The organism is Tessaracoccus flavescens, from assembly GCF_001998865.1.
GTDB classification, from domain to species: Bacteria; Actinomycetota; Actinomycetes; order Propionibacteriales; family Propionibacteriaceae; genus Arachnia; species Arachnia flavescens.
On sequence record NZ_CP019607.1, the window covers coordinates 739042 to 794488 of the forward strand.

The 55447-nt window shown below is 67.9% G+C and carries 55 protein-coding genes, 2 tRNA genes and 6 pseudogenes (2 of these 63 running past the window's edge); 31 read left to right on the top strand and 32 right to left on the bottom strand.

Going from position 1 to position 55447, the window contains the following annotated elements:
* The 4 genes in view from BW733_RS03580 to BW733_RS03595 are tightly spaced (at most 19 nt apart) and all read right to left on the bottom strand, a layout consistent with a single transcriptional unit that may run on beyond the window.
* A protein-coding gene (locus BW733_RS03580) for an NADH-quinone oxidoreductase subunit C (protein ID WP_077347959.1) crosses the window boundary here: on the bottom strand, positions 1-481 show its 5' portion. The gene continues 215 nt to the left of window position 1, outside the view; only the first 481 of its 696 coding nucleotides appear in the window; it begins with the start codon at positions 479-481; its stop codon lies off the left edge, out of view.
* Positions 478-1032, bottom strand: coding sequence for a NuoB/complex I 20 kDa subunit family protein (locus tag BW733_RS03585; RefSeq protein WP_077347961.1), 555 nt, complete (start codon positions 1030-1032; stop codon positions 478-480). The genes BW733_RS03580 and BW733_RS03585 overlap by 4 nt, the downstream gene beginning before the upstream one ends.
* Positions 1033-1048: 16 nt before the next feature.
* The gene (locus BW733_RS03590) at positions 1049-1408 is read right to left on the bottom strand and encodes an NADH-quinone oxidoreductase subunit A (RefSeq protein ID WP_077347963.1); all 360 of its coding nucleotides are present in this window, start codon (positions 1406-1408) and stop codon (positions 1049-1051) included.
* A gap of 19 nt (positions 1409-1427) precedes the next feature.
* Positions 1428-2711: a geranylgeranyl reductase family protein gene (locus BW733_RS03595; protein ID WP_077347965.1), complete on the bottom strand. Its 1284-nt coding sequence runs from the start codon at positions 2709-2711 to the stop codon at positions 1428-1430.
* Positions 2712-2953: 242 nt separating this feature from the next.
* On the opposite strand from BW733_RS03595, the gene BW733_RS03600 reads away from it, so the two are divergent.
* On the top strand, positions 2954-4234 hold the full coding sequence (locus tag BW733_RS03600; RefSeq protein WP_077352682.1) for an isochorismate synthase: 1281 nt from the start codon (positions 2954-2956) through the stop codon (positions 4232-4234).
* A 142-nt stretch (positions 4235-4376) separates the two neighbouring features.
* On the top strand, positions 4377-5111 hold the full coding sequence (locus BW733_RS03605; protein ID WP_152024543.1) for a hypothetical protein: 735 nt from the start codon (positions 4377-4379) through the stop codon (positions 5109-5111).
* Positions 5112-5179: 68 nt separating this feature from the next.
* Here BW733_RS03605 and BW733_RS20000 read toward each other — a convergent pair whose 3' ends face one another.
* Together BW733_RS20000 and BW733_RS20005 are read right to left on the bottom strand one after the other, a co-directional pair.
* A complete protein-coding gene (locus tag BW733_RS20000) occupies positions 5180-5365 on the bottom strand; it encodes a ClpB D2-like domain containing protein (RefSeq protein ID WP_077347969.1) in 186 nt (61 codons plus the stop codon).
* Positions 5362-5555, bottom strand: a pseudogene (locus BW733_RS20005) (hypothetical protein); the annotation flags it as partial. The pseudogene BW733_RS20005 and the gene BW733_RS20000, both read right to left, overlap by 4 nt.
* A gap of 292 nt (positions 5556-5847) precedes the next feature.
* On the opposite strand from BW733_RS20005, the gene dnaK reads away from it, so the two are divergent.
* From dnaK to BW733_RS03635, 4 genes are all read left to right on the top strand, one after another.
* Positions 5848-7677: a molecular chaperone DnaK gene (dnaK, locus tag BW733_RS03620; protein ID WP_077347971.1), complete on the top strand. Its 1830-nt coding sequence runs from the start codon at positions 5848-5850 to the stop codon at positions 7675-7677.
* A 150-nt stretch (positions 7678-7827) separates the two neighbouring features.
* On the top strand, positions 7828-8397 hold the full coding sequence (locus BW733_RS03625; RefSeq protein ID WP_077347973.1) for a nucleotide exchange factor GrpE: 570 nt from the start codon (positions 7828-7830) through the stop codon (positions 8395-8397).
* Entirely contained in the window at positions 8394-9491 is a 1098-nt protein-coding gene (locus BW733_RS03630) for a DnaJ C-terminal domain-containing protein (RefSeq protein WP_077347975.1), read from the top strand. Before BW733_RS03625 ends, BW733_RS03630 begins: the two co-directional genes overlap by 4 nt.
* Before the next feature lies 1 nt (position 9492).
* Positions 9493-9912: a MerR family transcriptional regulator gene (locus tag BW733_RS03635; RefSeq protein ID WP_077347977.1), complete on the top strand. Its 420-nt coding sequence runs from the start codon at positions 9493-9495 to the stop codon at positions 9910-9912.
* Between the two features lie 365 nt (positions 9913-10277).
* Here the strand turns inward: BW733_RS03635 and BW733_RS03640 are convergent, their stop codons facing one another.
* On the bottom strand, positions 10278-11906 hold the full coding sequence (locus BW733_RS03640) for a DUF6297 family protein (protein WP_077347979.1): 1629 nt from the start codon (positions 11904-11906) through the stop codon (positions 10278-10280).
* Positions 11906-12523, bottom strand: a complete 618-nt coding sequence (locus BW733_RS03645; protein ID WP_237268369.1) for an ABC transporter ATP-binding protein — start codon at positions 12521-12523, stop codon at positions 11906-11908. The genes BW733_RS03640 and BW733_RS03645 overlap by 1 nt, the downstream gene beginning before the upstream one ends.
* Positions 12524-12613: 90 nt before the next feature.
* Between BW733_RS03645 and BW733_RS03650 the strand changes: the two genes are divergently transcribed.
* Positions 12614-13312, top strand: a complete 699-nt coding sequence (locus BW733_RS03650) for a demethylmenaquinone methyltransferase (RefSeq protein WP_077347983.1) — start codon at positions 12614-12616, stop codon at positions 13310-13312.
* Positions 13312-14979: a TM0106 family RecB-like putative nuclease gene (locus BW733_RS03655; RefSeq protein ID WP_152024544.1), complete on the top strand. Its 1668-nt coding sequence runs from the start codon at positions 13312-13314 to the stop codon at positions 14977-14979. Before BW733_RS03650 ends, BW733_RS03655 begins: the two co-directional genes overlap by 1 nt.
* A 99-nt stretch (positions 14980-15078) precedes the next feature.
* Here BW733_RS03655 and menD read toward each other — a convergent pair whose 3' ends face one another.
* Genes menD through BW733_RS03675 form a run of 4 tightly spaced genes read right to left on the bottom strand, consistent with a single transcriptional unit; the run spans position 15079 to position 19489 of the window.
* The gene (menD, locus tag BW733_RS03660) at positions 15079-16602 is read right to left on the bottom strand and encodes a 2-succinyl-5-enolpyruvyl-6-hydroxy-3-cyclohexene-1-carboxylic-acid synthase (protein ID WP_077347987.1); all 1524 of its coding nucleotides are present in this window, start codon (positions 16600-16602) and stop codon (positions 15079-15081) included.
* Entirely contained in the window at positions 16599-17549 is a 951-nt protein-coding gene (locus BW733_RS03665; protein WP_077347989.1) for an o-succinylbenzoate synthase, read from the bottom strand. The genes menD and BW733_RS03665 overlap by 4 nt, the downstream gene beginning before the upstream one ends.
* Positions 17546-18424, bottom strand: a complete 879-nt coding sequence (locus BW733_RS03670; RefSeq protein WP_237268285.1) for a 1,4-dihydroxy-2-naphthoate polyprenyltransferase — start codon at positions 18422-18424, stop codon at positions 17546-17548. Before BW733_RS03670 ends, BW733_RS03665 begins: the two co-directional genes overlap by 4 nt.
* 60 nt (positions 18425-18484) lie before the next feature.
* Positions 18485-19489: an AMP-binding protein gene (locus tag BW733_RS03675; protein ID WP_152024545.1), complete on the bottom strand. Its 1005-nt coding sequence runs from the start codon at positions 19487-19489 to the stop codon at positions 18485-18487.
* 35 nt (positions 19490-19524) lie between these two features.
* Between BW733_RS03675 and BW733_RS03680 the strand changes: the two genes are divergently transcribed.
* From BW733_RS03680 to BW733_RS20010, 6 genes are all read left to right on the top strand, one after another.
* On the top strand, positions 19525-19776 hold the full coding sequence (locus BW733_RS03680; RefSeq protein ID WP_077347992.1) for a PLD nuclease N-terminal domain-containing protein: 252 nt from the start codon (positions 19525-19527) through the stop codon (positions 19774-19776).
* 86 nt (positions 19777-19862) lie between these two features.
* Positions 19863-20483 (top strand): dihydroxyacetone kinase subunit DhaL, encoded by a 621-nt coding sequence (gene dhaL / locus BW733_RS03685; RefSeq protein ID WP_077352685.1) that lies wholly within the window; start codon positions 19863-19865, stop codon positions 20481-20483.
* Positions 20484-20522: 39 nt separating this feature from the next.
* Complete coding sequence (locus BW733_RS03690; protein WP_077347994.1) at positions 20523-21341, top strand: nucleotidyltransferase family protein; 819 nt, start codon at positions 20523-20525, stop codon at positions 21339-21341.
* Positions 21338-22528 carry a GHMP family kinase ATP-binding protein gene (locus BW733_RS03695; protein ID WP_077347996.1) on the top strand — a complete coding sequence of 397 codons (1191 nt, stop codon included), beginning with the start codon at positions 21338-21340 and terminating at the stop codon, positions 22526-22528. The genes BW733_RS03690 and BW733_RS03695 overlap by 4 nt, the downstream gene beginning before the upstream one ends.
* On the top strand, positions 22525-23088 hold the full coding sequence (locus tag BW733_RS03700; protein WP_077347998.1) for an NUDIX hydrolase: 564 nt from the start codon (positions 22525-22527) through the stop codon (positions 23086-23088). The genes BW733_RS03695 and BW733_RS03700 overlap by 4 nt, the downstream gene beginning before the upstream one ends.
* A 463-nt stretch (positions 23089-23551) precedes the next feature.
* Entirely contained in the window at positions 23552-23689 is a 138-nt protein-coding gene (locus BW733_RS20010) for a helix-turn-helix domain-containing protein (RefSeq protein WP_418361342.1), read from the top strand.
* A 509-nt stretch (positions 23690-24198) separates the two neighbouring features.
* Here BW733_RS20010 and BW733_RS17720 read toward each other — a convergent pair.
* Positions 24199-24738: a hypothetical protein gene (locus tag BW733_RS17720; protein WP_152024546.1), complete on the bottom strand. Its 540-nt coding sequence runs from the start codon at positions 24736-24738 to the stop codon at positions 24199-24201.
* On the opposite strand from BW733_RS17720, the gene BW733_RS03710 reads away from it, so the two are divergent.
* A complete protein-coding gene (locus tag BW733_RS03710; protein ID WP_077348002.1) occupies positions 24692-25216 on the top strand; it encodes an MFS transporter in 525 nt (174 codons plus the stop codon). The genes BW733_RS17720 and BW733_RS03710 overlap by 47 nt on opposite strands.
* Complete coding sequence (locus tag BW733_RS17725) at positions 25134-25790, top strand: MFS transporter (protein WP_152024547.1); 657 nt, start codon at positions 25134-25136, stop codon at positions 25788-25790. Before BW733_RS03710 ends, BW733_RS17725 begins: the two co-directional genes overlap by 83 nt.
* Here BW733_RS17725 and BW733_RS03715 read toward each other — a convergent pair.
* The 5 genes and pseudogenes from BW733_RS03715 to BW733_RS03735 form a co-directional block, all read right to left on the bottom strand.
* The gene (locus BW733_RS03715) at positions 25763-26668 is read right to left on the bottom strand and encodes a cation diffusion facilitator family transporter (protein ID WP_237268286.1); all 906 of its coding nucleotides are present in this window, start codon (positions 26666-26668) and stop codon (positions 25763-25765) included. The genes BW733_RS17725 and BW733_RS03715 overlap by 28 nt on opposite strands.
* A gap of 142 nt (positions 26669-26810) precedes the next feature.
* Positions 26811-27692: pseudogene (locus BW733_RS03720) on the bottom strand (ISL3 family transposase); the annotation flags it as partial.
* A gap of 22 nt (positions 27693-27714) precedes the next feature.
* Positions 27715-28944, bottom strand: coding sequence for an IS110 family RNA-guided transposase (locus BW733_RS03725; RefSeq protein WP_077348008.1), 1230 nt, complete (start codon positions 28942-28944; stop codon positions 27715-27717).
* Between the two features lie 267 nt (positions 28945-29211).
* Positions 29212-29544, bottom strand: a pseudogene (locus BW733_RS03730) (transposase); the annotation flags it as partial.
* The gene (locus BW733_RS03735; RefSeq protein WP_077348012.1) at positions 29499-29669 is read right to left on the bottom strand and encodes a trigger factor; all 171 of its coding nucleotides are present in this window, start codon (positions 29667-29669) and stop codon (positions 29499-29501) included. The pseudogene BW733_RS03730 and the gene BW733_RS03735, both read right to left, overlap by 46 nt.
* A 92-nt stretch (positions 29670-29761) precedes the next feature.
* Between BW733_RS03735 and BW733_RS03740 the strand changes: the two genes are divergently transcribed.
* Positions 29762-30652, top strand: coding sequence for a patatin-like phospholipase family protein (locus BW733_RS03740; protein WP_077348014.1), 891 nt, complete (start codon positions 29762-29764; stop codon positions 30650-30652).
* Positions 30653-30677: 25 nt separating this feature from the next.
* On the opposite strand, the gene BW733_RS03745 is transcribed toward BW733_RS03740, so the two are convergent.
* From BW733_RS03745 to BW733_RS03770, 6 genes are all read right to left on the bottom strand, one after another.
* Positions 30678-31532 carry a sugar phosphate isomerase/epimerase family protein gene (locus BW733_RS03745; protein ID WP_077348016.1) on the bottom strand — a complete coding sequence of 285 codons (855 nt, stop codon included), beginning with the start codon at positions 31530-31532 and terminating at the stop codon, positions 30678-30680.
* Between the two features lie 28 nt (positions 31533-31560).
* A complete protein-coding gene (locus BW733_RS03750; protein WP_077348018.1) occupies positions 31561-32634 on the bottom strand; it encodes an ABC transporter permease in 1074 nt (357 codons plus the stop codon).
* Positions 32631-33638, bottom strand: a complete 1008-nt coding sequence (locus BW733_RS03755; RefSeq protein ID WP_077348020.1) for an ABC transporter permease — start codon at positions 33636-33638, stop codon at positions 32631-32633. The genes BW733_RS03750 and BW733_RS03755 overlap by 4 nt, the downstream gene beginning before the upstream one ends.
* Complete coding sequence (locus BW733_RS03760; protein ID WP_077348022.1) at positions 33635-35203, bottom strand: sugar ABC transporter ATP-binding protein; 1569 nt, start codon at positions 35201-35203, stop codon at positions 33635-33637. Before BW733_RS03760 ends, BW733_RS03755 begins: the two co-directional genes overlap by 4 nt.
* Positions 35204-35280: 77 nt before the next feature.
* A complete protein-coding gene (locus BW733_RS03765) occupies positions 35281-36357 on the bottom strand; it encodes an autoinducer 2 ABC transporter substrate-binding protein (protein WP_077348024.1) in 1077 nt (358 codons plus the stop codon).
* 61 nt (positions 36358-36418) lie between these two features.
* Positions 36419-37213: a DeoR/GlpR family DNA-binding transcription regulator gene (locus tag BW733_RS03770; RefSeq protein WP_161490119.1), complete on the bottom strand. Its 795-nt coding sequence runs from the start codon at positions 37211-37213 to the stop codon at positions 36419-36421.
* A 373-nt stretch (positions 37214-37586) separates the two neighbouring features.
* Here BW733_RS03770 and BW733_RS03775 point away from each other — a divergent pair.
* The 4 genes and pseudogenes from BW733_RS03775 to BW733_RS03790 all read left to right on the top strand — a co-directional run bounded on the left by BW733_RS03775 (position 37587) and on the right by BW733_RS03790 (position 39778).
* A tRNA-Gly gene (locus BW733_RS03775) sits at positions 37587-37660 on the top strand.
* A 139-nt stretch (positions 37661-37799) separates the two neighbouring features.
* Positions 37800-37904 (top strand): annotated as a pseudogene (locus BW733_RS20015) (hypothetical protein); the annotation flags it as partial.
* Between the two features lie 85 nt (positions 37905-37989).
* Complete coding sequence (locus BW733_RS03785) at positions 37990-38523, top strand: glutaminase (RefSeq protein WP_250638010.1); 534 nt, start codon at positions 37990-37992, stop codon at positions 38521-38523.
* A gap of 151 nt (positions 38524-38674) precedes the next feature.
* Positions 38675-39778: a class II aldolase/adducin family protein gene (locus BW733_RS03790; protein WP_152024548.1), complete on the top strand. Its 1104-nt coding sequence runs from the start codon at positions 38675-38677 to the stop codon at positions 39776-39778.
* A gap of 3 nt (positions 39779-39781) precedes the next feature.
* Here the strand turns inward: BW733_RS03790 and BW733_RS03795 are convergent, their stop codons facing one another.
* The 3 genes from BW733_RS03795 to BW733_RS03805 form a co-directional block, all read right to left on the bottom strand.
* Positions 39782-41266 carry a rhamnulokinase gene (locus BW733_RS03795; RefSeq protein WP_077348032.1) on the bottom strand — a complete coding sequence of 495 codons (1485 nt, stop codon included), beginning with the start codon at positions 41264-41266 and terminating at the stop codon, positions 39782-39784.
* A gap of 57 nt (positions 41267-41323) precedes the next feature.
* Positions 41324-42142 carry a substrate-binding domain-containing protein gene (locus BW733_RS03800; RefSeq protein ID WP_077348034.1) on the bottom strand — a complete coding sequence of 273 codons (819 nt, stop codon included), beginning with the start codon at positions 42140-42142 and terminating at the stop codon, positions 41324-41326.
* A gap of 324 nt (positions 42143-42466) precedes the next feature.
* Positions 42467-43411 carry an NAD(P)-dependent oxidoreductase gene (locus BW733_RS03805; RefSeq protein ID WP_077348036.1) on the bottom strand — a complete coding sequence of 315 codons (945 nt, stop codon included), beginning with the start codon at positions 43409-43411 and terminating at the stop codon, positions 42467-42469.
* A gap of 99 nt (positions 43412-43510) precedes the next feature.
* On the opposite strand from BW733_RS03805, the gene BW733_RS03810 reads away from it, so the two are divergent.
* Positions 43511-46558, top strand: coding sequence for a glycine--tRNA ligase (locus BW733_RS03810; protein ID WP_237268371.1), 3048 nt, complete (start codon positions 43511-43513; stop codon positions 46556-46558).
* Positions 46559-46653: 95 nt separating this feature from the next.
* Positions 46654-46851: a ribbon-helix-helix domain-containing protein gene (locus tag BW733_RS03815; RefSeq protein WP_077348040.1), complete on the top strand. Its 198-nt coding sequence runs from the start codon at positions 46654-46656 to the stop codon at positions 46849-46851.
* Positions 46852-46894: 43 nt separating this feature from the next.
* Here BW733_RS03815 and BW733_RS03820 read toward each other — a convergent pair whose 3' ends face one another.
* Positions 46895-47497, bottom strand: a complete 603-nt coding sequence (locus tag BW733_RS03820; protein WP_077348042.1) for a pentapeptide repeat-containing protein — start codon at positions 47495-47497, stop codon at positions 46895-46897.
* Positions 47498-47607: 110 nt separating this feature from the next.
* Between BW733_RS03820 and BW733_RS03825 the strand changes: the two genes are divergently transcribed.
* Complete coding sequence (locus BW733_RS03825) at positions 47608-49089, top strand: patatin-like phospholipase family protein (protein WP_077348044.1); 1482 nt, start codon at positions 47608-47610, stop codon at positions 49087-49089.
* Positions 49090-49099: 10 nt separating this feature from the next.
* Here the strand turns inward: BW733_RS03825 and BW733_RS03830 are convergent, their stop codons facing one another.
* On the bottom strand, positions 49100-49699 hold the full coding sequence (locus BW733_RS03830; RefSeq protein ID WP_077348046.1) for a hypothetical protein: 600 nt from the start codon (positions 49697-49699) through the stop codon (positions 49100-49102).
* 40 nt (positions 49700-49739) lie between these two features.
* Here BW733_RS03830 and BW733_RS03835 point away from each other — a divergent pair, with 40 nt between their 5' ends.
* Positions 49740-50243: a TetR/AcrR family transcriptional regulator gene (locus BW733_RS03835; protein ID WP_077348048.1), complete on the top strand. Its 504-nt coding sequence runs from the start codon at positions 49740-49742 to the stop codon at positions 50241-50243.
* 23 nt (positions 50244-50266) lie between these two features.
* Positions 50267-50965 carry an aspartate/glutamate racemase family protein gene (locus BW733_RS03840; RefSeq protein WP_077348050.1) on the top strand — a complete coding sequence of 233 codons (699 nt, stop codon included), beginning with the start codon at positions 50267-50269 and terminating at the stop codon, positions 50963-50965.
* A 9-nt stretch (positions 50966-50974) separates the two neighbouring features.
* Here the strand turns inward: BW733_RS03840 and BW733_RS03845 are convergent, their stop codons facing one another.
* Positions 50975-51568, bottom strand: coding sequence for a DUF1269 domain-containing protein (locus BW733_RS03845; protein WP_077348052.1), 594 nt, complete (start codon positions 51566-51568; stop codon positions 50975-50977).
* Between the two features lie 492 nt (positions 51569-52060).
* On the opposite strand from BW733_RS03845, the pseudogene BW733_RS19675 reads away from it, so the two are divergent.
* Both BW733_RS19675 and BW733_RS19680 read left to right on the top strand, forming a co-directional pair.
* Positions 52061-52567 (top strand): annotated as a pseudogene (locus tag BW733_RS19675) (potassium-transporting ATPase subunit KdpA); the annotation flags it as partial.
* Between the two features lie 88 nt (positions 52568-52655).
* Positions 52656-53042: pseudogene (locus BW733_RS19680) on the top strand (potassium-transporting ATPase subunit KdpA); the annotation flags it as partial.
* Positions 53043-53113: 71 nt separating this feature from the next.
* Here BW733_RS19680 and BW733_RS03855 read toward each other — a convergent pair.
* Positions 53114-53186, bottom strand: a tRNA-Lys gene (locus BW733_RS03855).
* Between the two features lie 141 nt (positions 53187-53327).
* Between BW733_RS03855 and BW733_RS03860 the strand changes: the two genes are divergently transcribed.
* On the top strand, positions 53328-53846 hold the full coding sequence (locus BW733_RS03860) for a lipocalin family protein (RefSeq protein ID WP_077348054.1): 519 nt from the start codon (positions 53328-53330) through the stop codon (positions 53844-53846).
* 9 nt (positions 53847-53855) lie between these two features.
* Here BW733_RS03860 and BW733_RS19235 read toward each other — a convergent pair whose 3' ends face one another.
* Positions 53856-54092 (bottom strand): excalibur calcium-binding domain-containing protein, encoded by a 237-nt coding sequence (locus tag BW733_RS19235; protein WP_237268287.1) that lies wholly within the window; start codon positions 54090-54092, stop codon positions 53856-53858.
* Between the two features lie 133 nt (positions 54093-54225).
* Here BW733_RS19235 and BW733_RS03870 point away from each other — a divergent pair, with 133 nt between their 5' ends.
* Together BW733_RS03870 and BW733_RS03875 are read left to right on the top strand one after the other, a co-directional pair.
* A complete protein-coding gene (locus tag BW733_RS03870; protein WP_077348057.1) occupies positions 54226-54888 on the top strand; it encodes a hypothetical protein in 663 nt (220 codons plus the stop codon).
* Between the two features lie 388 nt (positions 54889-55276).
* A protein-coding gene (locus BW733_RS03875) for an SH3 domain-containing protein (RefSeq protein ID WP_161490120.1) crosses the window boundary here: on the top strand, positions 55277-55447 show its 5' end (the start). 1215 nt of this gene lie beyond the right edge of the window; only the first 171 of its 1386 coding nucleotides appear in the window; the start codon lies at positions 55277-55279; its stop codon lies beyond the right edge, outside the window.

A 55447-nucleotide genomic window follows, 5' to 3' on the forward strand; every position in this document is an offset into this window, starting at 1 on the left:
CGGACGGGAGGTGGGGATCGGCGTCGGTGCAGGTGACCTCGAGCCGGACCCGACGGTTGTGGGTGTAGCTCAGCAGGTGGTAGACGGAGTGCAGCTCGGAGCCGGTCTGCTCCGGGTAGTGCACGCCGGAGACGGAGACGCACACCTCGAAGCGGAGGTGGGCGTCGTCACGGAACGACCGTGCGACCTCGACCAGCTGCTCGCGCGGGACGTAGATGGTCAGCTCGCCCCGGTCGTAGACCCAGCGGGCGTCGGCGAGGCCGGGCACGACCTCGAGGGCGCGGGCATGGATCGAGTCGAAGGGCTCGCCGAACGGGGGCTCGGTCTGGCCGGGCATCGACACGTGGCGCACGAGGCCGTTGTAGCCGGAGGTGTCGCTCGAGCCGCCGGACCACATGCCCTTGCGCGTCTCGAAGACGGGAAGCGAGGTGTTCTCGTCGCCGGTCGCGGGCAGGTTCTCCTCGGGGGTCTGCTCGCTCATCGCACGAGGCCCTTCATCTCGATCTTGGCGGGCGCGGCGAGGGCGGCCTGCTCGGCCTCCTCGATCGCCTTGGTCTCGTTCGGTCCGATCGGGCGGTGCTGGACCTTCTCGCGGAGCTTGAACATGGCCTCGATCAGCATGTCGGGCCGCGGCGGGCAGCCGGGGATGTACATGTCGACGGGCAGGAAGTGGTCACAGCCCTGGACGACGGCGTAGTTGTTGAACATGCCGCCAGACGAGGCGCAGGCGCCCATCGAGATGACCCACTTCGGGTTCGGCATCTGGTCGTAGACCTGGCGGATGACGGGCGCCATCTTCTGGGAGACACGGCCGGAGACGATCATGAGGTCGGCCTGGCGCGGCGAGGCGCGGAACACCTCCTGGCCCCAACGTCCCGAGTCGTAGCGCGGGGTGCCGTAGGCCATCATCTCGATGGCGCAGCACGCCAGACCCATGGTGGCGGGCCAGAACGAGGCCTTGCGCACCCAGCCGAAGACACCCTCGACCGTGGTCAGAAGGATGCCGCTGGGGAGCTTGTCTTCGATACCCATGTGAGGAACTCTCCGATCATTCCCAGTCCAGGCCGTTGCGGCGCAGGACGTAGAAGTAAGGGATGAAGAACAACACGATGAACACGATCATCGCGACGACCGCGAAGGTGCTCAGCTGGTTGTAGGCGACCGCCCAGGGCAGGAGGAAGACGACCTCGATGTCGAAGACGATGAACATCATCGCGGTGATGTAGTACTTGACCGGGAACCGACCGCCACCGATGGGCTGCGGGGTGGGCTGGATGCCGCACTCGTAGCTGTCGTACTTGGCACGGTTGTAGCGCCTGGGGCCCACGACGAGGCTCAGGCCCATGGAGATCAGGACGAACACAGTCGCCAGGATCACCATGCCCACGATGGGGATATACGGATTCATCCTTATTCGATCCTTCCGGTCAGGCCGACGGGGCGGCCTTGCAGAGGGCGTTGATGATGCGGTCCATCGCATCTCCGCCGTGCGAGTCGGTGAGGTTGGCCAAGAGCTTCAGCACGAAACGCATCAGCGTCTTGCGGGGAAGCCCGTAGCGGGTGCAGAGGTGCATGATGCGGGGATCGCCGATCAGCTTCACGAAGATCATGCCCAGGCGATAGTAGCCACCGAGGCTGTCCCTGATCTGCGCCGGGTAGGCCTGCATCGCCTTCTCGGCGGACGCGGTGCCGAAGCCGCGCGAGTGCGCCTCTGCGATGGCGGCGGCCGCGAGCTCGGCAGACTCCATGGCGTAGGCGATGCCCTCGCCGTTGAACGGGTTGACCATGCCGCCCGCGTCGCCGACGAGGACGAGCCCGCGGCCGTAATGCGGCTGCCGGTTGAACGCCATCGGGAGCGCTGCGCCCTGGATCTTGCCGACCATGTTCTGGTCGCGGAAGCCCCACTCCTCGGGCGTGTGGTCGACCCAGCGCTTCAGGAGGGCGCGGTAGTCGGTCTGGCCGAAGCCCTTCGAGGTGTTGAGCACGCCGAGGCCGACGTTGCTCGTGCCGTCGCCCATGCCGAACACCCAGCCGTAGCCGGGCATCAGGTTGGACTTGCCGCGTTCGCCGTCCCACAGCTCGAGCCAGGACTCGAGGTAGTCGTCGTTGGTCCGCGGGCTGGTGTAGTAGGTGCGCACCGCGACGCCCATGGGGCGGTCGGGGCGCTTGTTGATGCCCATCGAGACGGACAGACGCGACGAGTTGCCGTCCGCGGCGACGACGATCGGCGCGTGGAACGAGCGGCCGTCCTTCGTGGTGACACCGGTGATCCGGCCGCTGCGTTCGTCGAGGATGGCTCCGTCGACGTTGGCGCCCTCCACGAGCTCCGCCCCTGCCGCGACGGCGTGCTTGGCGAGCATGTCATCGAAGTCGGCGCGCGGGCGCACGAGGCCGTAGGGCGGGAAGTCGGTCAGGTCGGGCCAGGGCAGCTCGAACGGCTCGGTGCGGCCGCCGTAGACGCGCAGGCCCTTGTTGTGCAGCCAGCCGTTGCCCTCAGAGGTGTCGATGCCGATGCGCGTGAGCGCGCGGGTCGCACGGGGGGTCAGGCCGTCGCCGCACACCTTCTCGCGGGGGAAGTGCGACTTCTCCAGAAGGGTGACGGACAGGCCGTGACGCGCCAGGTAGGCGGCCGTCGAAGACCCCCCGGGGCCTGCGCCGACTACGACGACGTCAGATTCGGCGGCCGCGCCCTCGGGCTTGGCGAACGACATACACGCTCCTGGGACTGTGACGCTCTTGATTCTCGGGTCAGTCTAAGGCTGGCTGCGATTTTGAGCCAACCGAACGCGTGTGATCCTAAACCCGATCTGACAAGGCTCTCGACACATCATTTCGATACATTGTTGTTGCGAAATACACTGCGGGAAGTCAGTCGCGGGCCCGGCCCCTCTCCCCCGTGGGTGGTGAGTCGCTCGGGTGGCTCCCGAGCGCCGCCACGGCTATGCTCGCGAAGGTGATTCTCGACTTCGGCAGTGCGCGGATGCGTGCCACCACGGTGGCGATCGACGACCCCGGGCCGCTCGAGCGTTTCCTGCCTGACTCCGGCCCGAGCACGGCGTTCATCCGCAAGGGCGAAGGCTTCGTGGGGCTGGGCGAGGCGGCGAGGTTCGAGACGGACACGCTCGAGGCAGCCGATGTCTGGTGGGACGAGATCTCGGAGCAGATCGACCACGACTCGGAGATGCCGGGCGAGTTCGGCACGGGCCCCATCGCGGTCGGCTCCTTCACCTTCGACCCGGACCGCTCCGAGGAGCGCTCGGTGCTGACGGTCCCACAGACGGTGATCGGCCGGCGGGGCGACGTGTTCTGGATGACGAAGCTCGGCTCCGACCACAACTCGATGGACCTCCCCTCACGCGGAGCGGCCGCCCTCGCGCCCGTGAATCCGGTCGCTGTCGGCGGGGCCATGGGCGAGGACGTCTGGACCCGCATCGTCGGCGAGGTCGTCTCCCTGATCCGCAACGACGAGGTGAGCAAGGTGGTGCTCGCGCGCGATCTGCGCATCCGCGCCGACGAGCCGCTCGACCTGCGCTGGATCCTTGACCGCCTGATCCGCGACTACCCGATGACCTGGACCTACCTGGTCGACGGGATGGCGGGCGCGACCCCCGAGCTGCTCCTGCGGCGCCAGGGCGGCCTCGTCACCTCCCGCGTACTCGCAGGCACCGTCTGGCGTGAGGCCGAGGGCGCCGACCCGCTGCAGCTGGCCGCGGAGCTGGCGCGCTCGCAAAAGGACATCTCGGAGCACGAGTTCGCCGTCGCCTCCGTGGCCGACGCACTCGCCCCCTACTGCCAGGCGATGAACGTGCCGGATGCACCGTCGGTGCTGAAGCTGCCCAACGTGATGCACCTGGCCACCGACATCACCGGTGTTGTCGGCCCCGAGTCGGGCGCCCTGACCCTTGCCGCCGCGCTGCACCCCAGCGCCGCCGTCTGCGGCACCCCCACACACCTCGCCCTCGACATCATCTCCGAGCTCGAGTCGCTCGACCGCGGCCGCTATGCGGGCCCCGTCGGCTGGACCGACATGGACGGCGACGGCGAGTGGGCCATCGCCCTGCGCGGCGGCCAGGTGCGCCCGCACCACCCGCAGGAGATCCAGCTCTTCGCGGGCGCCGGCGTCGTCGCCGACTCCGACCCTGAGGTCGAGCTCGCCGAGACCGGAGCCAAGCTCGTCCCGATGCTTCAGGCCCTCGGCCTCGACCCCGCCACCGCGACTCCTGCGCCCCGCTGACCGCCATCTGAACGCTGGATTGAGCCATACCTGGCGTGATCCGTGAGGTCAAGTCCTCTGACCTCTTCAGCAAGGGGCGGGATAAGTATTCGGTGCCCGGACAGTGGAGCCGACAACACCGTGGGGCCGATAGCCTTCTACCATGGCTAGTCGACCAGATTCCAAGACCACCGCGACGCCCAAGCGGTCCGACGCGAGTTGGTCCTTACCTCGACGGTTGTTACTTGTGGGCGTGTCGAGCGTGCCTCTGCTCTTCGCGGCGGCTCTTGAGTGGTTCAAGGGCATCGACGGCATCGGGATTGTTTCTTTTGTAGCGCTGAGCGCGATCGGGTTCCTGTTGGCGTTGTATGGGCGGCTGCCAGACGAGTTCAATGTTGCGGGGAATGGCGCAAAGTTCACTACGGAGCAGCGGTTGGAGGTTCAGGCGGTGTTGGATGAGATGTCCGCGCAGCAGCTGGAGGAGATTGCCTGCGAGGGATCAGATGAGATGCGTGAGCTGGCCAGTGATGCCCTGGACTTCCGGGATCGGGCTCGGGCCTATCTCGAGGAGGCGGCGAGTCTTGAGGGGTTCAGCTTGTCGAGGATTGGCCATGGAAGCTTGGACGGCGGCTCGGGATTGGGATCGGTGCGTGCGATTCAGGGTCTGGTGCTGACCCATCGAGACCAGGTGGTAGCGGTGGATCTTGGCGAGTTGGAGGATTCACACTTGGAGTTGGCGGCTCGCGGAGTCACCCATATCTTGGAGATTAAGCGCACGGAGGTCACCGTCCGCCGGGCGGCTGATGACCGGGAACTGTTTGTCAGCGAGCAGGTGATCTCCATCGATCAGCTGCGACGGGCACTGAGGGCGGTTGCAGCGGACAGCACCGGTGGCTGAGGCTCAACGCAGCAGGACAGCACGAGGCCGGTGTCCCAAATGAGGAGACCCCGGCCTCGCTTTTGGGCTCAGCCGATGCGCAGCTGGTCGGTGTCGGGATCGACGTCGAACGTGACCACAGCACCATCGATGATCTCGCTGGCGAGTAGCTTTGTGGCGAGCTGGTCCTCGATGGTGGACTGCACCAGCCGGCGCAGCGGTCGAGCGTCATAGACGGGGTCGAAGCCGTTGCGGGCGAGCCATTCCTTGCCCAGTCGGCCAAGCTCTTGGCCAGTTCAGTCTTGCCCACGTCGGTGGGGCCGAGGAAAAGGAAGCTGCCGGTGGCCGGTTCGGATCGCTGATGCCAGCGCGGCTGCGCCGGACAGCATCGGCAACGGCTTTGACTGCTCGCTTCTGCCCGATGAGGCGCTTGCCGATGTGTTCCTCCATGATGAGGAGCTTGTCAAAGGACGGCGATGGCGAACTAGTCTTTCGGCCCAACCGCGGTCTTCCGCCTCCGGACGCGGTCCTTGCGTGCTGAGCAGCTTCGCTGTTCGTAATGTCTTCAGGGCTCTGATCGCCCTCACTCGCCCAAGGGGCGCAGAGAGGCAGTGGGGATCGTCTCGGCCACTTTGGGTGTCGCCACCCATCGGCTAGAACTCCGAAGTCGAGAACAGTGAATGACGTGGGAGCGGCCCGGCCACGTCAGCGCTTCTCTATGATCTTTCATAGTTCACAACAAAGAAGGAGAACAACCATGGCACGTTCAGTCGGTATCGATCTGGGCACCACCAACTCTTGCATCGCCGTCCTCGAGGGCGGCGAGCCCACCGTCATCCCCAACGCCGAAGGCTCCCGCACGACGCCGTCGGTGGTCGCGTTCACCAAGGATGGAGAGGTGCTCGTCGGCGAAGTCGCCAAGCGCCAGGCCGTCACGAATGTCGATCGCACCATCCGCTCGGTCAAGCGCCATATGGGCACCGATTGGTCAGTCAGCATCGACGGCAAGAGGTACACGCCGCAGGAAATTAGCGCCCGCATCCTGCAGAAGCTGAAGCGGGACGCCGAAGCTTACCTGGGTGAGCCCGTCACGAACGCGGTCATCACTGTGCCGGCGTACTTCAACGATGCTCAGCGTCAAGCCACCAAGGAGGCCGGCGAAATTGCGGGTCTGACCGTCGACCGCATCATCAACGAGCCCACCGCGGCGGCGTTGGCGTACGGCCTCGACAAGGGCGACAAGGAGCAGAGCGTCCTCGTCTTCGACCTCGGCGGTGGCACGTTCGACGTTTCGCTGTTGGACATCTCCGACGGCGTCTTCGAAGTCAAGGCCACCAATGGCGACAACCGTCTGGGCGGCGACGACTGGGATCAGCGGATTGTCGATTGGCTGGTGACGCAGTTCAAGAACGCCCACGGTATCGACCTGAGCGCGGACAAGATGGCCAAGCAACGTCTACAGGAGGCCGCCGAGCGCGCCAAGATCGAGTTGAGCTCGGCGCCGGAGACCCAGATCAACTTGCCGTACATCACGGCCGGCGCGGCGGGTCCGCTGCACTTGGAGGCCAAGCTGACGCGCGCCGAGTTCGAGCGCATGACGAAGGATCTGCTGGACCGCTGCAAGGCTCCCTTCCAGGCCGTCATCAAGGACGCCCACACCTCGGTGGATAAGATCGACGAAGTCATTCTGGTGGGCGGTTCCACCCGTATGCCGGCTGTTGTCGAGCTGGTCAAGGAGTTGTCGGGCAAGGAACCGCACAAGGGTGTCAACCCCGACGAGGTTGTCGCTCTGGGTGCTGCGCTTCAGGCTGGTGTCCTCAAGGGTGAGGTCAAGGACGTCCTGCTGCTCGACGTCACCCCGCTGTCCCTCGGCATCGAAACCAAGGGCGGCGTGATGACGAAGATCATCGAGCGCAACACGACGATTCCGACCAAGCGGTCCGAGATCTTCACGACGGCCGAGGACAATCAGCCGTCGGTGATGGTGCAGGTGTACCAGGGTGAACGTGAGTTCGCCCGCGACAACAAGCCGCTGGGCAACTTCGAGCTGACCGGTCTGATGCCCGCCCCGCGCGGGGTTCCGCAGGTCGAGGTCACGTTCGACATCGACGCCAACGGCATCGTGCACGTGTCCGCCAAGGACAAGGCAACTGGCAAGGAGCAGTCGATGACCGTCACCGGCGGCTCGGCGCTTGACAAGGACGACATCGACCGGATGGTGAAGGACGCCGAGGCGCACGCCGAGGAGGACAGGAGGCGTCGTGAGGCCGTCGAGATGCGGAATCAGGCCGATGCCCTGGCGTTCCGCACTGAGCAACTACTCGCCGACAACGCCGCGACCATCGGCGACGACGTCAAGGCACCCGTCGTGGAGGCCCTGGACAAGTTGAAGGAGGCCCTGAAGGGCACCGGCAACGATGACCAGGTGAAGGCTCTGATGGAGGAGCTGAACGAAAAGACCTCAGTGATGGGACAGGCAGTCTATGCAGCAAGCCAGCCACAGGCTCAGGGACCGGCATCGCCGAGTGAGCAGGAGACATCCTCCGACGATGACGTGGTCGACGCGGAGATCGTCGACGACAAGTGATGCGCCCGGTGGGGTCGCCTTGCGACCCCACCCATTCCGGCGATCACCTGGCGATCGGCCCGCGTTGCGAGCCCTTCGCATGGTCCTGAGCCCATCCACGGTGGCGCTGCCTGTCAGGTGCTGCCACGACAATCACCCCCAGGAAGAAGTATGAGCACAGACGACGTGACCACCTCGCCCACTCCGCAGCCAGCGGCCGACGAGGTGCTCGCTCCTGACGCGCAGCTCGAAGCGTTGCGTGATCAGGTCGCGCAGCTGGAGAGCCGCTTGGCGGAACGTACTGAGGACCTGCAGCGGCTGCAAGCCGAGTACATCAATTACAAGCGACGAGTCGACCGTGACCGGGACCTGGCGCGCCGCGCGGGAAAGGAACAGATTCTCACGGACCTTCTGCCCGCCTTGGATGCGATCCAGCTGGCCGAGCAGCACGGCGAGCTGGATGGCCCCTTCAAGATGCTTGCCGACCAGATCTCCGCAGTGGCTGCTCGGCACGGCCTGAGCAGTTACGGCCAGGTCGGAGACGAATTCGACCCCACCCTGCATGAGGCATTGATGCAGCTGCCGATGTCTGGCGCCACCAAGACTTGTATCTCGCAAGTGATGCAGCCAGGTTTCCGCATTCACGACAAGGTCCTGCGCCCTGCCCGCGTCGCAGTCAGCGAGCCGGACACACAACAAGCCGCCACCGAGTCCAGTACGCACGGAGATGAGCAGCGATGAGCGCGCAAGATTGGGTTGACAAGGACTTTTATAAGGTCCTGGGCGTGTCGAAGGACGCTACCGACAAGGACATCAAGAAGGCCTTCCGTAAGCTCGCTCGTCAGAACCATCCCGACCAGCACCCCGGCGACGCTGCTGCTGAGGCCCGGTTCAAGGAAATCTCGGAGGCAAACTCTGTCCTGTCCAACCCCGACTCGCGACGAGAGTACGACGAGATCCGCGAGATGGTCGCCAATGGCGGCTTCGGCTACGGCTCCGGCGCAGGATTTCCGGGAGCCGGTGGCCAGTACGCCTATGGAAACCCCGCCGGTGGCCCCTACACCTACAGCTATTCGACTGGTGGGTCTGCCGAGGACCTCTTTGGCCAAGGTGCGGGTTTTGAGGACATCCTGGGCGGCTTGTTCGGCCAGGACGGTGCTGGCTTCAGCGGTGCTCGGCGGCCCAGGGGCCCTCGGAAGGGCGCTGACATCGAGGGGGAGGTGACCATCGGCTTCCTCGAAGCTGTCAAGGGCACCACCGTTTCGATGCAGCTGGTCTCTGAGGTGGCGTGCACGGCTTGCGGCGGCGCTGGCATCACCTCGGGAAACCCGCCACAGGTATGCGGCTCCTGCCACGGCACCGGGCGGGTACGCCAAGCCAAGACCATGAAGGTGCGCATCCCGGCAGGCGTCGACGACGGCCAGACCATCCGAATCAAGGGCAAGGGCTCGGCCGGCCTAAACGGCGGCCCGGCGGGCGACCTGCTGGTCCGCGTTCATGTCACCCCGCACCCACTGTTCGGCCGCAAGGGGCGAGATCTTACCGTGTCCGTGCCGGTCACCGTCGACGAACTCATCCTGGGCGCCGATATCGAGGTTCCCACCCTCGAAGGCGGACGAGTGAAGGTGCGTATCCCCGAATGCACCCCGAACCGGCGCACCCTGCGTGTGCGGGGCAAGGGGGTCACCACCAAGGCGGGAACCGGCGACCTGCTAGTCACCGTCGAGGTCGTCATGCCGACGTCGCTCAACGACCGGGCCAGGCAGGCAATGCGCGACTTCGCCGACGCCGTAGACCAGCCCAACCCCCGCGCTTCGATCCTTGGGAGGAACTGAGATGACCACCACCGACAACAGCGTTCATGACGGTGTGGTGTTCACCACCAGCCAGGTGGTGCTCCTGACCGGTCTGCACCGCCGCACGCTCGAAGCCTTCGAGCGCGCCGGCATCGTGAGCCCACGCCGCAGCGCCGCCGGCCAAGCGAGCTACGACCAGCACGACCTTGTGCGGCTGCGCCAAGCGCGGAACCTGGTTCAACGCGCCGGGATGGACCTCGACCAAGTCCGACAGCTCTTCGCCTTGCAAGACCAGATCGAGCAGACCCGCCAACGCTTGGATCAGATGGTGACCGAGCTGTGGGAGGTCTTGGACCGGACCGTACCCACCCCCAGTGGGCGAGTGTTCACCACGGGCAGCGATGGCAGGGCATGGCCCGGCCGTCAGACGATGACGGGGCGTCGGCGCCTGCAGCGCTAATCAGGCCGGCTGGCACAGCGCGCCACAGCCGCTACTCCATGTGACGTGTTGTGCCTGTCGGCCGCATTTCACAACTTTCGATACTCAACTGTGCGCCCGGCCTCGAAGGCCTCATTCGTAGTCACCCAGGGCCGTCCACCACAGAGCCCGTATCACCGGCGGCCAACCTCATGACGGAGCCTCAGGTGCCCGACTTCGCAGCGTCTCCCCGCCGCGTGAGTTGCGGAATGGGGCATTGGCTCTCCCCCTGAATGACTGAACGTTTCCGCGCCGAGCCGCACGGGAACTACCAGCGTAGTGAGAGAGGTACGGTTGTCCACCTATATGGGTTGCAAAACCCACCTGAACAGGCCGAAAGTCAGGTGTCAGCGCCTGCGCTGCACCTGGATCTTCCGCTTCGGCGCCGCCGTCCCGTTCCGCCGCGCCTTCTTCTGCTCCAGCATCCGCTTCTGCTCCTCCTGCTGCTCGAGCAGCGAGTCCTTGTCGAGGCCGGAACGCAGGAAGCCGAAGGCGATCGCCGCGATCACGAGCGAGATCCAGGCGGACCAGCCGAACACGATCGGGAGGGTCACCAGCGCGACCATGTCGAAGCCGCGCAGCAGGGAGAAGATCAGCCCGGGCGGCATGGCGCCGACGCCCGTGGCGACGATCGGGCCCGAGTAGTCGGCGGGCTTCGCCGAGATCCAACGGACGGCGCCGAGGAACCCGGCGATGCCGGTCACGAGGGCGGAGGCCGCCGCGGTGAGCGGATCGGCGGTCACTCCCCCGGCAAGGCCGAGGAAGGCCGGGAAGGCGGCGATCGCCCACAGGAGGGCAAGCACCGCGGGCACGACCATCGCTGCGGTCTTGATCTGGGCGGGGTCGAACGGGAAGCAGCGCTGCAGGCCCTTGGTGCGGGTCAGCACGCGCAGCGAGTTCATGAAGGGAATCAGCGCGGCCATGAGCACCAGCGCCGAGATCGGCGGGTTGAGGCTGGCCAGCCCGAGCGCCTGGATCGCGTAAGGGACGACAACCGTCGCGGCGAGCGTGACGAGCGGAAGCGGCTGCCGCCACACGCGCTGCACGTCGCGCATGACCAGCGCCTTCGTGCCGAAGCCGACGCCCCTGGTGGGATTGACGTGCCCGCGCTGCTTCGACTTAGCCTCGACCAGGATGTCGCGGATCAGGGCGAACTCGAGCGCGAAGGCCGCGCCCTGCAGTCCGCTGAGCAGCGAACCGCCCGAGATCAGGCGCTGCCTGCGCACACCGCGCAGCCGTCGCCATGCGATGAAACCGGCCACGACGATCAGCAGAAGCCCGACGCCCGCCACGATGAAGGCGAGTTCGACCGACAGCGTCGCGAGCCCGCCGAGCGCGAACCAGCCGGCCGCCCCGCCGACGAGCAGCACGAGCGTGCCGATCGCGACGGCGCCGATCAGCCACTGGACCGCCGTCACGATCCAGGTCCGGTCGAGCCCCTGCTCGGCGGCCGCGAAGGCGACGAGCCCGGCCGAGCCGAACCCTCCGGCGAGCGCCCAGATGCCGACGGCGACGAGAGGCGATCCGGTCAGCGCGGCGATTAACGCACCGAGCAGGGCGCCCGCGACGAGCGCGAAGCTGATCGCGGCGACGAGGCGTCCACCGAGGAGCGTGCGCCGGTCGGTGGGGCCGTCCATGAGCCAGAAGCCTTCGGCAGCCGACGCGACGACGGGGCCGAACATGCGCGACACGATCAGGGTGGCGGCGAGTACCGCCGCGACGGCCGCCCAGGGAAGCAGTCCGCGTGCCGCGATGCAGCCGTCGGTGTCGCAGACCGCGACCACCTGCTGGGCCCGGACGATCGAGGAGATGATCATGGCGCCGATCAGCACGATGCTGAACACCATGACGTAGCCGTCGGAGAGTGCCTGCCAGATGTTGCGATCGGCGCGGCCGCGGCGCCAGTCGCGCATCAGCAGCTTGAGCTGCTTCTCGTCGACGACGCCGAGGTCGCCGAAGCGCTGGTCGGTGGACATCAGGCCCCCAGTCGCAGCTGCTTGGCGCCGATCGCCTGGAGCAGGGCCGGCTCGTGGCTGGCGAGCACGATCGCGAGCCCGCCTTCGAGTTCCGTCTTCAACCGACGGCCGAGCCACTCTACGCCCTCGACGTCGAGGCGCTGCTCGGGCTCGTCGAGCACGAGGAGGCGGCGGGGACGGACGAATGCGGTGGCGAGGGCGAGTCGGCGCCGCTGACCCGACGACAGCGTCGAGGGGAGCTGCCCCGCCTGCGGAACGAGCTGCACCTCCTCGAGCACCTCGTCCACGAGGGCGTCGGGATCGGTGAGCCCGTGGGCGCGGGCGAGCAGGTCGAGGTGCTCCACGACCGAGAGGTCGGGGAAGAAGTCGAGGTCGTCGATGACGGTGGCCACGTCCCGCCGGATCACGGGGTTGGTCTCGGAGACCTTCACCCCACCGACGGTGACCGTCCCCTCGTCCGGGCGGTCGGCGCCGACGAGGCAGCGCAGCACCGTCGACTTGCCCGCACCGTTCCGGCCGGTCAACGCGACGGCCTCGCCCTCGTGGACCTTCATGGAGAAGCCCTCCACGATCGTCACAGGGCCGTAGCCCTTCTTCAGCTTGTCCACCTGGAGCACAACGTCTTTCTTAGCCACGGTCCCATTGTGGCGGATAGGTGAAAGCGACGCGCAACGCGGCTTGTCTGGCGGCACCGCTAGGCTGAGGCAATGCAGAATTCGAGGGCCGGGCTGGACAAGCAGCACGCAGATGTCGCTGCCATGTTCGACGGTGTGGCCAAGCGCTACGACTTCATGAACTCGGTGATGACCGGCGGCCAGGACCGCGCCTGGCGGCGCGCGACCGTCGAGGCGGTCGCGCCGCGCCCGGGAGAGCGGATCCTTGATCTGGCCGCGGGCACCGCACGGTCCTCCGCCGCGATAGCCGAGCGAGGGGCCCACGTCACGGCAGCCGATCTGTCGTTCGGCATGCTCCGCGAGGGGCTCGCCCAGTTCCCCACCCTGGATTTCGCCAACGTCGACGCGCTCGCGCTGCCCTTCCATGACGACACGTTCGACGCCGTCACCATCAGCTACGGCCTGCGCAACATCGACGACACGGCGGCGGCGCTGCGCGAGCTGCTCCGCGTGACCCGCCCGGGCGGCCGCATCGTCGTCAACGAGTTCTCCACCCCGACCAACCCCGCCTTCCGCTACGTCTACGACCGTTACCTGCCCGTCGCGCTTCCCGCGATGGCCAAGCTGTCGAGCAACCGGGCGGCCTACACCTACCTCGCCGAGTCGATCGCGGCGTGGCCGAGCCAGCCAGAACTCGCCGACGTGATGGCCGAGGTGGGCTGGACAGACGTCGAATGGCAGAACCATGCGGGAGGGATCGTCGCGCTGCACCGCGGATGGAAGGCCAAGTGATGTCGTTCGTGTTGGACGCCTACTCCGCGCGCAGCTGCCCGGTGAAGACCTTCAACACCTTCGACCCGACGTTGCCCGACCTTCCCCTCGACGAGTCGCTGCGTGAGGCGTTCCAGGGCGGTTCCGACTTCCGCGACCTCGTGCTCGAACGCGTCGTCTCGAGCGAGGGCGTCGTCGACCTCCGCGCGGAGGGCACGTGGGCCGAGCGGGAGGCGGCCACCCTCGCCGCGCTGGGCGCAGGGACCCCGGTGATCGTGGGCGGCGTGCTGCCCCTGGATCTCGCCGGCCACCGCAGCGGAAGGCCGGACGCCCTGGTGCGCGGCGCCGACACCGCCGAGGGGGCACCCGGCTACTGGCCGCTCAAGGTCAAGCCGTACCGGGTCCGCGAGAAGCAGCTCGGCTCAGCGACGCTCCAGACCTCCACCCTCGCCAACCTGCTCGCGCTCAGGCCGCTGCCCGACCTGCGCTACCGCGTCTACCGCGAGGGGGTGCTGCTCGAGCTGGCCCACTACTGGCGCCTGCTCGAATCCTGCGGGTTCGCGTCGTCAGAGCCGCTCGCCGCCGTCGTCGGAGACGACCGGTCCGAGGGCGGAGACCCGACGGCGACCTGGGTGGACCTCAGCACCAAGTTCATCCGCACCTACTCCAAGACGGCCGGCCACAAGCTGCGCTCCACGTTGGAGCGCTACGACCACGAACACCGGTTCCGCGTCTACGTCGCCGAGAATGCCGCCCAGCGCACCGGCGTGGACGACCCGCCACCCGTGGTCAGGCCGATCCGCGTCAAGGAGTGCGAGTGGTGCGCCTGGTGGCAGGTGTGCCGTCCGCAGATCGACGACGACGACCTCTCCCTGCGCATCTCGAAGGCCCCGCTCGACGTGCGCGAACTCCAGACCCTGCTCTCGCTCGGAATCAAGACGGTGGCGGAGCTGGCCGTCGCCGATGTCGAGGCCATCCTTCCCGCCTATCTCCCCCAGACCGGGCATCGCGACCGAGCGGAACAGCGGCTGCGGCAGGCCGCACGACGGGCTCGCATGCTGGCCAACGGCGTCGACCTCGAACGGGTGAGCGTCGAGCCGATCGGGGTGCCCCGCTCCGCGGTGGAGGTCGACCTGGACATCGAGACGGCTGAGGACGGATCGGTCTATCTCTGGGGCGCGCTGCTGACCGACGCGGAGGGCACGCGCTACATGCACTTCAGCCAGTTCGAACACATCTCCGGCTGCCGCGAGACCGCCCTTGCCAAGCAGTTGGCCTCCTGGCTGCTCGAACTGGCCGAGCGTCACCCCGATCTGCTGGTGTTCCACTACAGCGACTACGAGAGGGTGCATCTCCAGCGCCTGGCGGACCGCAGCGACGACCCAACGCTGCGGAAGGCGTGCGACCTGATCCGCGATCGCTTCGTGGACCTGTTCGGCTTCGTGCGCGACAACTTCGTCGGGGTCGACGGGCTGGGGCTCAAGATCGTGGCGACCCGCGGCGCCGGGTTCTCCTGGCGCGACGAGGAGCCCGGCGGCCTCGCGTCGCAGACGTGGTTCAAGGACGCCGTCGACCACCAGAGCGAGTCGGCACGCGACAAGGCCCGCGAGCGGGTGCTCGAGTACAACGAGGACGACGTGCGCGCCACCCTCGCCGTGCGCAACTGGCTGACCGCCTTCGACGCCTGACCACCCGCTAGCTGTACAGCTAGCGCATCGGTGAAGCTTGGCTCGCCTTCATTCGCGCTGAGCGTCGGCCAGTGCGGAACGAATGATTGGACCTCCTCCTCAGAGCCGGGCCAGGATGAACTCCGCGTCCGAAGCGAGGGCCGCGTCGAGCGCGGTCGCATCGGAGACGGTGACCGACCGCCAGCCGAGCGCCCCGGCGACCGCCGCGAGGTCGGCGCCCTGAGGGGTGAGGAACACCCGGTCAAAGGCGTGCGCGTACTCGGGAGCGCCCTGCTCGAGCTTGCGGAAGATGCTGCCTCCCTGATCGTCGACGACCACCACCCGCAGCCGCTGCGGCCAGGGCTCCGACGGCGGGCGGACCAGCGCGCCGAGGTCGTGTTGGGCGGTCAGGTCGCCGAGCAGGACGGTCATGGGTCGGCCGTTGACCAGAGCGAGTCCCGTTGCTGTGGCGATGGTGCCGTCGATGCCTGCGAGGCCGCGGTTGGCATAGGTGCGTGGGGCGTCGTCGCGGATGGGGCTGACGTCGGCGGCGCGGATGATCGAACTGGAGCCGAACATCAGGTCGTCGCCCTGGTCGAGCGAGGCGAGCACGGCGTCCGCGACGTGGCGCTGGGTGAAGCCCCCACGCGACGGCTCCCACGTGGCTGAGCGCCACCGCGCAAGCCAGGCCGGATCCTGCGGCTCGAGCACGACCCGGTCGGCGACCACGGCCGCGCGGTGGCCGGGATCGATCCAGGTGGCCTTGTCGCTGACGATCACGACCTCGGTGTGCCTGCTTGCGAGCAGCGCCGAGACGGGGCGCGACAGCGTCGGGTGCCCGAACACGACCACGCGCTCGATCTCGTCTGCGAGTTCGAGGAGGGCGTGGCGGTAGGCGGGGACCGCGTTGCCGCCGGATCGTGCGTTCGACGTCGGCTCGGCAAGCAGAGGTGCCCCGCTCACCTCGGCGAGGGCGCGCGCCTCCGCACCGACCGCGGGAGGGGCGTCGCCCGCGAGGACGACGGTGCGGCGAGCGTCGAGTTCGACCGCCTCGTGGCCTGCCGAACGGGCGACGTTCAGCGGTCGCTGACGACTCGGTGGCAACTCCCCCACCATCGGTGCCTCGAACTCGACGTTGAGCTGCACCGCCCCTGGCTGTCGGGTGCGACGTCCCTCGGCGAGCGCGACGGCGCGGTGGACGCCGGCCGCCCAGGCGTCGGGGGTGCCCGAATCCGAGGAGAGGCGCACGACGCCGAGCACCGTGGTGCCGAAGAGCCCGACCTGTTCGCCGGTCTGGCTCGCGCCTGTTCCGACGGCGTACGCGGGCCGGTCGGCGGTGATCAGCAGCAGCGGCAGGCCGCCCGTCGTCGCCTCCATCGCGGCGGGGACAAGGTTGGCGACGGCGGTGCCGGAGGTGGTGACGACGGCGGCGGTGCGGCCACTTGCCTTACCGAGGCCGAGCGCTGTGAAGGCGGCGACCCGTTCGTCGATGCGGACGTGCAGCCGGATCCGGCCTTCGCGGTCGGCCCGTTCGACGGCGAGCGCGAGGGCGGCGGAGCGGGATCCCGGTGCGAGCACGAGGTCTGTGACGCCTGCCCCGATCAGCGCGTCGAGGATCGTCGAGCCGAGTTCGATGCTGCTCATCGCTGCCCCTGGAGGATGTGGCGGACCCGCTCCCAGCGGGCAAGCCAGAAGTCGACGACGTCACCGGTCGCCCGGCTGGCCTCGAGGAGGTCCGCGTCGACCTCGACGGGGGTGACGGGGAGCCACCCGTCGTGCGGGGCGAGCGGTGCACGGGTGACGTCCGCCGAGAGCAGCCGCTGCGTCTCGAGGCCGCACGCATAGGGCAGGTCTGGAAGGGCTCCCGCGAGCGCGACCCCCGCGGCGAGGCCGACCGAGGTCTCGACCGCGCTGCTCACCACGACCGGCATCGCGAGCTCCTCGGCGAGCCGGAGGCAGGCGCGCACCCCGCCCAGCGGTTGCACCTTCAGCACGGCGATGTCGGCGGCGCCCGCCTGCTTCACCCTCATCGGATCCCCAGCCCGGCGGATCGACTCGTCGGCGGCGACGGGCACGCCCTTGTCGAGGGCCCGGAGCCGCGCGAGGTCCTCGACCGTCGCGCAGGGCTGTTCGACGTACTCGAGCCCGAACGGGGCGAGCTCGTCGACGGCGATGCGGGCCTGGTCGAGACTCCACTCTCCGTTGGCGTCGACCCGGAGCCTCGCGTCGGGAAGCGCTGCCCGGACGGCGGCGACCCGGGCCACATCGTCGTCGAGCCCTGACCCCGGGCCCGCGACCTTGATCTTGATGGTCTGGCAGCCGGAGGCGACGGCGCGGGCGGCGGCCGCCTCAGGGTCAAGGGCGGGGACGATGCCGTTGACCTCGACCCGGTCGCGCACGCGATCGGGGTAGCCGTGTGCCGCCGCCTCGAGCGCGGCGGTCAGCCAGGTCGCCGCCTCCTCGTCGCCGTACTCGGGAAACGGGCTCCACTCGGCCCATCCGGCCGGCCCCTCGAACAGGATGCCGGAGCGGCGGGTGAGGCCCCTGAACGGCACCTCCATCGCAATGTCGTAGACGACCGGCGCGCTCATCCGAGGTAGACCCCCACGAGGAGGCCGAGCCCGACGCCGATCTCGGCGAAACCGGTGGACTGGATCACGGGGATCAGGCGCGGCCCGTTGGCGCCGCCGAGCACCCGGCGGAGCGGGTCGATCAGCAGCAGCACGGCAAGAAGGGCGATCAGCGCCGTCCATCCGGTCAGCGCGGCGAACACGACGATGCCTGCGGCGGCGAGCGCGCAGAGACATGCGTAGAAGATCCGGCTTCCGCGGTCGCCGAGGCGGGCCGGAAGCGTCATCTTTCCGGAGCTGCGGTCGGTCTCGATGTCGCGCAGGTTGTTGGCGACGAGGATGGCGCTGGCGAGCGCGCCGACGCTGGTGCCCGCGATCCACGCGTGCAGCGGCGCCTGGCCCGCGATCACGTAGGTGGTGCCGACGGTCGCGACGAGCCCGAAGAAGACGAAGACCATGAGTTCGCCGAGCCCGAGGTATCCGTAGGGCTTGCTGCCCCCGGTGTAGAACCAGGCGGCGAGGATGCACAGGGCACCGACAGCGAGCAGCCACCACTGGCCGCTCAGCGCCACGACGCCGAGACCCGCGAGAGCGCCGATCCCGAAGGAGATGAAGGCGGCCGTCTTGACGGCCTTCGCCGAGGCGAGCCCCGATGCGACGAGGCGGACCGGGCCGACCCGGTCGTCGTCGGTGCCGCGCATGCCGTCGGAGTAGTCGTTGGCGTAGTTGACGCCGACCTGCAGCGCGAGCGCGACCAGCAGGCAGAGCAGCGCGATCAGCCAGTTGACGTGGCCGAGCGCCGCGGCGGACGCACAGCCGGCGAGGATCGGCGCGACGGCGGCGGGGAGGGTGCGCGGGCGGGCCCCGGCGACCCAGATGGCGAGAGAGTCGTTCATGGTTGAACCAACCATAGTGGCGGGGCCGGATTTCGGCTCGCGCGTGGGCGCGGCCGCGCCTCAGTCGAGCAGGGCGAGCAACCGGGCTCGGTCGGGCTTTCCCCCGTCTCCCTGGGGCACGGCGTCGAGCGTGACCAGTTGGCGGGGCAGGCAGGCGGCGGGCAGCCGTCCGCGGAGCCGGTCGCGCCACAGTTCGAGGCTGCCGCCCGTCGCGAACAGCACGACCCGGGCGCCCCACTCCCGGTCGTCGACGGCGAGGACCTCGGTCTCGGGGTCCAGCGCCTGGACGGCGGCGCGGACCTCTGCCAGATCGACATTGACTCCTCCGGAGATGACGACGTCGTCGATCCGGCCGTCGAGGACGAGCCGGTCGCCGTCGAGGTGGCCGCGGTCGCGGGTCAGCACGGCACCGTCGACGAGGGTCTCGGCGGTCAGTTCCGGCCTGCCCAGATAGCCCTCGAAGACGCTCGGCCCGCCGATCGCGATCCTCCCGTGTCCGCCGAGGCGGATCTCCACGCCGGGAAGGGGAAGGCCGTCCCAGACGACGCCCCCACAGGTCTCGCTCATGCCGTAGGTCTCGATCACTCGGATCCCTTCGCCCTCGGCGCGGCGCCTCAGGTCGGGGCGCAGCGCCGCACCACCGACGAGGACCGCGTCGAAGCGGGCGAGCCGGGCGACGACCGCCGAGTCCTCGAGGGCGCGGTAGAGCTGCGTGCCGACGATCGAGACACAGTTGCGCCCCGACCCTGCTTCGAGGGTCGCGAGTGCGGGGTCGGCGATCGCGACGCCGTCACCGGTGAGCCCACGCACGAGCACCATCAGGCCTGCGACGTAGCGGGGCGAGAGGGTCAGGTGCCAGGTCGCAGCGAAGCCGAGCCTTTCTGCGGCCGAGTCTGCGCCTGCCATCAGCGCCTCCCGGCTGAGCACGACCAGCTTCGCCTCACCGCTGGATCCGGAGGTGGCGACCACGACGCAGCCGTCGGGCGCCGTGCCCTGGCCCGGGGCGAGCCACAGCCCGGGGCCTCCCCCGAGAAACCGTTCGACGGGTGCTGCGAGATCCTCCACCCGGCAAGCCTATCGACGGAAGGTAGACTCGTAGAATGCCTCGCGTCCTGCTCATCATCGCCGTGGTGATGCTCACCGTGTACTGCGTCGTCGAAGTCGCGCAGTCGCGGGGCTATCGCGTGCGCTCCATGCCGCGCTGGCTGTGGGCCTTCGCCGTGATCTGCGTGCCCGTCGTGGGGCCGGTCGCCTGGCTGTTCCTCGGCCGACCGCACAAGCAGACCCGTCAACTTCCCCGCCCCGGATCCGCCCCTGACGACGACGAAGACTTCCTCCGCGGTCTGCGCTGACCCCTGCCCGCCTGGGCGGTTTGACAGCCCACGCTCAGGGTTGTGGGAAACTGGTGGCGCGTGACGGAGAGAGGAAGGTCGTCAAGATGACTGAAGGTGTGGCGGCTGTCGGGGAATGGCTGCGGGAGTGTGCCCGCGAGTTCGATGAGCGGCTCGAGGAGCTCAACGAGCTCGACCGGGTGCTCGGCGACGGCGATCACGGAACCAACATGCGGCGCGGGTTCGCGGCCGCGGAGTCCCTCGATCTGACGGAGGCGTCGCGCGCCTTCGAGGCGCTGCGCCAGGTAGGCATGGCGCTCGTCAGCAACGTCGGAGGGGCCTCCGGGCCGCTGTTCGGCACCTTCCTGCTGCGCGCCGGCGCGAACTGGCCTCCCACCCCGACCACTGCAGGCATCGCCGTCGCGGTGCGCGAGGGTCTGCGCGGCGTCGTGGCCCGTGGAAAGGCCGAGCCCGGAGACAAGACGATGGTCGACGCGCTGACCCCGGCTACGGAGTCGCTCGAGGCCTCTGCGCGCGAGAACGAACCGCTCGGCGAGGCGCTGGAAAAGGCCGCCGACGCGGCCGAGCGTGGCAGGGACGCGACCGCCGGGATGGTCGCCAGGCGGGGGCGCGCCCACCTGCGCGCCGCGGAGTCCGTCGGGGTGCTCGATCCCGGCGCGGTGTCGATGAGCATCATCCTGCGCACCGCCGCTCAGCACATTTCGTGACGTTTTCGTCGCACGCAGGGTGGGCAATACGCTGAGGCCATGAGCTTCGAGGCACCCCACAAAGCCGTCATCCTCGCCCGAGGGCTTGGATCCCGCATGCGTAAGGAAGCGGAGGGTGTGACCCTCAGCGACGAACAGTCCAAGGCCGCCGACGCAGGCGTGAAGGCGATGATCTCCGTCGGTCGTCCGTTCCTCGACCACGTGATCAGCGCGCTGGCCGACGCCGGCTTCACCGACGTGTGCCTGGTGATCGGCCCCGAGCACGACCTCATACGCGACTACTACGACTCCATCGACAAGAGCCGCGTGACGATCAGCTACGCGATCCAGGAGGAACCCCTCGGCACCGCCAACGCCGTCTTGGCCGCCGAGGAGTTCGCCGGGGACGACCGCGTCCTGGTGATCAACTCCGACAACTACTACCCGGCTGAGGCGCTGCGCCTGCTCGCCGACGTCCCCGGTTCGGCACTTGTCGGCTTCACCCGTGGGGGCATGCTGACGAAGTCGAACATCGCCCCCGACCGGATCGCCGCTTTCGCGCTCGCGACGGCCGACGCCGAAGGCAACCTGGCCGAGCTGGCCGAGAAGCCGGACGAGGAGACCATCGCCCGCCTCGGCGACGATGCCGTCATCTCGATGAACTGCTGGCTGTGCTCCCCCGCGATCTTCCCCGCGGCCAAGGCGATCCCGCCGTCGGCCCGCGGCGAGTACGAGATCACCGACGCGGTGCGCCGCGCCATTGAGGACGGCGATCCGTACGCCGTCGTGACGGCAGACGTCGGCGTGCTCGACATGAGCAACCGCGGCGACATCGCCTCCGTCGTCGAGGCCCTCGGTGACTCGGAGGTCACCCTGTGAAGTGGTTCGTCCCAGGTCGGCTCGAGGTCCTCGGGAAGCACACCGACTACGTCGGCGGGCGCTCGCTGCTCGCCGCCGTCGACCGTGGCATCACCATCGAGCTGACCGACTCCGACGAGCCGGGCGTCGTCGCCTCGTCGACCGCGGTCGAGGGTGAGCAGAAGCTCACCCCCGGCGTCGACCCGCAGCTGCCGAAGGGCCACTGGGCAAACTACGTGCAGGCGGTGGTCGACCGGCTGCACCTCAACTTCGGCGACCTGTTGCCGGCGCGCATCGTGATCGACTCGGACCTGCCGCTGGCGTCGGGGATGAGCTCGTCGTCCGCCCTCGTAGTGGCCGTCTCGCTCGCCCTGATCGACCAGAACGGCTTCCGCAAGCGCGAGGAGTGGAAGGCCAACGTCCACGACGACATCGACCTGGCAGGCTACATGGCCACGATGGAGAACGGCCTGACCTTCGGCACCCTTGAGGGTCTGCGCGGCGTCGGCACCTTCGGCGGCTCCGAGGACCACACGGCGATGCTGTGCTGCCACCCCGGCCAGCTGACCGAGTTCACGTTCTGCCCCATCGTGGAGGGCGACTCCGTCGACCTGCCCGAGGACCTGAGCTTCGTGGTGGCCGTCTCCGGCGTGCTCGCCGAGAAGACAGGCGACGCGCTGGAGCACTACAACTCGCTGTCGCTGAACGCGCGCGAGCTCGCCGAACTCTGGAACGACGCCACCGGGAGCGAGCATGCGACGGTCGCAGACGCTCTCTCCTCCGATGAGGACGCCCTCGAGGGTCTGCGGGCTGTCGCGGCACACGACGAGCGCCTCACGAAGCGGCTCAACGCCTTCATCACTGAGTCGGAGGTGGCCATCCCCCGCGCCGTCGAGGCGCTGCGCGCAGGCGACCTCGAGGCCTTCGGCAAGGCGGCCGACCTGTCGCACCGCAACGCAGACGAGGTGCTCGGCAACCAGATCCCGGAGACCAACGCGCTGCAGGCTCTGGCCCGCGAGCTCGGAGCCACCGCCTCGGCGGGCTTCGGCGCCGGCTTCGGCGGCTCGGTCTGGGCGCTCGTGCCCACCGCGGAGGCCGAGGAGTTCGGCGACCGCTGGCTTGCCGCCTACCTCGCCGAGTACCCGCAGTGGGAAGACACGGCCTCGATCGTCGTGACCCGCCCCGGCGGTCCCGCGCGGCGCCTGTGAGCGCTCAGCACGACGACCTGGTGCGCCTGCTGTCCGGCTGGCCTGAGGCCGACCGGCAGCAGGCGCTCCTGCGTCAGCGCTATCTCGCCTTCGCCGAGCGGGGCGACGCGTCCCTGCGCAAGCCGGGCGGCCCCGTCCACTTCACGGCGAGCCTGCTGCCGTTCAGCGACGACCTCACGCGCGTGCTGCTCGTCTTTCACAAGAAGGCGAGGCGCTGGCTGCAGCCCGGCGGTCACATCGAGGAGGCCGACGCGTCGATCCTCGAGGCCGCGCGGCGGGAGGGCGTCGAGGAGTGCGGCGTCGCTATCGACGGCCCGCTCGTGCCCGCACAACTGGACGCGCACGAACTCGGCGGCGGCTTCGCCTGCCACGAGCACCTCGACATCCGCTTCGCGGTGCGGGTGCCGGGCGACGCCGTCCCGCACTTCTCCGACGAGTCCGAGGACGTGCGCTGGTTCGCCGTCGATGACGAACTGGTGCGGGCGGAGCTCGGGCCGCTCGTAGATGCGGGTCTCGTGGCGCTGCGCGGACAGGGCGGTTCCGGTCACCCGGCATTCTGACCGTCCCGGATGCGTTCCTGCGCAGGCCCCAGCCGCCCGCGGTCGCGAGGCAACCGCCGTCCCACCTGGACCGTCTGGGCGTGAACCCCATACGATCCGCGCAACCCCAGGGAGGCCGCAAGAGCGAGCAGACGTGCACGGACGAGACGGGCACCGTCGAGGTCGTGCCGCGGGAACCCAGGTCCAGGCGACTCGCGTCTCGAATCTCCAGGATCCATTCGCAGATGCCGCGAGCCCGCCGTCCGCTCCTCGTGATCGCCTCGCTGCTGGCCGTAGCGGGCTGCGTCACAACTCCCCCGGACCGTCCTCCGGCCGCGAGGCGGCCTCCGACATGTTGAGCCGGGCCATCGGAGAGGTGGTTCACTAACCCGTCGCGGCCTCGACACGTATCGAAAGGTGGACATCCAACAACAACGATCTGTGTCCTGGTGGAGTATTCAGCAGGCTACAGATCGCGGCTGGGATCCCAAAGGCGAGAGTCGCGCGGGATCTCGGTGTGGGTCGATCCACCCTGTACCGCGCACTCGAGCGTTCTCAGGCGAGTCACGAAAGTGACGCTTTCGTGTCACGAAACGCAACTGCGAAAGAAGTGCGGGAATGAGGCTGGCGATCGTTGACGACCGTCGGTCACGTCGACGATCACGTCGCGGTAAGCCATCCATCCGCCCGGGGCGGGTCACCCATCTGTGAAGAGTCTGTTAAGGGGTCTTGCCCTGGAGGACAGTCCATGAGCGAACTGTTGAGGTGGGGCCTTGAGGGTCTGACCGGTTCACGCAGGTGACCACGTCCGTGAAGGCGTTGTACTTAAGGCCGACTGCGATCTCGTTGAAGGTGTGGAACGTTGTGACGCAGTATTCCCGAGTTCGGTGCACGGTCAGTGCCACGACGAGGCTGAGGCCGCAGCTGAAGATGAGCAGCCACAGTGCGAGAAACACTCGTGTTCTGCGCCGGCTGGAGACGGTTGATATGAGGACGAGAGCGAGGATAAGCGAGGCACCGCCAACCGCGGGGAGCCAGCCTGGCGGGGAGGCGCTGCCGTAGCACCACCAGATCAGGCTGCCGGACAGCAGTAACAGTGCCGCCGCGGCTGCCGGGTGCGCCCAGCGCAACTCAGCAGGGGGTGAATCCATGTGCGAACTTCCAGTTTCGGCAGGACCCCGTTGCGAAGATGCCGAATCCCACTTTCGAGACGAGGATGTACGTCTTGCCTGGGTTCTTGACTCCACCGCACCATCCTACGTCTCCGCTTCCGAGCGAGGGTGTCTGGTTGGTTGAGTGCGGGTTGAACTGGAACTCGCAGCCTCCTGCGACTGCTGCTTGAGCTGCGCCGCGCCCTCCGTCGTTGGGAGAAATCTGGGCGGCGAGGGTAGCGCCGGTGTTAGGCGGGCCACCGCCGGAAAGAGGGATGTGGATTGAGACGTAATATGTCTTCTTCCCGTCAAGTTGCCAGGTGAACAGCGAACCGACGGTGAAGTCCAGCATATCGCTGCCGTCGCTGGCCCTCGTGTCGCGGTATGCGCCGGGAAGGTTGGTTGACCATTGGTAGTTGGCGTCGGTTTTGGCGTAGTTGATCTTGTAGTCGTGTTCGTAAACGAACTGGGGTTTGATCGGCCTGATCGCGGGCGTATACGCCGACCGGTGGCGACGCAAGCCGCTGCTCGTCGTCTCGAGCCTCGGCAGGGCGCTGTGCCTCGCCGCGATCCCCCTGCTCTGGCTGCTCGACGCGCTCAGCAGCTGGGTCCTCGCCCTGCTGCTGGTCGGCTACGGCTCCTTCGCCGTGTTCGGCTTCGCCGCCACCCAGTCGATCCTGCCCACCCTCGTCGAGCGCAGGGACCTTGTGAAGGCGAACTCCCGGCTCGACCAGAGCGACACCGCCGCCCAGACCCTCGGCCCGGTCGTCGGCGGCGGGCTCGTGGCCGGTCTCGGTGCCCCGCTGGCCATCGCCGTCGACGCCGTGAGTACCTCGTCGACGCCGTCCTCAACGCGAGCTCAAGGTCGACGAACCGCGCAGGGCGACCGAGGGGCGGCCACGACTCGTCGCGCAGGTGCGCGATGGGATCGCCTGGACGTACCGCCACGCGACCCTCGGCCCGTTCGCCATCTCCACCCACATCTGGTTCCTGGCTAACTCGGCGAGCGCGACCGTGCTGACGATCCTCGCGCTGCGCACGCTCGGCCTTTCGCCGCTGACCTTCAGCCTGTCGGTCGCGGGGTCCGGTGTCGCGGGGCTGGTCGGCGCCTCTCTCGCGCCGTCGATCGACAAGCGGCTCGGCCCGGGGCCGACGATCATCGTCACGCGCGTCGTCTACCCGGTGACGTGGCTGCTCGTGGCCGTCTCGCTGGGAACGCCGGCAGAGCTTCCGCTGTTGTTCGTGTCGCTGGCCCTGCACGGTCTGGCCGCGGGCGTCGAGAACTCCAACGAGATGGGCTACTGGCCGGCGCTGACCCCCGATCCGCTGCTCGGCAGGGTGAACGGGACGCGCCGCTCGGTCAAACCGCACCGTCGCGGTGCTCCGCTCGGCGCTTGGCGGCGTGGTCCTCGCCTGGCTCGGGGAGCGGGTCACGCTGATCGCCGTGGTCGTCGTCTTCGCCGTCGCCACGCTTGTCGCGCCCGGCTCACCGTTGCGCAGGCAGGGCGTCGCCTGGGAGGACGACGAGCCGACCGGCTAGGTGGTCAGCGGTCGAGGTGTTCGTCCTCGTAGCTGCGCGGGTCCTCGATCGGCTCGAGGTGGCCGGTGACGTGCAGGTCCGGGAACTCGTCGCGGATCTCGTCGATCAGGTCCTCCATCGCGTCGTGACCCTCCTTGACCGTCCAGGCGCCGGGCACGAGCATGTGCATCTCCATGAAGGCGCGCACCCCGGAGACGCGGGTGCGCAGCGCGTGGAACGTGACCTGATCGCTGGTCTTCGAGGCGAGGATCTCGCGCAGCCGGGCGTTGGTCTCCTTCGGCAGCGACTCGTCCATCAGGCCCGAGGTCGACTCGGAGACGAGCTTCCAGCCCGTCCAGAGGATGTTGATGCCGACCGCGATCGCGACGATGGGGTCGAGGATCTCCCAGCCGGTGAGCCAGACCAGGCCGACCCCGACGACGACGCCGATCGAGGTGACCAGGTCTGTCATCAGGTGCTGCCCGTCGGCGCGGAGCGTGATCGAGTTGTACCTACGTCCCGCCCGGATCAGCAAGACGGCGACCGCGCCGTTCAGCGCCGCTGCGACGATCGAGATCAGCAGGCCGATGCCCACCTGTTCGAGAGGCTGCGGGTTCAGGAGTCGCTGGATGCCGAAGACGAGGATCGCGGCCGCCGCCACGAAGATCATCACGCCCTCGATGGCCGAGGAGAAGTACTCCGCCTTGGAGTGGCCGAAGTGGTGGTTCTTGTCGGCAGGCTTCGCGGCGACCTTCAGCGCGACGAGGGCGACGATCGCGGCGACGAGATTGACCACCGACTCCGCCGCATCCGAGAGCAGGCCGACCGAGCCCGTGATGAGCCAGGCGCCGGTCTTGAGCGTGATCGTGGCGAGCGCCGCGGCGATGGAGAGCCAGGCGAACTTGGTCAGGTCGACGCGGGTGGAGGTCACGGTTTCCATCTTCCTCTGGCCCCTCAACCCGGCCAAATCCGTCCCTGCCCGGGTTCCACCTTGAGCACTTATCGGGACTCGTTGCGCCCGCCGGGCCATGTGAACGCTGCCAAGCGCAACGAACCCGGAAAAGTGGCTCTATTCATGGATGTGTGGGTCGTGGGCGGCCTGGGAGGCTGGGTTTGGGGCCTGCGAGGTTCAGCATCGCGAGGGCGATGAGGGGTTCGGGTCCGTGGAAGCCGAACGCGATTCGGGTGATCAGTCGGATCTTGGTGTTGACTGATTCGATCAGTCCGTTGGATAGACCGTGGGTGATCGAGGCGAGGATCTCGTCGCGGTGTTTCATGATCCGGCGTTGTAGGTCGACGAACGCGGGGATGCGTGAGCGGCGGGCCCAACTGATCCAGTGATCGAACGCTGCCGGGGCTTCCTGGGGGGAGAGTTTGAACAAGGTGCGCATGGCTTCTTTCAGCAGGTAGGCCCGAAACAGGGTGGGGTGAGACGTTCGTATCCAGTCGAGGTGGACATGCTGGTTAGCAGTGAGGTTCTCCGGGTTCTTCCAGATCGAGAACCGGGAATGCTGAAGGCGTTGAGCCTGCCCGACAGAGCGGGGCTGCTGCCCTGTTTCAGGGTCGTGACGGCGGCGTCCGGTCGCTGCGCTCCAGGCCTGTCTGCGGACCGTGTCGAGGGCCTCGGTGACCCATTTCACGACATGGAACGGGTCAGCACACAGCACCGCCCTGGGGCAGCGGTTCCGGATCACTGATTTGATCCAGTTCGCCCCGTCAGCGCTCACGTGGCTGATCATCGCGACCCGGTCCTGGCCAGCAGCGTCTCCGGACGCGGCGAGCTCGTCGAAGAACTGGTTCAGCGTCGCTTTGTCACGTCCAGGAGCGGCCCAGACCAGGCGCCCGGTGTCGTGGTTGACCACCACGGTGAGGTACTTGTGGCCGCGTTTGTAGCTGATCTCATCGACACCGATCCTGGTCAGGTCAGCGAACCGGTCAAACGTTGACGCGGTGTCGAGCTTGATGCTCCTATGGATGTCAAGCGGCGTTGAGGTAGTCGCGGTAGGCGTTCGCAAGTTGGATGTTCAGGCGGGTGCCGCGTTCGAGTTCGCTGATGCGTGCAGGGACGGTTCCGAGGTGTTCGGCGGCCTGGGTGAGGGTGAGCCCTCGCAGGTGTCGGAGGGGACGGAGGTCGTCGATGCGTGGTGTGGGTGCGGGGTGGACGAGGAGGTGCCAGGCCTCGCGGGCGATGGCGCGTTTGAGGCAGCGCAGCACGTCCTTCTTGCTCTTGCCCGCGGCGGTGAGCTTGGCGGCGTAGGCCTTGGTGCGCTGGTCGGCGGACAGCCGTACGAGCGCGATCTGGTATAGGGCCCAGTTGGCTTGCCGGTCGCCGCCGCGGTTGAGGCGGTGCCGGGTCGTTTTCCCGGAGCTGGCGGGGATCGGGGCGGCTCCGCAGAGTGCGGCGAAGGATGCTTCGGTGCGGAGCCGGGCGGGGTTGTCACCCGCGGTGATCAGCAGGGTTGCGGTGGTGATCACGCCGAACCCTTTGGTGGCGAGCATCGCGGGCGCGGACTGGGTGGTCAGGATGCGTAGCTCTGCGTCGATGTCGGCGATCTCCGCGGTGAGGTCCTGGTGGCGCCGCGCCAGCCGGCGTAGCGCTTGCCCGGTCGCGGCGGTGACACTGTTGACCGCGGGGCCTGGTCGGGTGGCGGCGAGCGTGTCGATCAAGGGGTCGCTGTCGAGGTGAGCGAAGCGTGTCCGGACGGCGTCCGGGGCGGTGATCAGCAGGGATGTGATCTGTCGATGCGCGGCGATGCGGGCCTTCATCGCGCTGCGGCGCACGGCCATCAGCACCCGGATCTGCTCGACTGGCCCGTCGCTGGTCTTCGCGATCGGCAGGGTGTCGGGCTCGGCGAGGGCCTGCTGAGCGGCAGCGTAGGCGTCGATCGGGTCGGACTTCCCGCGGCGCCGTTGCGCCCTCTTGGGGCGGATCACCTCACGGATCGTGACGTCGGCGGCGGCGAGGTAGCGGGCCAGGCCCGCGCCGTAGGAGTTCGTGCCCTCGATGCCGACCAGCGCGATTGCACCAAACGATGCGACGAACCCGAGCAGTTGCTCATAGCCCGCGGGTGTCGCGGACACTTGCAGGTCCCCGAGCCGGGCACCGCTACCGGCCGCGAGCACCGCGACGTGATGGGTGTCTTTGTGTGTGTCGACACCAGCAACGACGGCGTTGCTCGTGTCGCGGTCGATTGTTGTTGTTGTCATGATGGTGGCGTGCCTTCCTGATGGTGGGCACGCCGGTCGGGGGCCGGGCAGACAAGACGTTGATGGGGCTCTCCAGGCTCATATGAAGTCATGCAAGGCCTTCGACCGGCGCTCCTCGTCGGTCACCCCACCGGCGAAGGGGTCGTGGACGGTTCAGATCAAAGACAGACCCCCCGCGGGGCCGCCAGTCAAGTTTTGGGTCACACGCCCCCTTGCCGGGGGACGGTTACATCCTCTACGTCAAGTTGTCTGTGTAAGTGGTCTGTTCTAGATGCTTCGGTTGAATCGTTCGGGGTAGCGGAGGGAGAGTTCGTTGAGGGCTTTGGTCCAGCCTTGGATGGTTGAGCCTTCTACGAGTTTGGCGGGGGCATTGCGGGGCTCGCTCTTGGGTCGGCCGGCTTCCTTGGCTCGTTCGCGGGCTCTCTTGTCTTCGATGGTGCGGATGGCCAGCCAGAGGAGTTTGACCACGGAGGCGTCGTTGGGGAACTGGCCGCGGTTCTTGATGATCTTGCGCATCTGGTAGTTCAAGCTCTCGATCGAGTTGGTGGTGTAGATCACTTTGCGGGTGGCCGGACCGAAGTCGAGGAATGGTGGAAACCGGGGATGTTGACCTGCTCCGCGATCTCCTTGTAGGCCTTATCGAGGTGGGGCTGGAGATCTGCGAAGGGGATCTCGACGGTGAGCTTGACCCGGGTCGGGCTCAGCTTCTCAACGGTGCTAGGCACGAATGGACTCCTGGAAGATTGAAATGATCGTGGCGAGTCTATCGGTCAATGCCCGTCGCACCAATCACGGAGCCGCTCCTAGAGTTGGGGATGTGACAAACCTCGAGAGCAACGTGACCGATACGGCCCTGATTTTCGAGGGCGGCGGAATGCGCGCGTCCTATTCGTCGGGCGTGCTCGCGGTCCTCCTGGGTGCCGGGATCCACTGCGACTGGGTGGGCGGCATCTCCGCGGGGTCGAGCTGCCTGGTCAACTACCTCGGCCGCGACGCCGCGCGGGCTGAGCGCTCCTTCGTCGACTTCGCGGCCGAACCGCAGTTCGGCAACTGGCGCACGTGGGCGCAGGGCAAGGGGGTGTTCAACGCGGAGTGGATCTACGAGCAGACCTCAGCCCCCGACCAGCCCCTCCCCTTCGACTTCGACACCTTCCGTCGCAACCCCGCGCAACTGGCGATCGGCGCGATCCGGTGCGACGACGGCGAGATGGTCTACTGGGGCCGCGACGACATCGACGATCAGCTCGCCCTGATGAAGCGGGTCCGGGCGTCGTCCACGATGCCGGGCCTGATGCCGCTGACGATGATCGACGACGTGGCCTACTGCGACGGCGCGCTCGGTCCCACCGGTGGGTTCGCCGTCGATGCGGCGAAGGCGGCCGGGTACGAGAAGTTCCTGGTGGTGATGACGCGCGAGCGCGGCTACCGGAAGCCCACGGCTCGCTTCCCGGCTGCCTACCGCGCGCTGTTTCGCCGCTACCCCGGCATCGCCAGGGGCCTGCTGGCACGGCCCGCCAACTACAACCGCACGCTTGACGAACTGGCGCAGCTGGAGCGAGCGGGTCGGGCACTGCTCCTGTTCCCCGATCAGATGCCGATCAGCAACTCGGAGCGTCGGGTCCCGGTACTGCGCTCGGTCTTCCGCGCCGGACGGAAGCAGGCAGAGCGCGAGATGGGGGCCATCAAGGAGTTCGTCGAACTGCCCTGATGGCCCCCGCCTGAGCGCATGTGGCCTATGCGCCGAGGTGTTCCCGGATGAACGCGCGCGCGCCGTTGGCGAGCGCGATGTTGTCATCCCAGAGGTTGCGCCAGATGGCGAGATCGTTGCTGAAGGTGGGGTGGACGACCTTGCTGGAGAAGGACTCGAACGTCACGATGCCGTCGTAGCCCACCTCCTTCAACGCGCCCAGGAACTCAGGCCAGTTGACCGAGCCCGTCCCGAGCTGGCCGCGGTGCGACTCGCCGACGTGCACGTAGCCGAGCTTGCCGGCCGCCGCGGCATCCTTCACCGCACCCGCCATCGAATTCTCCTCGATGTTCATGTGATACGTGTCGAGATGCGCCGTGATGTTGTCGCGCCCGATCTCCTCGATGAACTTCAGCGTCTGAGCCGTCGTGTTGATGACGTTGGTCTCGTACCGGTTGCAGAACTCGAGGCCGAGCCTGATATTGGACTCCTTGGCCTTGTCCGCAAGCTCGGCGAGCACCGTGCGGGAGTTCTCCAACCCGCGCTCGGTGGCAGGGTGCGAGTACTTCATCAGCGCCGAGTAGATGACGCCGCAGAGCATCGAGCCGCCGCAGTCGCGCACGACGTTGAGGGCCTGGAAGAGAAGGTCGCGACCGGCCTTGACCGCGTCGGGGTCCTCGGAGGAGATGTCGGTGCGGGGCCCCAAGCCGAGCGAGGCGGAACAGCCGAGGCCGTTCTCCTCGAGCAGCTTGGCCGTCAGCGGGATATTCATCGTCGAGGGCGAGATCGCCGTCAGCTCGATGAGGTCGTAGCCCGTTTCCGCAGTGCGGGCGATCGCCTCGCGGGCGCCGTCGTCGTTCCATTCGCCGACCCAGACCATGGAGTGGATACCGATTTTCATGACTGTCCTTTCGTCGTTAGTGAGGGGTCTATTTGGTTCCGCTGTACTTGCGGTTGGTGATGCCGTTGAGGAGGGCCGCGCCGATGAGCACGGCACCCAGGGCGAACAGCTGGAGCTGAGTGCCGTTGTTGCCCTCGAACGCGAGCAGGATGCCCGCGTTGAGCCAGACGATCAGCAGTGCCGCGAGGAACACGCCTGCGACAGTGCCGATGCCGCCCGTGATCGCGACGCCACCCAAGACGGCCATCGTGATCGCGGGGAGGGCCATGCCGTTGCCGGAGACGCCGGAGTCGGGTCGCGCCGAGGCGAACTGTGACACGGTGACCACAGCGACCAGGCCAGAGATGGCCCCAGCTCCGACGTAGACGAGGGCGCGGGTGCGCTGGGTGTTGATGCCCGCCCACGACGCCGCCGTGTCGTTGGTGCCGATGGCGTAGAGCTCACGCCCATATGTCGTCTTCGACACGACGAACCACACAACGAGGAGCGTGGGGATCAGGAACAGGAACACACCCATCGGCACGAGCGGCAGGTACTGGCCGATGAGGGGAAGCTCCACGGCCTTCGACAGGCCGTACAGCTCCTGGATCGGCTGGGTGTTGATCGGCTTCTGGTTGTTGATGACCAGGGCCAACGACCACATCGCGTAGTAGGTGGCCAAGGTCACGATCAGCGGCGGGTATCCGAGGTACGCCACCAGGACCCCATTGAGGAGCCCGCAGAGGGCACCGAAGATGACGGTCGCGATGATCGCCAGCAGCAGGGGCCATCCCCACATGCCGTGCATGAAGCCGAAGATCATGCCCGCGAGCGAGACGATGGCGCCCACACTCAGGTCGATGCCGCCCTTGCCCGACATGATCACCAGCAGCTGAGCCAGCGCCAGCATCGTGAGGGGCACGAGGTTGATCAACGCCGCAGAAAGGTAATCGGAGTTGTAGCCGGGCGCGATGACGCCCGCGGCGCTCAGGCCGCCGAAGATGCCCACCAGCAGGAGCAGGAGCACAATGATGAGCACCGTGCGGTTGGTCAGCAGCAGCTTGACGATGTCGGTCCGCTCCTTGGCGGGCGCAACCGTCTCGTGAGTCGTCGTCGCACTCATAGCTTGGCCTTCCTGCGCTGTTCGCGGATCAGGTCTGCGCCAACCGCGATGATGATGAAGATGCCGACGAACAGGTTCGACAGCTGCGAGGGCCAGCCGAGCTGGGTCACGCCCGTGGCGACCGTCTGGACGAGCAGCGCACCGAGCACTGCGCCGAAGACCGAGCCGCGTCCGCCGACGACGGAGGTGCCGCCGATGACGGTGGCGGCGATGGTCATCAACTCGGTGCCGCGGCCGACGCTCTGGTCGAGCGTCGAGGTGCCGCCGGCGATGGTGATGCCCGCGGCAAGGCCGACGAGGATGCCCATGAGGACGTAGGCCATGAAGACCCTCCCCCGGACGTTGACGCCGGCCAAGGAGGCGGCGTTCTCGTCGTCGCCGATGGCGTAGAAGTGACGCCCACCCGGCCAGTGCCGGAGGTAGAACCATGCGATGGCCACGAGCACGATCATGAGGATGAACGCGATGGGCACCCCGAGGACACGGCCCTCAGCACCTGGGCCGAGGATCGCGCGGCTCGCGGGGAGGCCGTTGACCGTCTGCGAGTTGAAGATCTTGAGACCGAGGAACTGGAACAGGTTCGCGGTGCCGAACGTGATGATGATCGCCGGTACGCGGCCGAAGCTGATCAACAACCCGTTGATCGCACCGAGTGCGGCACCCACGAGGATCGAGATGAGCAGGGCGAGCCAGAAGTTCATCCCGCCGACGGTGATCAGCTTGCCGATCGTGACGGAACACACCATGAGGATGGCGGCCACCGAGATGTCGATGCCGGCGGTGACCATGATGATGGTCATGCCGATGGCCATGATCCCGATCGGGGCAAGGCGCCACAGCAGCGACTGAACGCTGTAGGGCTCGAGGAAACCGGGTGTAGCGAACGACAGCACCAGCCAGAGTGCTGCGATCACGGCCATGAGGATGTATTCCTGACCGGTAATCGCGGGTGGCAGCACGCGTTCGCGGCGCGTCCTGGTGGGCGCCATGGTGGCGGCGGTCATGCGTCCTCTCCCTTCGCGAGTTGCATCTCGTCGCCCTCACTGAGCGCGCCCGAGGCTGCGGCCAGCACCTTGGCCTGGCTGACGCCCCGCTCGAACTCGGTGAACGTCGTTCCGTTGCGGATGACGATGAGGCGATCCGCGATGCGGAGGGCCTCCATGAGGTCCGAGGTCGCGACCAGCACGGCGGCGCCGTCGTCGCAGACCTGGTCGATGAGCTTGTGGATCTCGTCCTTCGCGCCGATGTCGACGCCCTGCGAAGGTTCGGCGAGGACGAGGACGTCAGGCTTGTCGACGAGCTGGCGCGCGATGACGACCTTCTGTGCGTTACCACCAGAGAGCGCCGAGATCTTCTGGCGCTGGCTCGGGGTCTTGATGGCCAAGGCCTTGATCATGTCGTCGGCGACGACCTTCTCCTTGGTCTTGTCCATCACCACACCGAACTTGTGGAAGAGGTTCAGCGAGCCCACGGAGATGTTGAAGGCGATCGGCTGGAAGGAGAACATGCCCTCCTTCTTGCGGTTGGCAGGCAGCATCGCCAGACCCGCACGTTGCGCTTCGGATGCGGACTTGGGCGAGTAGGGCTTGCCCATCAGTTCCATGGACCCGGCGGTGACCGGCTGCTTGCCGTATGCAGCCGCGGCGATGTCGGCGACGCCGGAGCCGACGAGGCCGTACAGGACGACGACCTCGCCGCTGCGCACGTCGAGACTGACGTCGTGGAACCGCTTGCCGGAAGCGAGACCCTTGAGCGACAGGCGCACTTCGCCGTTGGTGGGCTCGTGGCGGGAGGCCTCGGAGGCCTCGAACTCGCCTCCCACCATGAGGTCGGCGAGGGAGGAGACGCTGAGGTCGTCGATGTCGAAGGTGCCCAGCGTCTCGCCGTCGCGCATGACCGTGACGACGTCGGCGATCTCGAAGAGCTCGTCCAGACGGTGGCTGATGTAGATGACCGACACGCCCTCGGCGGCGAGCCGCCGGACGGCCGTGAAGAGATTCTCGATCTCGGCGTCGGTAAGGATGGCCGACGGCTCGTCGAGGATGAGGATCTTCGCATCGTGCGACAGGGCCTTGGCGATGGAGACCTGCTGTTGCTCGGCGGCGGAGAGTTCCTCCACCTTGCGTGTGACGAAACTCTCGGGCAGACCGAACGCGGCGAGCAGATCGACCACGCGCTGCTTCTGGCCTGCCCAGTCGATGCGGGAACCGGAGGTCATCTCGCGGCCGAGGAAGATGTTCTCGCCCACGGCCAGCTGGCCGAAGAGTTGCGCCTCCTGGTACACGGCGGCGATGCCCTTGTCGAGGGCGTCGGAGGCCGACCTGATCGAGACGGACTCGCCGTCCATCTCGAAGGTGCCGGTGTCGGGGAACTCCGCTCCGGCGATGATCTTGATCATGGTGGACTTGCCCGCGCCGTTCTCACCGACGACGGCGTGCACCTCACCGGGCATGAGGGTGAAGTCGGCATTCCGGATGGCGCGAACGCCTCCGTACCGTTTGCTGACCCCCTGCAGGGCGAAGCGCGGCGTGCCCTCCACCCTGCGGGGTGGGGGTAGTGCGACGGCCATCCGTAGCTCCTTGTCTGAGTGCCTTCACTGTGGGCGGCTGGGGGCACCGCTGTGCCCCCAGCCGTCGTGTCAGAGAATCAGTAGTTGAACTGCCCCGCGTTGTCCTTGGTCAGGACCAGCGGCGGGCCGAGGATGAGTTCCTTAGTGTCGTCGCGGAACTCGACGTCCTTGATCTTGTCGCTGACCTGATTGGTGGCCTCAAACGCCTTGCCCTGGAATAACTGGGCGCCGGCCCATGCCGTCAGGTAGCCGAGGTTCTCGACATCCCAGAGGATTGAGCCGGAGGACGAGCCGTCCTCGAGGTACGGCAGCATCGCCTGCGGGGTACCCACACCAACGGTGAAGACCTGGCCGATCTTGCCGGCGTCGCGCACGGCCTGGGCAACGCCCGGAGCCGACGTGGTGCACTGGCCGATGATGCCGTTGAGGTCAGGGTTGGCGTTCATCAAGTCGGTCGCCATCTGGGTGGCCTTGTTCTGGTCCTCGCCCGCGTAGACGGTGGGAAGCAGCTTGATGTCCGGGTACTTGCTGGCGAAGGTCTCTTCCTCGATCTTGATCCAGGAGTTCAGGTTCTCCGCGGTCTCGCCACAGGAGACGATCACGGCCGTGCCCTTCTCACCCATGGCCTTGGCCAACGTGTCGGCCGTGTACTCGCCAATGGCCTGGCTGGTGGCCTGCTCTACGAAGACCTCACGCACGGAGTTCGGGGCGTCGGTGTCCGACGTGCCCACCTTGATGCCGGCGTCCTTGGCTTCCTGCAGGATCGGCGCAAGGGAGTCGGGATCGTTCGGGGCGACGATGAGGACGTCGACCTTCTTCTGGATCATCGAGCGCACGATGTCGGCCTGGGCGGCCGGGTCGGCAGTCGTCGGGCCCTGGTACATCCAGGTCAGGCCCTCGATCTCAGCCTCGGCGGCCTTGCCACCGGTGTTCATGGCCTCGAAGTATGGGATGCCCTGGATCTTCGGAACGAACGCGACGGTGAACTCGCCGCCCGCGGCCTCGCCACCGGTGGTGGCTTCAGCTGAGGTCGTCGTGTCGCCACCGGAAGGGGTGGTGGTCGTCGTCTCGGTGTTGCGGGTGGTGCAGGCAGCGGTGAAGAGCAGCGCGCCCACGGTGGCGGCTGTCAGGAAATTCTTGAGTACCTTTGACATGCTTCTCCTTTGAATCGAGTTGGTACTTCGGTGGTCGTGGGTGGTCGGTGGGATTCGAGGGTCACGGAGGCACACCACCTCCTCGGACCGGGCCGCCGGTGTCGACGCTCAGCCCCGCCGCGCGCCATGCCTCAGCTAAGGCCGGGCTGAGGCCGCGATCGGTGATGAGCCCGGTGACGCGGCTGGTCGGCAGCCACGGGTGGTACGCGTCGGCCGTGAACTTCGAGGAATCCAGCAAGGCGAAGTTGCGTCGGCTCGCGAGCGCCAACGTTCGTTTGGCCTCGGCTTCGGCGGAGGACACCTCCGAGAAGCCTTCGGCTGGGGACGCTCCCCGCGCGCTGAAAAAGAACAGGTCAACCTGTCCACCGAAGCAGGAACTCATCGGCGTCACCGCGCAAGCCCGCGAGGAGCGACGCATCGGCCCGCCGAGCAGGAACACGAATGCCGACGAGCTGTCCAGGAACAGCGTGGCTGTCGGAATCGAATAAGTGAGGACGAAGAGGTCACGCAGTTCAAGCAACTCGTGCGCGAGGTGGTGTGCGGTGGTGGAGGAATCGAGGGCGATCCGGTCGCCACTGTGGACGAGCCTGGCCGCGCGTCTGGCGATGTCTCGCTTCTGCTCGGCTTGATCCTGCAGCCGGAACGGGAAGGACCCTTCGTCCTTGAGGGAGGTGCGGGTCGCGCCACCGTGGACGCGGGTCAAGAGGCCACGCAACTCCAGTTCGGAGAGGTCTTTTCGGATGGTCACCGAGGACACACCAAATTGCGTCGCGAGGTCGCTCACGCTCGCGCGCCCCAGTCGCTCGAGCCACCGGTGAATGGCTTCACGGCGGCCAGCCTCATCAAGCTTCGTCACAACAATCCTCATTGACCGTCTGCAGTGCCCCTGTTGCGGCAGTGCTTGGCCCCGACTCTAGATCGCCGTTTCTTCCCCGTCCACAAAACAAACCAAGCGAAAGCACGTCGCTTTCGTTTCCCCACGGCGAGGCTCCCGACACGACCGGATGAACCATCGTCCCGTATCCAAAAGTCACAGTCATTCAGGGTTTTCGCTTCGACAACGATTGGCATCACGAATCGGTGACGAAAACGAAAGCAACCACAAGGACGACCTCGGGACCCGCGCCCCGGTGACCAGGACGGGAGCATCCGGCCGCGGCCCGGAGCATGGCCTCGGAGGGCGGCGCACAACACGAACGCCGACGAGCCTGATATGCTCGGGCGTCGTTGCGGATGTAGCTCAATGGTAGAGCCCTAGTCTTCCAAACTAGCTACGCGGGTTCGATTCCCGTCATCCGCTCCACACGTGCCTGGGCGCCGCGGCCCGGGCACTGCACGTCTCGCCGTAGTGTTGTCAATGTACGGGAGCCGGCGTGATTTGACCAGGCGCATCGACGAAGTGCGCCGATCGGCGCGGGGAGCCGATGGGCGCGCCTGCACAGATGTCGGACGGCGGGCCCGAGCGCTGCGCCTTGGCGGTCACCGACACCGTCGGCGCGACGAGGGCGGCGGGTGACGGCGACGACAGGTTCACGATCCAGTCCATTTTCAGGGCGTTTGGGTACGCCACTGCAATCCAGTCACTTGGCGCGAAGAGGGTGAATGAGTTCGACCGGGCAACCCAACAATCCGATGATCAGGGCCGGTGCCCTCGTGGTGCACAGCATCCCCCCGGCAGGAATGCCACCGCTCGCAACGATTTCATCCTCGGCCTCTCTTTGCGCCTCGTCGGCCGGCGTCTCGACGTCGACGAGGAGGTCCACGAGGCCGAGTTGGCGATGGTCCACCGCCACCTCGCGACCGCTCCTCCTCGGGGTCGAGAAAGACCTGCCCGACGAGACCCACGACGTCGTCGCCGGATACGCCCGCCAATGCGCGATCAGCGTGACGGCGACGGATCTGGCGATTATGGGCGCGACGCTGACCAACGGCGGTCGGCAGCCGCGCACCGGCGAGCAGATCTTCGACGCCGCCGTGCGCCAGTGCCTCGGCGTGATGGCCACCTGTGGCATGTATGACGACCGGCGACTGGGTCTCCGCGGTCGGCGTCCCATCCAGGAGCGCGTCGCGTGCGGCATCCTCGCCGTGTCGCCCGGGCGGCTGGGCAGCGACGTGTGGTCGCCGTTCGATGAACACGGCATCAGCGTGCGGGACAGTCGCTGGTGACTGTCCTGGCCGATCACCTGTGGCTCCACGTCCTGGGGCAGCCTCCACCCGAGTTGTATCGACCCTAGGAGCCGACCCTCTCCACCCCGCGCGCCTTGTAGCCTATGCTCTGGATGGAAGAGTGAAACGATTCATGAGTCAGGAAGTCACGATGTCTGCACAGTTGCACGACGAACTCATCCGCCTCGCCAACGAGTTCGGATCAGACGAGGCCTACGCCCGTGCGGGGGGCGGGAACGCCTCCGTCAAACACGGTGGGGTGCTCTACATCAAGCCCAGCGGCACGACGCTGGCCACCCTTCGCGACAACGACCTCGTGCCCCTGCGGATCCCCGTTCTCCTCGAGGCGCTGGTATCCGACGAGGAGGTCGACGGAGATCCAGTGATGGCGGCAGCCACCGCCGCCCGCGTAGGCGACCCGGGCGGCCGTCGGCCGAGCGTCGAGATCCTCTTCCACGCGCTGATCCCGGATTCCCTGGTGCTGCACCTCCACCCCTTGGTGGCCAATGCGCTCACGTGCCACGAAGACGGCCGGGCACTGGCCGAGCGGCTGCTGGGGAACGAGGCGATCTGGGTCGACTACACCGATCCGGGCGTGCCGCTGGCCAAGGAGATCCACCGGGAGCGGCAGGCCTTCGAGGCCCGCACAGGACACCCTGCCCCCGCGATCACGCTGATGGGCAACCACGGAATCATCGTCTCCGGCAACAACCGCGACGAGGTAGCGCAACGCATCACCTGGCTCTCGGCCACCATCCAAGCGGCCATCGACGAGACCCCGGCCCCCGTGGTGCCGCAGCGCGCCGACGACGGAGCCAGCGTCGCGGAGGCGTTCCGGGTAGCCGCCGGGCGCGACGCCATCGCGTGGTCGAATGACGACGTCGTTCGGTCCGCGTCCAGCCTCAGCGCCGCCGCGGTCAGCCGGGGCCCCCTCATCCCCGACCAGATCGTCTACGCCGGCTCCTTCCCAGTGATCCTGGAGGGGATCGACGACGTCGAGGCGGCCGTCGCGAGCTACGAGGCCGAGCACGGGCGTCAGCCCATCACTGCAGTGGCGCCGGGCCAGTGCGTCGCGTCGGTCGGCGACACCGACAAGGCCGCGACGATCGCGCTGGGCACGTTCCTCGACGCGTTGGTCGTCGGTCGCGACGCCGACAGGCTCGGCGGTTCGCGCGTCCTGAACGAACGCGAGCGTCACTTCATCGAGACCTGGGAAGCGGAGTCCTACCGCCAGCAGGTCTCGGCCGGGTCATGAGGATCAGCCCCACACTCGCCGTTCGGCCGCGTCCCAGCATCCGTCCGTCGGGCCGGGGGTGTAGTTGACCAGGTGCGACGACGCCCGCACCACCTGGCGCAGTTCACTCAGGCCGCCATCGAGCAGGCCGACCGCACGAGCTTGGACCACGAGGTTGCCCAGAGCCGTCCCCTCCACGGGGCCGGCAACAACGGGCAGGCCAGTGGCATCTGCGGTGAGTTGGCACAGGAGCCGGTTCTGGATGCCGCCACCCAGCATGTGCACGACACCGACGTCGCGACCGGCCACATCCGCCACCTGACGCACGGCCTGGCGATAGGCCAGAGCGAGCGAGTCGAAAACGCAGCGCGCCGTCTCAGCCTCGTTGCGGGGCGCCGGCTGCCCCGTGCGGGTGGCGCACTCGGCGATCCGCCCCGGCATGTCCCCCGGCGGGAAGAACGCTGCGTCGTTAATGTCGACGATGGTCCGCAGCGGCTCGGCGGCTGCAGCGGCCGCGACGAGATCGGCGACGGCGAGCTCATGGCCCGCGTTGCGCCACGTGGCCAGGCACTCGTTGAACACCCAAAGTCCCATGACGTTCTTGAGGAAGCGAACCGTTCCGTCCACGCCCAGTTCATTGGTGAGGTTCGCCTCTCTGGCGGCGGGCGTGAGCACCGGTTCCGGGAGTTCCAAGCCGACCAGCGACCACGTGCCGCAGGAGATGTACGCGAAGTCGTCGCGCTCGGCGGGAACTGCGACGATGGCCGACGCCGTGTCGTGGGTGCCGACCGCGACCAATTGCGTCGGCTCCCCCGCCGCGTTGTGCAAGTCCAGGTCCGGGGCGATGACGGGGCCGACGACCGTTCCTGGCTCGACCAGTTCCGGCAACAGATGCTCGATGGGGCGAGCGAACTGGCACCCCACGACGTCGAGCACCGTCGGCTGCCAGCGGCGAGTCACCGGGTCGAGCAGACCGGTGGTGGAGGCGTTGGTCACCTCGGCCACCGGACGGCCGGTGAGCCAGTAGCCCAGCAGGTCGGGCATGAGCAGGATGCGCTGCGCGATCTGAAGTCGCTCCTGAGATTCGACGGCGAGTTGGAAGACCGTGTTGAAGGGCTGGATTTGGAGGCCGACGAGCTCGAACAGTTCCTCGACGGGCATCGCCTCGAAGAACTGCTCCGGGCGGGTGCGTGCGCACCGGTAGCTGGCCGGGTTGCCGATCAGTTCGCCGTTGGCGTCGAGCAGCCCATAGTCGACGGCCCAGGTGTCGATGCCGATGCTCTCGATCGGACCTAGGTCGCGGGCCGCGGTCCGCAGGCCCTCGAGAATCGAGCCCCACATGCCCAACACGCCCCAGTGCAGGCGATCCCCCTGGGGGGTTGGCAGGCGGTAAGGGCGATTGGGGAAGCGCACGGTCTCGCGCAGGTCGAAGCGACCGTCGGTCAGCACACCAGCGATGACCCGCCCGCTCGAGGCACCGAGGTCCACGGCCGCAAGGATCCGCGACATCACAACTCCTCACTGAATCGTTTCACGGAGCCTAGCATGCGCCCCCGGCGTGAATGGTCAGCCCTGGGTTGCGGCAGTTCCCGCCGTCGACTGCCGCACCACGAGCACCGGCTTCAACACCACCGAGACGTGTTCATGTGTTCGGCCGTCGTCGATCTCAGCCTCCAACAGTTCGACGGCGCGCCGCCCGAGTTCCGCGCTCGGCTGGCGCACCGAGGAGATCGGCACGATTGCGTTGGCGCAGAAATCAATGTCGTCATAGCCGATGAGCGCGATGTTCTCGGGGACCCGCACACCCCTGTTCATCACCAGCGCCTGCAACAGCCCGGTCGCGAGCAGGTCGTTCATCGCGAAGATCGCGTCTGGGATCGGAGACATCGTGCGCAGGATCTGCTCGCCAATGGCGCGCCCGGCGAGGATCGTCATGTCCGGGGCCTCCAGATAGGCCAACTCCACTCCCCTCCCCTCGGCGGCAGCCAAGGCTCCGGCGTGCCGACGGCCCACCTGGCGGAAATGGGGCGGCCCTCCGACGACGAGTATTCTCGTGCGCCCCAGGCCGATGAGGTGATCTACGGCGAGATAGCCGCCGTAGTGGTCGTCGACGACGATCGTGCAGAAGCCCTCCTCCGGATCGACGGAGTCGACCAATACCACGGGGGTTCCGCGGTGCGCCGTCGCGCGATGTTGATCTAGGTCCGCGCCACTCGGGGTGACGAGCACGCCGCGCACCCGCTGCTGCTCGAATTGGGAGAGGTAGTACTCCTCTTTGCCATCGCGGAGGTGGCTGTTGGCCACGAAGAGCCCGAGGCCGTGCGCTTCGGCGACCTCCTCAGCCTCGAGCGCGATGGAACCGTAGAAGGGGTTCTGGGTGTCGATGACGACTAAGACGACGTCCCCGGCCCCTGTCGAACCGAGGGCTCCGGCTCCCGCATATCCCGCACCGGTTCATGCACCGCTTGAACGGCCTGACCCGCACCACCAGATCTCCCGATACCTCATCGAAGTCCATCGCTTCGACGACCGTGTTCTCGACACCAACCAGCCGGGCACATACCCTGGAACCAAGCACGCCGCTTCTCGCTTTCAGGTCCTGTTCTTAGAAAAACAAGAACCTAGCCAGAAGCGGCGTGTCCCTCACCCCCGACCCACACATCGGTAACAAGAGCCGGAAAAGTGCTCAAGGCGACAGCGACCACCGCCTCAGCGGCGGACCAGGTTGCGCACCACTCCCCCTGTGCGGACGGCCTCGATGTTGTGGGCGAGCAGCTCGTCGGCGTGCTGCGGGCGGCCGCCGGCGACGTGCGGGGTGATCAGCAGCGTCGGCTGGTCCCACAGCGGTGACTCGGCGGGCAGCGGCTCCGTAGCCGTCACGTCGAGCGCCGCTCCGGCGAGCCTGCCCGACTCCAGCGCCTCGACGAGGGCCTCCTCTTCGACGGTGCTCCCCCGCCCAACGTTGACGAGGACGGCGCCCTCCTTCAGCTGCGCGAACCGCTCCGCGTCCATCGCGTTGGCCGTCGACGGATGGTTCGGCAGGATCATCACCAGCACGTCGGTCTCGGCGAGCACGTCGGCCAGGCCCGAGTCGTCGACCACCCGCACCCCGTCGCGCTCACCCGCGGTGCGCGCGACGCCCGTGACGTCGGCCCCGAGCGCGCGCACGAGCGGCGCGAGCGTCGAGCCGATCGACCCGTAGCCCCAGATCGTCACGTTGGCCCCGGCGAGCGTCGTGACACGCCCGTCGTTGGCGCGGAGCTTCATCGCGCCGTCATGGCCGACCGCCCAGACGTGGCGGACCGCGTTCTGCACGGCGAGCGGGAAGTTGCGCAGCAGCGCGAGGATCATGCCGAGCGCGTGCTCCGCCACGGGCCCGTCGTGCAGGCCGACCCCGCTCGCGATGGGGACCTCTGGGTCGAAGCCAGCCGCGACGACAGGATCGGGGCCTGCCAGGAAGGCCTGGACGAGCCGGAGCCTGGTCAGGCGCTGCGCCGAGTCCTTGAGGACCTCGTTCGGCTGGCCCCACGCGACCAGCACCTCCGCGTCGAGATGCTCGTCCGCGACGGGTTGCGAGCCGTCGATGATGACGATCTCCGCGTCGTCGATCTTCGGCAGCCTGCCCTTGTAGGCCTTGGGGACCAGAACCTTCACGATGCTCCTTTGCGGGTTGTGGGTCGTCTGCCAGCCAGCATGGCACACACCGGTTGAGCGTTGCGCGGCGGAAGTAGGTAATCTGCTCGGGTGCTGACGATGCAAGACGCCCTACGCCGACTCTCCGACTACTGGACCTCGAAGGGCTGCCTCACGTGGCAGCCGTTCAACACGGAGGTCGGTGCCGGAACCATGAACCCGGCCACCGTCCTGCGCGTGCTCGGACCCGAGCCGTGGGACGTCGCCTACGTCGAGCCCTCCGTGCGCCCGGATGACTCCCGCTACGGCGAGAACCCCAACCGGCTCCAGACGCACACCCAGTTCCAGGTGATCCTCAAGCCGGAGCCAGGCGACCCGCAGGAGCTGTACCTCGGCTCGCTCGAGGCCCTCGGTATCGACCTGTCGAAGCACGACGTGCGCTTCGTCGAGGACAACTGGCAGCAGCCTGCGATCGGCGCGTGGGGCCTCGGCTGGGAGGTGTGGCTCGACGGCATGGAGATCACGCAGTTCACCTACTTCCAGCAGGTCGGCGGCCAGAACCTCGACCCGATCCCGGTCGAGCTGACCTACGGCGTCGAGCGCATCCTCATGGCACAGCAGGGCGTGACCCACTTCAAGGACATCGTCTACGCGACCGCCGCGGACGGGCGCCCCGTCACCTACGGCGAGGCCTTCGGCCAGCAGGAATACGAGATGAGCCGCTACTACCTCGACGACGCGGACGTCGAGGCCAACCGCGCGCTCTACGAGACCTACGTCGGCGAGGCGACCCGCATGGTGGAGGCCCGCCTCCCAGTGCCCGCGCACTCCTACATCCTCAAGTCGAGCCACGCGTTCAACGTGCTCGACGCGCGCGGCGCCATCTCGACGACGGAGCGCGCGAAGGCGTTCGCGACCATGCGTCGCCTGATGCGCGACACCGCAGCCCTGTGGATCGAGCGCCGCGAGGAACTCGGCTTCCCCCTGACCCGTGAGCAGTCCTCGACGGGCCCCGTCGCCCCGGAGCAGACCGATCCGGCGAGCCTCGGCACCGCGCCGCAGACCTTCGCGCTGGAGATCGGCGTCGAGGAACTGCCCCCGCATGTGGTCCCCCAGACCATCGAGGCCGTCCGTGAGGCGCTGACCTCGAAGCTGGCCGCGACCCGCCTCGAGCACGGGACGATCACCGTCGACGGCACGCCGCGGCGCATCGTCGCGATCGTCGAGGGCCTCGCCGCGGCCGAGCCGGACGCCGAGCAGCTGCGCAAGGGTCCGAAGTGGTCGGCGGCATTCGACGCGGCGGGCAACCCGACCAAGCCGCTCGAGGGCTTCATGCGCGGCCAGGGCGTCACGGCCGACCAGGTCGTCAAGGCCGAGATCGGCGGCAACGAGCACGCGGCCGTCAAGGTCTCCGTCGAGGGCCGAGGCGTTCTCGACGTGATGAGCGAGATCGTCGCCGACGTCGTCAGCGGGCTGCGCGCCGAGAAGAACATGCGCTGGAGCGACCCAAAGCTGTCGTTCTCCCGCGCCATCCGCTGGCTTGTCGCCCTCTGGGGCGGCGCCGTGGTGCCAGCCGTCATCTCCGACCTGAGCGCCGGCCGCACGACCGTCCTTGAGCGTCCGGTCGCGGGCGACATCGACGGGAGGCGCTCCGACGGCGCCCGCGTCGGCACCGTCGAGATCGCCTCTGCCGACGACCTGCTGCCTACGATCACCGAGGGCCGGATCATCCTGGCCAGCGACGCCCGCCGCGCCTCGGTCGGCGAGCAGGCCACCGCGCTCGCTGCGACCGTCGGCGGAACCGTTGACCTGGAAGGCGAGTCGGCCCTGGTTGACGAGATCACCAACCTGGTCGAGGAGCCCCACGGCGTGCTCGGCCACTTCGACGAGCGCTACCTCGACCTGCCCGAGCGCATCCTCACCACCGTCATGCGCAAGCATCAGCGCTACCTGCCCGTCTACCGCGACGGAAAGCTGGCGCCGCACTTCGTCACCATGGCCAACGGCCTCTGCGACGACGACACCGTGCGCGCTGGCAACGAGTCGGTCATCCGGGCCCGCTACGAGGACGCGCTGTTCTTCTGGAACGCCGACCTCGCCGCCGAGAACGTCGACGGCTTCGTCCCCGGACTCGACGCGCTGACCTTCGAGGACCGCCTCGGGTCGGTCGGCCTGCGTGCCCGACGCATCGCCGACGTCGCGGGAAGGCTCGCCGCCCGCGTCAAGCTCGAAGGCTCCGAGCGCGAGACGCTGACCCGCGCCGGGCAGCTCGCCAAGTTCGACCTCGCCACGCAGATGGTGGTCGAGATGAGCTCGCTCGCCGGTTTCATCGCCCGCGAGTACGCCGTCCGCAAGGGCGAGACCGCAGAGGTGGCCGAGGCGCTCTACGAGATGGAGCAGCCCCACACCTCCGCCGATCCCGTGCCGGCGTCCACCCCCGGCGCGCTGCTGGCGCTTGCCGACCGGTTCGACCTGCTCGCTGCCATGTTCGCGCTCGGGGCGAAGCCGACCGGCTCCTCCGACCCGTTCGGGCTGCGCCGCGCCGCCCTCGGCGTGGTCCGGATCCTGCGCGAGTCGGCTGGCACGCCGCTGGAGAAGCTGACCATCCGGGCCGGCCTCGAGGACGCCGTCGCCCGCCTGGCCGAGCAGGGTGTCGAGGTGGCCCCCGACGCCGTCGACGCGGCGCTCGAGTTCACCATCGGCCGCTTCGCGCAGCTGCTGCGCGACGAGGGCACCTCCGCCGACCTGGTCAACGCGATCCTTCCTGCGGCCAACGCCCCCGGGCGCGCGTCGCGGCTGCTCCGCGAGCTCTCGGAGCTCGAGGACGAGCGGCTCGACGACCTCGTCGAGGCCCTCGTGCGCATCTCGCGCATCCTCCCCGGAAAGGTCAAGCCGACCTACGACCGCTCGAAGCTCACCGAGCCTGCGGAGCTTGCCCTCGCCGACGCGATCGAGAAGATGCCGGCAGACACGGCATCGCGCTCGATGGCCGACGTGGTCGAGCTGACCGATCCGCCGGTTGCGGCCGCCGAGGAGTTCTTCGAGGAGATCCTGGTCAACGCGGAGGATCCGGCCGTGCGCGCCGCCCGCCAGGGGCTGCTCGCCTCGCTCCTTGCCGCCGCCCCGGCAGGCATCGACTGGAAGGCCCTCGACACGGCGCTGAGCTGATCCAGCCGCCGGGTCACCACCGTGGAGGGGCCGCGTCACCGTCAGCGGTGTCGCGGCCCTCGCACGTCCGGCGACGGATTCGGTTACCGTGGCACATGGACATCACAGTGCGGCTCTCACCCCAAGACGACAAGATGCTGCGCGAGATCGCCGAGGCCGAGGGCGTCAGCCCCGAGGATGCCCTCCTCAAGTCGGTCCACGAGGCTGCGCTGCACCGCGGCATCGTGGGCAACGTGGCGGGCACAACGGCCTCGGCCCCTGCAAGGCCGGCCGACCTGCTCGAGCTGATGTGAGCGAGGCCTGATCCGCCAACCGCCCCTGGTTGCGAACCCTCGCTCAGACGACCTTGATCCCGAGGATGTCGGCGAGCACGGGGGCCAGCTCCGTCACCTGGTCAGAGCCGAGGGTGACGCCCTTCAGCCCCTCCGGGTTCGACTCGAGGCCCTGCACCCGGGCTCCCCGCAGATCGATCCGCCGGGTGCGGGAACTGGTCAGCGTGACCTTGCCGATCGTCGTGTCGATGAAGTTCAGCACCTCGACCTTGGCCTCCGACAGATCGAGGTCGCCGATGACGGCCTTGTCGATCTCGAGCCGGTTGATCGTCGTGCCGCGCAGGTTGAGGTAGTCGATCTTCCCACCGACGATCCGCACCCGGGTCCATGTGCCGCCGAAGGCCTGCACGGCCCCGATCCGGGACTCGACGATCTCCACGTCTTGGAGCGACGACTTCGCGAGCGACAGGTCGGTGGCGTGGGCGGAACGGAGCTCGACGTCGGCCAGCCTGCAGCCGATCAGCTTCGCCCCGCTGAGGTCGGCGTCGGTGAACCGGCTGTCGAGGATCCGCAGACCGTGCCGTTCGGGCCCGCTGAAGGAGACCCGTGACTCGTCGACCCCCTCGATGTAGCCGTCCTCCAACAGGTCCTGCACGTCGATCGTCATGCGCTCAGGCTACCCATCGCCGCCGACATGCCCCGCGTGCCACCTGGGTGCAGCAGACGGGGTCCCCCGGTCGCAGGCGGATCGTCCCACCGCCTCGCTAGGCTGACGGCATGGCAGGCAAGGGGTGGTTCGGACTTCCGTTCTTCTCGCTCAACCCACGCCCGGAGGTCGTCTCGTGCGTCCTGTCCGGCGGCGGTTCGCGCGCGAGTTTCCAGCTCGGGGCACTGGATTACCTGTACCGCCACGATGAACAGTTCACCCCGACGATCTTCGTCGGGGCCTCGGCCGGGTCCATTCTCGCCTCGACGCTCGCCCAGAGCGCCGACCGGGACGTCCAGCAGGAGTACCTGCGCAGGCTCCGCGAGATCTGGGACGCGATGACCGAGCCGAACGACATGTTCACCCCCCGCCCCTGGTACGAGCGGCTCGCGACGGAGGGCCCGCAGTTGCTCGAGCTCGTCAAACCTCTGCGCACCGACCCGCGGCCAGCCCCGCCGAGACCCCAACGCGCGCCGCTGCTGCCCTTCCTCCGACAGAGCCCGGCGAGCCCTCCGACCCCGGAGCTCCCGCCACAGCCCACACCGCTTGAACTGGCCCTGACTCCTGACTCCGACGAGCCCGTGCGTTCCGAGTGGTCCCTCGCCGCCCTCTCATCGATCGCCTCACACCTTGGCCGCCTGCCGAGGATCGGCAGCGACCTCAACGCGATCGCGCACGGCCTCGATGCAAGCAAGTCGATGTACCGCCCGGGCCCGGTGCTGCTGGAACTGCTGCGCGAGGAGACCTTCTTCCCGGCCCGCGTCGCGGCCTCTGGCGCGACGCTGCGGATCGCGATGGTGGCGCTCGAGTCCGGGGAGTTGCGCTTCATGACCGAGCGCGGCAGCTTCGTCAACCGCAACAACGAGCCCCTGCCCGGAGGCCTGCACGATCTCACCATCGGCGTGCTTGCCTCGTGCGCCATCCCTGCGGTGTTCAGGCCGGTGCCGATCGGCAACGAGACCTATGTCGACGGCGGCGTCCGCGAGAACCTGCCCGCCGCGCTCGCCATCGGTCACCTCGGCGCGGTCCGCAACTACGTGGTCAGCTCCCAGTCCTCCGGCGTGCACCGCCGCGGGTCGATGGCAGACGCCGATCTCTTCAGCATCGTAATGCGCTCGACGGAGATCCTGATCGACGAGGCCGGGCGCGACGAGCTCGCCTACGCGCACTCGGCGGGATCCATCGTGATCTACCCCGAGCTCAGCGTGCACGACGCGATGACGGTGGACCCGGCCCTGATCGCCATCAACGAGGCCTACGGCTGGCTCCGGGCCGCCGAACAGCATCTCCACCTCGATCAGGCGGCCGAGGCGAGGCACCGCCGCATCATCGAGGCCCGGCTCCGCGCGCTCCAGGCCGAACAGGACTACCTCTCGACCGAGGAGCCAGACAAGCGACGCCTTCGCGCACTCCGCTCCGCGAAGACGGAACTGCGCGACGCTGTCCGCTCGGCACGGGACGTGCCCCTCCCCCCTGGCGCCGAGGAGTGGTGGCGCACCTGGGAGCCCCGGGCGACGCCCGTCGCGCTCGACCCGCCCTGGCTCACCGCCTGATCGCCACGGGTCACGGGGCGACCGACTCGCGTCCCTCGACCCTCCTGGCGACCGAGACCGCGAGCAGGGCGATCCCGATCCCGAGCACGATCACGCCGACGACGGCTAGGATCGGTGGCAGGAAGACCCGCAGCCCGATCAGTAGCGCCCCGATGGCGAGCAGACTCACCGGCAGGAGGGGAGCCGCCCGGCCGGCGAGCAGCGCCGCACCGAATGACAGCATCCCCGCGAGGAAGAAGAAGCCGGCCACGGCGAAGAACCCGCCGACCGGCCCGGCGAGCAGTTCGGCCCTCTGCGCGTCGCCGACCCGTGCGAGCACGTAGTGGGTGACGACCTCGACGACGACCAGGAATGAGGTCGCGAGCACCGCGGCGAGCCCGGTCGCGGCGATCCAGGCGGCCGCTCTCCCGCTGCCTGCCCGGACGCTCCACAGCACCCCGGTCAGGGCGAGCACGCCGAAGCCCGAGCCGAGCGGCGCGAGCAGGCGGAGGACCGTCAGGTCAGGCAGGACTCCTGCGAGGCGCAGGCCGTTGATCGTGAGCACGAGGGCTGACGCTATCGCGACGGCGACCATGAGGTTCCGGACGACGGTGGACGACTGCAATGGCATATAACGAGTGTTATTCATAACGACTGTTATACTTCATCCCATGGCCAAGAGCAAGAGCGAAGAGATCGAGAACCGGCTGAGGACCGGGGCGTTGTCACTGCTGGAACGCGACGGCGCACAGGCTCTCTCGGCGAGAAAGATCGCCACCGAGGCGGGGCGCACGACGATGTGCATCTACAGCCACTTCGGCAGCGTGCCCGCCCTGCTCGGCAGCCTCTACGACAACCTCGCCGACGATCTCCTCAGCGCCGTCGACCAAGGAGACGAGCCGACGCTCGCCCTCGCCGCCTGGGCGGAGACGAACCCGGGAAGCTACCGCCTGCTCTTCCTTCAGGACCTCGCCACCCTCGGCCTCGATCCCGCCCAACGGGCCAGGCTCGTCGAGGAACTGGTCCGCCGCACGGGCGGCATCGACCGACTTGCCATGGCTCATGGGATGCTCAGCCTGAGCCTCACGGTCGCGGGCGAGCTTGAGCCACCGGAAGGCGCGCCGTCCTGGACGGAGTTCGTCCGCGCCCGCCTCGTCCGGCTCTGCAGCGCGTGAACCGACACAGCCTTGGAGGAACAATGCGACGGATCGGAATGCTCGGCGGCATGAGCTGGGAGTCGACCGCCCAGTACTACCGGATCGCCAACGAACTGGTTCGTGAGCGGCTCGGCGGGCTGCATTCGGCACCCCTGCTGATCGACTCGGTGGACTTCGCCGAGATCGAGGCGATGCAGGTCGAGGGAGACTGGGACGGCGCAGGCCGCCTGCTCGCGGGCCGGGCGGCCGCCCTGGAAGCAGCCGGCGCCGAACTGCTCGTCATCTGCACCAACACGATGCACAAGGTCTACGACCGAATCGCGGAGGCTGTGAGCGTGCCGGTCCTCCACCTCGCCGACGCGACCGCGGCGGCCGTCCGCCGCGAAGGCCTAGACCGGGTCGGCCTGCTCGGCACGGCTTTCACCATGGAGCAGGAGTTCTACCGCGACCGGATCGCCGGCCACGGTCTCGAGGTCGTCATCCCCGAGGCCGGAGAGCGCGCGGTCGTGCACCGGGTGATCTACGACGAGCTCGTCCGCGGCATCGTCCGCGACGACTCGCGGGAGGCCTACCTCGCGATCATCGGGCGGCTCGTCGAGCGCGGCGCCCATGGCGTGATCCTCGGCTGTACTGAGATCGAGCTGCTGGTCGGGCAGGAACACGTCGAGGTGCCCCTGTTCCCGACGACGCGGATCCACGTCGAGGAGATGGTCGCGCAGGCGGGCGCGCCCACCCTCTGACGCCGATGCCTACTTGGTGAACTTGGCCTTGAGCGCCGAGATGCGCTCGTCCCACTTCTCGTGGCGCTCCTGCTTGCGCTCCTCGCGCAGGGCCTGCTTGGCCGCGTCGCGGGCGGCCTCGGCGGCTTCCTGCTGCGCCTCAAGCTCCGCGAGCACCTGTTCCAGCGGGAGCCGGGTGACGGTGCCCCCGTGGTCCGAGACGAAGTGGTCGAGCGAGGCGGTCTCAGCCTCGGAGGTCTGCAGCACGAGCGCGTTGTGACCCGGCGGAATGCTCGACGCGGCGCTGGCGAGCACCGAGCCCTGGTCGGCGGCGCGATCAGCGTCGGAAAGGCCGCCGATCAGGCCTCCCGCGCCCCATCCGAGCAGCATGCCGAGGGGGCCGCCGAGTGCACCGACGAGGATCCCGATCAGCGAGCCACCGAGGTAGCCGTCACCCGCGTACTCGTCGCCGCCCTCCGGGATCGAGACGCGACCGTCGGCGTCGCGCTGGACCAGCGCGGAGGCGGTCACGACCGCGGAGACGGGCGAGGACTTGAGGTCTGAGAGGGCCTTGAAGGCCTCCGCATCGTCAGGGAAGGTCACGATGGCGAGGAAGTTCGGCATGGCAGGTTCTCCTTATCGGCCTGGGCGAGTGCCTTGTGTACGTGATTTCACCGTAGGTCGCGGGTCCCACGATCACACGTAACGGCAGCCAACTACTGCCAAAAGTTGGCTCGGCGTTCACCCGATGGCGTCGGCGGAGCGTGAGCGCTGGAGCGCAGGGCGTATGGAAGCCGTTAGGACGCTTCCCCCCCAGACCGGACGGGAGTGGTCTTGGTGTCGTACCCGCCGGGCGCCTCGAAAACCCCAGGAGCTCGAAATGCTCGACGTGATCTACGTCCTCCTCGTCATCGGCCTCTTCGTCGCCGTGGCTCTGCTCGGCAAGGGGGCAGAACGGCTGTGAGCCTCTTCGACCTGCTCGCCGTCATCCTCGCTTGCCGGTGTCTGCTATCTGCTGATTGCCCTCGTCCGCCCGGAGCGGTTCTCGTGACCGCCGCGATCGCGGCGCTGACGCTGCTGTGCGTGATCGTCCCCCTCGCCCTCGTGGACCGGCCGATGGGGCGCTATCTCGCCTGGGTCTACTCCTCCGGGCGCCACTGGCGGACCGAGCGACTCGCCTACCGCTGGCTGAGGGTCGACCCCGACCAGGCACAGAAGTGGCGCTCCTACCTCGGAGGCGTGCTCGCCTTCTCCGCCGTCGACCTGCTGATCCTCTACACGCTGCAGCGGGTGCAGCACTGGCTGCCGCTGGCCCTCGGCCACGGGGCCGTCTCCCCCGACCTTTCCTTCAACACGGCGGCCTCCTTCGTAGGCAACACGAACTGGCAGTCCTACTCGGGTGAGCTGACCATGGGCCACCTGGTGCAGATGACAGGCCTCACGGTCCAGAACTTCACCTCCGCCGCCGTCGGCATGGGCGTCGCGGTCGCGCTGATCCGTGGCCTCGCCGCCCGCTCCACTGGTCTGGTCGGCAACTTCTGGGTGGACCTGGTCCGCGGGCTGCTTCGCGTGCTCCTGCCCATCTCCGTGGTCGGGGCCGTGGTGTTGATGCTCGGAGGCGTCGTCCAGAACCTCGACGCGGCGATGCAGGCCACCACCCTTGCCGGTGGCCGGCAGTCGATCCCCGGGGGGACCCGTCGCCTCACAGGAGGTGATCAAGCTGCTCGGCACCAACGGTGGCGGATTCTTCAACACCAATTCCGCGCACCCGTTCGAGAACCCGTCGGCAGTGACGAACTACCTCGAACTGTTCCTGATGCTGCTGATCCCCGTCTCCCTGACCCGCACCTACGGCCTGCTGGTCGCAGACACCCGGCAGGGACATGCGGTCCTCGCCGTGATGACGATCCTGTTCACGGCCTCCTACTCCGCCCTCGTCTGGCTCGAGTCCGCCGCACGCGACGCCGCTCCAGCCCTGGCAGGCGGCGCCTTCGAGGGCAAGGAGATGCGCTTCGGCATCGTCGCGTCCGCTCTGTTCGCCACCGTCGGGACCGGCACCTCGACCGGCGCCCTCAACTCGATGCACGACTCGCACACCTCGCTCGGCGGGATGCTGCCGATGCTCAACATGATGCTCGGCGAGATCAGCCCCGGGGGCGGCGCACACAGTGCCCCCAGCGGGGCTCGAACCCGCGACCCATGGATTAAAAGTCCACTGCTCTACCGACTGAGCTATAGGGGCGGTCGGTAGTTTAGCGTCCCGCCCGGCTGGTCGCGGACTCCGGGTCCGCGTCCGCGATGCCCGTTACCCGGGACGCCTCGGGCGTCGTCAGGCGCCTGCAAGACTGGAACGACACCCGATCGATGACTGGGAGGTCATTCCATGGCAACCGATACACACGTCCGTTCCGTTTCCGAGTTCGATCTCGAGCGCTACCTCGGCCTCTGGTACGAGATCGGGCGACTTCCGCTGAAGTGGGAGGACGCCCACGCGACCCACATCACTGCCGAGTACTCGCTGCAGGACGACGGCGACGTCCGCGTCGACAACCGCTGCTTCGACAATGCGGGAAAGCCCACCCAGTCGATCGGCCGCGCGAAGCCCGTCGGTGACGTGCCCGGCCGGCTCAAGGTCTCTTTCCTGCCCGAGTTCCTCCGCTGGATCCCGTTCACCGAGGGCGACTACTGGGTGCTGAAGCTGGACCCTGAGTACACGGTCGCTCTGGTCGGCACTCCCGACCGCAAGAACCTGTGGCTCCTCGCCAGGCAGCCCGACGTGCCGGCCAGCATCGTCGACGAGTACCGCGCCGAGGCCGAGCGGCAGGGCTTCGACCTGACCGACTGGATCAACCCCGACCAGGACGGGCGCCGCGTCACCGACGAACTGCTCCACAAGGACTGATACTGGACGTCATTCACAGCCGGCGCCGTCGTCGTCACGGTCTAGGTGGCTGCCATATCCCGGCTGGCCGATCCTGATCGGATCGGCCCCGGCGCTGCGCACCGCCTTGCAGTTCGGGCAGTAGACCGACTTTGGTGCTTCCTCATTGAAGGTGTCGGCCAGGGGGCGGATGTCGGTGTCACTCGATTGTGCCGACCGCGCGACCGCTTCGAGCTTCCCGAGGGTTGGGGCAGCAGTCACGCTCACTTCTGGTCCTGGCACCGTTGCAGTGACCTTGGGAGCTGGCGCCGTCACTGTGGGCCGTGCGTGACTGGCCCGAACAACGACCGGCATTTCCGCCATGGTCTGCAGCCCCCGGGCGTCTGGCACGCTTGAGACCATGGGTCCGTGGATGTGGTTCTTCATCGTGGTGGCGATCGGCGTCGTGCTGCTGGCCGCCGCGCTGCTCGCCGACCGCCGGGCCCGCAGGCAGCTCGCCGGCGCCGGAGAGCCCGCTCCGCTGCGGCACAACGACGACGTCGACCGGCACGTCCCCGCCTACATCACGCAGGACGAGATCGATGAGCTTCCCGACCCCCACCGTGGCGCTCAGGGCAGCGTGCCTCATCGCGGCGAGGGGTTCTCGTTCGGGCATGCGCACCGCGACTTCGCAACGCTCAGCGACGGAGCGAGCCGCGACAACGCGAGCCTCCTTGTGGTCAACGGTCGGGTCGACTCCATGCGCGAACTGTTCTCCCCCCTCGCCCGGGCGAGCGAGGACGAGCCTCTCATCGTCGTGGCGGACAGCTTCGACCCGGTGGTGGTGACCACGCTCGCGGCGAACCGTCGCGCCCTCGGGACGCCGGTCGTCGCGGCCCAGGCCGGCGCGAAGGACCGGCTCCGGCTCGCCGAGCTGACCGGCGCCGTCGAGCTCGACCCCTCCGATCTGCAGGCGGGCTACGTCCCGGTCGAGGCGCTCGGACGCGCCAGGCACTGGGCGAGCACGGCGAGCCGCACCTGGGTCACCCCGTTCGAGTCGGGGGAAACTACACCCGGGGTCTGACCGTTGCGCCGCCGGATCTCCTCCTGCGGGTCGGAACCTCAAGCTGGAACCTCAACCTTGAGGGCGAACCTCAAGCTCGACTTCACCTCGGCTGACCCTGAGAGATTCAGGCCCCTCTCAACTTTCACACCGACCCCCGTTTAGCCGACTGCTACCCCATAACCCCTTGTCAGAGCAGAGAGAGCGAAAAGAAGCGCCGCGAAATCACACGCTTGTCGTTTTCGAAGCGTCTTCGGCGTGTCGCGTTGTCACTTCTCAGCAAACTCTCAACCTCCGTTGTTCCTGGCTCGTACACCCTCTTAATGTCCGTCGCAGTGGCCGGACGTGTCCGGGGGCTGATGCCCCGGGGAAGCGGGGCGTCCGGCCAACCGCACCGACGAGGAGAGACGTGAAGAAAGCACTCAGAGGCCTACGCGGCGTTGCAGCAGCGGCCGGAGTCGCAGTTCTGGTTCAGGGACTCGGCACCCTTGCGCTCGGCCCGGCGGCCGACGCAGGCGACGGGGACGTGACCGCGACGACCCGCGTGCATGTCCGCACCGGGCCCGCCACCTCCGCCAAG

Coding starts and splice junctions, on each gene's coding strand:
- BW733_RS03680 (WP_077347992.1), top strand. CDS start 19,525: ATGCCTCGCGTCCTGCTCATCATCGCCGTGGTGATGCTCACCGTGTAC.
- BW733_RS03655 (WP_152024544.1), top strand. CDS start 13,312: ATGTCGTTCGTGTTGGACGCCTACTCCGCGCGCAGCTGCCCGGTGAAG.
- BW733_RS03835 (WP_077348048.1), top strand. CDS start 49,740: ATGGCCAAGAGCAAGAGCGAAGAGATCGAGAACCGGCTGAGGACCGGG.
- BW733_RS03765 (WP_077348024.1), bottom strand. CDS start 36,357: ATGTCAAAGGTACTCAAGAATTTCCTGACAGCCGCCACCGTGGGCGCG.
- BW733_RS03785 (WP_250638010.1), top strand. CDS start 37,990: ATGATCAGGGCCGGTGCCCTCGTGGTGCACAGCATCCCCCCGGCAGGA.
- BW733_RS03750 (WP_077348018.1), bottom strand. CDS start 32,634: ATGAGTGCGACGACGACTCACGAGACGGTTGCGCCCGCCAAGGAGCGG.
- BW733_RS03790 (WP_152024548.1), top strand. CDS start 38,675: ATGTCTGCACAGTTGCACGACGAACTCATCCGCCTCGCCAACGAGTTC.
- BW733_RS03810 (WP_237268371.1), top strand. CDS start 43,511: ATGCAAGACGCCCTACGCCGACTCTCCGACTACTGGACCTCGAAGGGC.
- BW733_RS03860 (WP_077348054.1), top strand. CDS start 53,328: ATGGCAACCGATACACACGTCCGTTCCGTTTCCGAGTTCGATCTCGAG.
- BW733_RS03690 (WP_077347994.1), top strand. CDS start 20,523: ATGAGCTTCGAGGCACCCCACAAAGCCGTCATCCTCGCCCGAGGGCTT.
- dnaK (WP_077347971.1), top strand. CDS start 5,848: ATGGCACGTTCAGTCGGTATCGATCTGGGCACCACCAACTCTTGCATC.
- BW733_RS03870 (WP_077348057.1), top strand. CDS start 54,226: ATGGGTCCGTGGATGTGGTTCTTCATCGTGGTGGCGATCGGCGTCGTG.
- BW733_RS03725 (WP_077348008.1), bottom strand. CDS start 28,944: ATGACAACAACAACAATCGACCGCGACACGAGCAACGCCGTCGTTGCT.
- BW733_RS03670 (WP_237268285.1), bottom strand. CDS start 18,424: ATGAACGACTCTCTCGCCATCTGGGTCGCCGGGGCCCGCCCGCGCACC.
- BW733_RS03830 (WP_077348046.1), bottom strand. CDS start 49,699: ATGCCATTGCAGTCGTCCACCGTCGTCCGGAACCTCATGGTCGCCGTC.
- BW733_RS03755 (WP_077348020.1), bottom strand. CDS start 33,638: ATGACCGCCGCCACCATGGCGCCCACCAGGACGCGCCGCGAACGCGTG.
- BW733_RS03630 (WP_077347975.1), top strand. CDS start 8,394: ATGAGCGCGCAAGATTGGGTTGACAAGGACTTTTATAAGGTCCTGGGC.
- dhaL (WP_077352685.1), top strand. CDS start 19,863: ATGACTGAAGGTGTGGCGGCTGTCGGGGAATGGCTGCGGGAGTGTGCC.
- BW733_RS03590 (WP_077347963.1), bottom strand. CDS start 1,408: ATGAATCCGTATATCCCCATCGTGGGCATGGTGATCCTGGCGACTGTG.
- BW733_RS03625 (WP_077347973.1), top strand. CDS start 7,828: ATGAGCACAGACGACGTGACCACCTCGCCCACTCCGCAGCCAGCGGCC.
- BW733_RS03665 (WP_077347989.1), bottom strand. CDS start 17,549: ATGAGCGCGCCGGTCGTCTACGACATTGCGATGGAGGTGCCGTTCAGG.
- BW733_RS03605 (WP_152024543.1), top strand. CDS start 4,377: ATGGCTAGTCGACCAGATTCCAAGACCACCGCGACGCCCAAGCGGTCC.
- BW733_RS03635 (WP_077347977.1), top strand. CDS start 9,493: ATGACCACCACCGACAACAGCGTTCATGACGGTGTGGTGTTCACCACC.
- menD (WP_077347987.1), bottom strand. CDS start 16,602: ATGAGCAGCATCGAACTCGGCTCGACGATCCTCGACGCGCTGATCGGG.
- BW733_RS03845 (WP_077348052.1), bottom strand. CDS start 51,568: ATGCCGAACTTCCTCGCCATCGTGACCTTCCCTGACGATGCGGAGGCC.
- BW733_RS03825 (WP_077348044.1), top strand. CDS start 47,608: ATGGCAGGCAAGGGGTGGTTCGGACTTCCGTTCTTCTCGCTCAACCCA.
- BW733_RS03595 (WP_077347965.1), bottom strand. CDS start 2,711: ATGTCGTTCGCCAAGCCCGAGGGCGCGGCCGCCGAATCTGACGTCGTC.
- BW733_RS03795 (WP_077348032.1), bottom strand. CDS start 41,266: ATGTCGCGGATCCTTGCGGCCGTGGACCTCGGTGCCTCGAGCGGGCGG.
- BW733_RS03760 (WP_077348022.1), bottom strand. CDS start 35,203: ATGGCCGTCGCACTACCCCCACCCCGCAGGGTGGAGGGCACGCCGCGC.
- BW733_RS03820 (WP_077348042.1), bottom strand. CDS start 47,497: ATGACGATCGACGTGCAGGACCTGTTGGAGGACGGCTACATCGAGGGG.
- BW733_RS03585 (WP_077347961.1), bottom strand. CDS start 1,032: ATGGGTATCGAAGACAAGCTCCCCAGCGGCATCCTTCTGACCACGGTC.
- BW733_RS03840 (WP_077348050.1), top strand. CDS start 50,267: ATGCGACGGATCGGAATGCTCGGCGGCATGAGCTGGGAGTCGACCGCC.
- BW733_RS03650 (WP_077347983.1), top strand. CDS start 12,614: ATGCAGAATTCGAGGGCCGGGCTGGACAAGCAGCACGCAGATGTCGCT.
- BW733_RS03815 (WP_077348040.1), top strand. CDS start 46,654: ATGGACATCACAGTGCGGCTCTCACCCCAAGACGACAAGATGCTGCGC.
- BW733_RS03640 (WP_077347979.1), bottom strand. CDS start 11,906: ATGTCCACCGACCAGCGCTTCGGCGACCTCGGCGTCGTCGACGAGAAG.
- BW733_RS03745 (WP_077348016.1), bottom strand. CDS start 31,532: ATGAAAATCGGTATCCACTCCATGGTCTGGGTCGGCGAATGGAACGAC.